Here is a 43,277-nt window from a genome sequence, read left to right as displayed (position 1 = left end):
TTGAATATTTGGCGTATTAAGGCTTTGGTTTTGACGGCTTCAAGGCTAATTGGCTTGGGCTTTATTCCATAGTAGTAACTACTCTTCATCACGCCAAACAGCTTGCACAGAAGGCTTTTATTGACCTGTTTGTCTTGCTCTGCAAGCTGACTGATTAGCGATAGCCGTTCAGGCTGTCCAAGGCCAACAGAGCAGAAGCCTTTTTTAAGATGTCGCGCTCCATAGTCAGCCGTTTAACCTGTTTACGCAGCTCTTGGAGCTCTCGCTGCTCATCTGTTAAGGCGTTGCCGACTTTAGGTGCTTCGCCATTTATTTCTTGACGGTACTGAGTCAGCCATTTCTGCAGGGTAGATTTGCCAATACCCAGTGAGCTTGCCACATCTGGTATTTTACGTTTGTGATCAGTGACTAAGCTGATGGCTTCAAGTTTAAATTCTCGGGTATATTGGTTGCGTTTGTTGGTCATACTATTTTCCTTCTTTGGGTTAGTATAACCTCTTAGCAGCTGTCCAAGTTTATTATGCCACTACACTCAATACAATGTCTGTTTTTTTGTCTACTATTAACCCGCTCTTACAACCCATATTAGCGATACCAATAGGTATTTTTGCTATCAACTTTGTCTTTTAGACACATGAGCAACAACAAAAAGCCCACAGAGATATTCCCAACCCTTTGATATCTTTAGTCAGCTTATCTGATGAATGAGTCAACTTCAGTCATCTATCACTTTTTATCCACAAGCTATCTGTATTTCAAGTATAAGATAATGCTATCAAACTTCTAATTTATATTATTACTAAATGCCTATTTCTTACTGTCTTTCTTTTTGACAATAACTTTATGTTGTCGATAATATAGATGAGCTTAAAAAATACTTGTTCAAAAACTGTCTTTGGTATGATCATGATATATCTTGCACCTATTTGCGCTACCACGCTTGCTATCGTAAAACGATGGAACCCTTCGCTGTTAGTAGTGCCACTGTGTGTACTACTCGTAGGCTGTGATAGTGCCTCTTCGAATACCGGCAAAGAGATGGTATCTACATTTGCCTCGACCAATGCGCAAGATACTTCGGAGTCAATGCAAGATGACAGTGCTGACGTCTCAAACCTTGATAGTGAATTGAACGAAGTAGTAGAAGGACAGTCACTGATTGCAGCGGCTCAATCCAGCAGTGATACGTACACAAACACCTCTACGAGGCTGTCAGAATCGAAAAGCAGTATGCTGCAAGCGACACTGATGGGAGATTATGGTGGCATGGTGTCTTGTTTGGATTGTGACAGTATCGACGTCACCTTGAATCTGTTTGCTGATGGTTCTGTCCTAAAGGCAAGCTCCTATCATAATCCTGAGCAGCCACGACTACCTCTATTAGAGTCAGGTATCTATCGTCAAGACAACGACAAAATTACCATTGTTTATGAAGGTAAAAATATCGAAACCTATCATATCCAAGACAACCATCTGATATTGATGGATGAATATAAAAATCTGAACAATGACTACACTTTGTCGCGTAAATAACGCGTAAATAAATAGTATTGATGTGGCTGTTAAAAATAGATATATGAAACATACAGCAATAATCAAGGTATAACACAACGTCAAAACAGCCAAATCTCATTGGTTAAATAGCGCCTATTTGTTAGGCGTTTTTTATTGGTCATCGAACAACGTTTACTTTACAATGATTGCTTATATGCCACACTGCTACCGTAGCCATGGATTATCAAATCCATTACTGATAACAGCGAAGCATATAAAGATATATCGTTGACTCACTCTCTATCCTTTTTATTCAAGCTCGTACGGAACGTCTATGCATATTCATATTCTTGGTATTTGTGGTACTTTTATGGGCTCACTTGCCTTATTGGCGCGCGAGCTTGGGCATACAGTCACAGGTTCAGATGCCAATGTCTATCCTCCTATGTCCACTCAACTCGAAAATGCTGGCGTCACTATCGAAGCAGGCTATCTGGTGGCGCATTTGCAACCAACGCCAGATTTGGTCGTCGTTGGAAACGCGATGAAGCGTGGCATGGATGTGATTGAGTATATGTTAGATACTGGTATGCGCTATACCTCAGGCCCGCAATTTTTATCTGAGCAAGTGTTACAGTCTCGCCATGTGATAGCCGTTGCGGGTACCCATGGTAAAACCACCACCACCACCATGCTTGCTTGGATATTGCATTATGCTGGTATCGATACTGGGTTTTTGATTGGCGGTGTACCGTTGGTCGATACGACTGATGAGCGTCTACAACAAGTCTTTGCGCACAGCAGTTATTTGGGCGCAGAAAAGGCGAGTGAGGATAGCTCAGATACTGGCTATTTTGTCATTGAAGCCGATGAGTATGACTCTGCATTTTTTGATAAGCGTTCAAAGTTTGTGCATTATCGCCCACGCACCGCTATTTTGAACAATCTTGAGTTTGATCATGCGGATATTTTTGCGGATCTCAATGCAATTCAAACTCAGTTTCATCATATGGTGCGTATGATTCCCAGCACTGGCAAAATCATTATGCCAGCCGCGACCATCAGTTTAGAAGATACGCTAGCAAAAGGGGTTTGGACGCCTGTTTGGCGTACCGCCGTCATCGACTCTACTTTATCTGATACGAGTGACAATGAACGTACTCTAAAAGATAGTAGCGATTGGCAGGCTGAGCTCATTAGCGCAGATGGTAGCCAGTTCAGAGTCAGTTTTGCGGCTGATAAAGACGCAGCAGCCATTGTAGAATGGGCAATGAGCGGTATCCATAATGTTAATAATGCCTTGGTTGCAGTCGCCGCCGCTTACGACGTTGGTGTCAGCGTCTCTACTGCTTGTGCTGCTTTATCTACCTTTGCTGGAATCAAGCGCCGAATGGAGCTGATCGGTGACGTCAACGATATCTTAGTCTTTGATGATTTTGCCCATCATCCAACAGCCATCACGACCACCTTAGATGGTGCCAAAAAGAAACTGGCGGGTAGACGCATTTGGGCCATTATTGAACCGCGTAGTAACACCATGAAAATGGGCATTCACCAAGACAGCTTGGCCCAATCAGCCGCACTCGCTGACCATACATTATGGTATGAGCCGACTGGACTAGAATGGGGCCTAAGAGACGTCATCGAACAAGCCAATGTAGCAAACCCAAATATGGGCAACCAACAAGTGCTATCGAGCACGGATGCTATCATTGAACATATCAGCCATCATGCAAAAGCGGGGGATGCAATTGTGGTCATGTCCAATGGTGGTTTTGAAGGGATTCATCAGCGTCTATTAACGGCTCTACGTAATAAATAGCTGAGCTGGATAAATCTTATTAAAAATTAAAGCGTGGCATCGTTATCGACGAGCCACGTTTTTTTGGTTTTAATGAGCATCAATCACGACCAACGTTTGCGACTTTACTACCTTTGTAACCTTTCGTTTACCTATTGCCCTTACGCGATAGCAAATCGGACTTTTTTATCACATAGCCCCTACAGTAGTAACATTTTAGGCTTACTTTTGCGCCTGACGACTGTTTACAATAGAGTCATTAAAACTTGTAACTCATTATAAATATTACGAATATTAGGAGAATAACAATGGGATGGATTGGAGCAATTATTGTAGGTCTGGTCGCAGGTCTATTAGCACGTGCTATCAAACCAGGCAGTGACCCTATGGGTTGGATTATGACTATCGTACTGGGTATCGTCGGTGCTTTAGTTGGTGGTTTACTGGCTAACCTAGTCGGTATCGACGCTGATGGCGGTTTTACTGGTCTTATCTTCTCAGTAATTGGTGCGATTATTCTGCTGTTCTTGTATGAAATGATCGTAAGCAAACGCCGTGCATAATTAGTTGTACATGATCTTAGCTAATTAAAATACCATACAAACAAAGCCTTGCGTTAAGCAGGGCTTTGTTGTGCGATTCACTCTCAAAATGTAGATATTCTTAGCTCATAGAACGCCTTATGAGTGCAAAAGTATTGATAAGCATTACTTTTGTCCCCATTTATCTTATAATATTAACCCTATTTTGTTCTTATCATTGAGGTGAGCGTTATGGCACTACTCCCTATCTTAAATTATCCAGATCCCCGCTTGCGTACGATTGCCAAGCCTGTCAAGGAAGTGACTGCTGAAATCAAAACCTTAATCGCAGACATGATCGAGACGATGTATGATGCTCAAGGCATTGGGCTTGCGGCCAGTCAAGTGGATCAACATATTCAGCTTATCGTCATGGATTTATCTGAAGATAAAACGTCACCTAGGGTCTTTATCAACCCAAAAGTCACGCCATTGGTAGAAGAAAAGCAACCGTATGAAGAAGGCTGTTTATCCGTTCCTGAGGTTTATGATAGCGTTGAACGTCCAAACAAAGTACGTATTGAAGCCTTGGATGAGAATGGCGAAAAAATTGACGAAGAAGTAGAAGGCTTACTCGCGGTATGTATCCAACATGAGATGGATCACCTAAATGGTGTCATATTCGTCGATTATTTATCGCGTCTAAAACAGACTCGTGCTCGCGATAAAGTACGTAAAGTCGTCAAAATACGTGAAAAACAAGAAGCACAACCAGCTGAAAAACAGTCACAAACCATCAATTCTTAACTTTCTATTCTTTGTACTTATTCTTTATATTACGTCTTTACCCTTTACATAATTATGCCTGCGGTGAGTGTTAATATTTAACATTCACTGTTTGACAGTAATTTTTCTCACAGATGCTGTTTTCATCAAAGGTTTACTACTATGACAATGATCAAAATTGACCAATATTTTGACCCTGCCAGCTGGCAGAAATTTACCAAAGTGGCTGAAGGTCGCGAGACCCCTTTTTTGGTAGTTGACCTTAGCCGTATCGAAACAAAATATCATGAAATGGTGAGCCTGTTCCCTAATGCAAAATTGCATTATGCAATGAAAGCGAGCCCTGCTGTAGAAGTGATCGACTTACTGGCAAACCTTGGTTCAAACTTTGACTGTGCGTCTATCTATGAGCTTGATCGCGTGCTTAACTGCGGTGTTGAGCCATCACGCATCTCGTATGGCAATACCATCAAAAAAGCCGATCACGTCAAGTATGCCTTTGAAAAAGGTATTGATCTGTATGCGACTGACTCAGAAGCCGATCTAAAAAACATTGCCAAACATGCTCCAGGTTCTAAGATATTTGTTCGTATCTTGGTACAAGGATCAGAGACAGCAGAATGGCCGCTATCACGTAAGTTTGGTTGTCATCCAAACATGGCGATTGATTTGTTGGTTCAAGCGCGTGAATTGGGCTTGGTTCCTTATGGCATCTCGTTCCATGTTGGTAGCCAGCAAAAAGACGTCGCAGCATGGGATGATGCGTTAGCCAAAGTTAAATATATGTTTGACTGGATGAAGAACGAAGAAGATATTAAGCTGCAAATGATTAATTTGGGCGGCGGCTTCCCAACCAACTACATTAGCGAAGTCAACCCTATCAAGGTTTACGCTGAAGAGATTACCCGCTATCTGACTGATGACTACAATGAAGATGAAATGCCTGAGATTATTTTAGAGCCAGGTCGTTCATTGGTTGGTGGTTCAGGGGTATTGGTCAGTGATGTGGTGCTCATCTCTCGCAAGTCTGACACTGATTTGACTCGCTGGGTATATACCGACGTTGGTCTATTTCAAGGCTTGATCGAGACGTTGGGTGAAGCCATCAAATACCCTGTCTATACGCCTAAGATGGAAAACTCTACCAGTGAGGGTACGGTAATATTGGCAGGTCCAACCTGTGACTCAACGGATATTATGTATGAAGAAGCAGGCTATCAGCTACCAGAAGAGCTTGAGATTGGTGATAAAATCTACTGGCTCACCACTGGTGCTTATACCAACTCTTACTCATCGGTAGAGTTCAATGGTTTTCCGCCATTAGAAGTGATTTATATTGACTAGGTAGGGCATATCCTCAATTCAAACGATAGTTATCTAACTGGGCTAAAAATGGCTAAATTTTGCCAAAAATCGTCAAATAGCTGGTCAATATCTCGATATTATCTACACTATTTTTCTCGTTTGACGGCAATTTATCTCATTTTTATCTCCATTTTTGAAATGAGGATACACCCTATTTATTATAAATAGTCATCCATAAAAAAGCGCGGCGCTGTTAATCACAGTGTCGCGCTTTTTTGTGCTTGTTTAGCCGTATCATTGATAACTGGCTACTGTACCAAGAGTGAAATAGGCACACTGTTATTACTACTGATTGCCTGATTACCACCATAGCTGGTACTTTGGTTTTGACTGGTTTGTGAAATCTGACCAATCGTAATCCACTGTCCGCGAGGCACGATAATCGTACTATTCAAACGTTGACTTTGAATAGCATTATTAGCCGAACTGCTGCGATTATAAGGCGAATTGGATTGCACCAGTGTTTCTTCCACTTGAGCTAGCTGTACTTCAACTTGGCCAGTAGGCAACAGTCTTGGTGTTACTGCAATTCCCTGTGTCGTTGGTAGCAGTACTTGCTGCTGAATAATAATCTGTGGCTTTAGATTATAGTTATTTGCATAGCGATTGCTACTATAAGCCTGAGTTAAGGAGTAGAGCGTGCCAGTACTAATGCTCGCTGCACTGCCAGATAAGTTTTTTATTTGGTATGAATTACTGCCCTGCTGCTGACTGTTCCTTTGATTAATGATACCTGACCCTTGGATACCACGATTAGTAATAATAACCTGCCCTTGCTGGATATTATTCTGTGTGCTGCTGTTATTGCCGACACGCACTGTGACGGTTAGCGCCTGTGGCTGACGATCAATCTGAGTCAATAGCTGTTGCACTGCCTGATAATTAGCCGCTGTGGTGTTCAGTACTAATTTGTCTTGATAAGTTGTGACTGTACCGCCATCACGACTGCTGTTTAACTGCTGACGCACCGCAGGTAGTAATGTGTCACCGCCATAAGTATGAATAACATAGGTCTGATAAGTGGTGGCTTGAACAACGACAGGCAGAGCCACCAGACTGATCGCCAAGACTGTTTGACCTGCATAGCCAATATTTTTACTAGCAGTAATAGCACTGCTAAGCACCGTTATCAAACTCCGTCTAAACGTATTCATGTTTGGCTCCTAGCAGCGACTCATCATTTATTGAGATTTAAAGCATGTTGAAGACACGCCTTAACCATTTAACCCTAACACGTCTTGCATATTGTACTGCCCTACTTCTTGCTGAATAATCCAAGTCGCAGCGCGCACAGCACCAGCGGCGAAGGTCATGCGCGCGCGTGCACGGTGGGTAATCTCAACGACTTCACCATCCGCGATAAACATCACGGTATGATCGCCGATGATTTCACCACCACGAATCGCATGGATACCAATCGTACCTGCTTCGCGTTCGCCCGTTTGTCCTTCTCGGCCATAAACAGCGACGTCTTTTAGATTCTGTCCACGAGCTTCAGCGACAGCTTCTGCCATCATATAAGCGGTACCTGATGGCGCGTCGATTTTATGCTTATGGTGTGCCTCGATGACTTCTACATCCGCGTCATTACCAAATGCTTTTGCTGCCATCCCTAGTAGCTTCAATGACAGATTCACGCCCGTTGAGTAATTACCTGCATAAACAATCGCAATCTGCTCACTCGCCTTTGCTAATACGTGCTCTTGCTGCTCATTAAAGCCTGTCGTACCAATGACCATCGCAACATTATGCTCAGCACAAATCTGCATATTCTGTTCAGTCGCATCAGGTAAGCTGAAATCAATCAGTACGTCGATGTCATTTACGACTGTCTTTAGATCATCGACAATCTGCACATCCAAGTGCCCGATAGCCGCAACTTCACCGGCATCAGCCCCTACTAGGCTCGATCCTTGACGTTCAATCGCTGCGCTTAATATCGTTTGCTTGTTGTCTTTTACTGCTTCGATAAGCATACGGCCCATACGACCACCCGCTCCAATGACACCGACTTTGATGGTTTGTTCTTTTACTTGTTGATTCATATCTTTGTCCTAAATGCTTTGTTTTTAGTAAAGGTGCTTTTAAATACTATTTATCGTAAGTTTAGCAAATATCCCTACCCGAGTGGCTTTTTATACACTCAGCAAAAAGCCCAATAGTTTCACGTGAAACTATTGGGCTAAAAACAATGACGTTGTTCAGTTAAGCAAAACTATCAGTCAAATAGCTCGCCAATCTTTTTGAAGAATGATTTTTTATGCGGTGACTGTTGATGCTTACTATCACCGTCCAAAGTATCTTGGAATTGACGTAACAAGTCTTTTTGCTCGCGCGTCAGATTCACTGGCGTCTCGATGACGACACGGCAAATCAAATCACCTTTCATGGTCGTGCGAACTGGCGTCACGCCTTTGCCGCGCACACGTAGCAACTTACCACTTTGCGTGCCTTCGGCAACCTTGATTTTCACTTTGCCATCTAAGGTTGGAATTTCAACTTCTTTGCCCAATGCGGCATCAGTGATGCTAACTGGCACATCCATATATAGATCAGCGCCTTGACGGGTAAAGACATTGTGCTGTTTGACGCGTACTTCGACATACAAATCGCCGTTTTGCACGCCCGCGCCGCCCGCTTCGCCTTCGCCTGCTAGACGGACGCGATCACCATCATCGACGCCAGCTGGGATAGAGACTTCTAGCGTACGTGATTTGTCTTTGACGCCATTACCATGACAATCAGAACAAGGGTTTCTGATTTGTTTGCCCGTACCACCGCAATGAGGGCAAGCTTGCTGTACGGCAAAGAAGCCCTGCTGCATGCGCACTTGGCCTTGTCCATGACAGGTCTGACAGGTCACGACATCAGAAGCATTTTTTGCCCCTTTACCATCACAGGTATCACAAGGCGCAGGAGCGGTAAAGCTGATTTCTTTTTTGCAGCCACGTACCGCTTCTTCTAAAGTTAGCTCAATCACATAGCGCAAATCAGAGCCACGGCGCGAACGTCCGCCACCGCCGCCGCCACGCTGCTGACCGAAGATATCGCCGAAGTTACCAAAGATATCGCCAAAGATATCTTGGAAGTTACCGCCGCCTGCGCCGCCGAAGCCGCCGCCACCCATGCCGTTTTCAAAGGCTGCATGACCCATGCGATCGTAGGCTGAGCGTTTTTCTGCATCGCTCAGTACTTCATAAGCCATTGATGCTTCTTTGAACTTGTCTTCAGAATCAGGATCATCAGAGTTGCGATCTGGATGGTATTTCATGGCAAGCTTACGGTAGGCTCGCTTAATTTCTTTGCTATCAGCGGTCTTGCTGACACCTAATATTTCATAAAAATCGCGCTTACTCATGCTCTCTCCTATCGTCTTTACAGTCACACCGGCTCGTCAAGTCATCCGCGCTACTCAATGATGGTCTCAATCTTATACGTCTTAATCTTATGCGCAGTCAGTCTTACTTTTATACACAGTCATCTTCTAACGTTTCACATGAAACATAGTGAAGCACAATGTCACAGAATAAGCACACTTGGATTTAACGAACAAATACGGTGGGGGCTGCTTAGCCAAATCAATTATAAAAAGTTTGCGCTATTTATGGAGATGGTCGGCTGATTTATCAAGCGCTTAACTGATGAAATTAGCAGTTAGCCTAGCTGAGTCAAAATACAAACGATTTATTAAGGTTACGGCAAAGCTTTTCATACCTGAACAATGCCCAGTCGTGCTAATATTTGTCGCCATATCTATGGTCATCTATACTCATAATGATGACGTTTGCGACAAGGTCCCATGTCTTATGAAAAAGCTGGTTGTTCTATTAATCATCATTGCGGTAGCCATTTATGCAGGCTCGCCTTACTACAGCGCGTATCAGCTCAAAAATGCCTACGATGACAAAGACGGTGCCACTATTGCAGCGGCCATTGACTATGACCAAGTGCGGCCTAGTGTGCAAAACCAATTGACCAGTCAGTTTACGGCGACGATGACCCAATATCCGTTAGTGTCTCAGCTGGGCGGCGAGCCTTTGACCGAGGCTGCCAATAGTTTTATCGCAAAAGCCGTTGATGGTGCCATCACCCCGCAGAATATTGAAAAGGTTATCAATACGCAGGGTCAGGCCAATACAGCGACCAAAGAATTGGCAGCGGCATGGGCTATCGCGAGCAATCAGGTCAATTTAAAAAACTTGATCCAGACCTTAATCACTCAGCGCGGCGATGTCGATGCAGTGGTCAAAAGCCAAATGCAGGAAATCATGACAAAACAAGCCGCTGAACTTGAGAAACAAGTGGCTCAAGGCTCTGATAGTGACAAACCTAAGCTGAGCTATTGCGGTATTAATTGCTTCACTATCAGCGGACAAGTTAAAGGCTATCCACTCACGATAGAGATGCAACGTGAAGGTTTGATTAACTGGAAAATCGTCGATATCGTGTTGCCGTAAATTATTTAAGACAGCTTTTGAGATGCAAAAATGTCTGAATAGAACCATAAAAAACCGCCTTATGAACTGATTCATAAGGCGGTTTTTTATTACTGTGCTTAACCGTCTAATACCTTAAGTTTTTGAATTACTGAAGCACTTAACCCTACCAATCGATTATTCAACACCCAAGAATTCTAGAAATTCTGGACTTTCAAAACTCGCCTGATATAGCACGCCATCTTCACGATAGATGGCAGGCGTCGCCATTACCGCGAGTCCAGCTGCTTTTTCACGGTTCGGCGTTATATGATCGGTGTTACAGCTCGCTGGTGCAGGCGTCATCTGACCCGCTAGCATTGCTTTGTCAAAAGCTTTGCGGCGACTACTTTCATCAGCTTGACACCAAATACCACGCATTTGCGCAGGTGATGCCTCGTATATCGGATAGCCGATAACGTTGACGGTGACACCTTTTGTATTGAGCATTGGTATCTGTTGATGCAATCGACGGCAGTACGGACAATTCACATCATCAGCCACATAGATGACAGCGCGCTCTTTGCTAGTCGCAGGATAGGTAATCAGTTGGCTCTTATCCAACGTCGCAAACACAGACTGGTTTTTTAGTGATTCAAACGCTTCGTCAAGCCCAATAAACTGGCCATTTTCGATGACAGATATCTCGCCATCGGTGATGTACTGCGCATCATCTGATAATAAAAAAGGTACGCCTTCTAACGTCGCCCCCCAAATAACACCAGGTACGGCCGTATAGAAAAACGGTGTTTTAGCACTCATGTTTTTCAGCGCTGCCATATTCGCTAGCATGTCAGATTTGACGCTAGCACTGACAGGTTTGCCTACCTGCGCACTCGTGCTGCGTGCTGGTGTTTTGGTCACTACCCGCTTGCTTGGATTCTTTTGTAGCTCACCTTGGATGACATATCTACCATCTTCAGTGATATGCAAAGGCAACTGCCCAGCCAAATTGACTTGATACATATTGGGTAAGTTAGAAGGCTCAATAGAGGTGATTTGCGTTTTGATACCTGCCTGAGCCAGTAATTGGCGCAAGCGACTGTCAACAGATTTACTTACTGTGCCAGTATCTTGAGGGCTTTGAGCACTTTGACTGACATTCTTACTGGTAGCATCATTAGCACTAGGCTCAGCACATGCAGTCGTTGCCAACAGTATGGTACTGATTAGACCAGCAGATTTTAATACGGATAATTTCACAGAGACAGTCCTATCTGATTTGTAATAATGACAGTATTTAATGACGATAGTGTTTAATAGCGATGGTTTTTAATAACCACATTGTTCATGCCCGCCACGTGGCATAACAAGTACCATATTATGTAAATATAGAGATTAAAGAGGTGAGAAGACTTTAGCACAAGGACAATGATTTCAAAGTATTAAAGGCTCAGTTTTGCAAAATTGCTACCTAGCTTTAAGAGATAGGCAACACATACTGCCCTGAAAATGAACGAAAAAAAGCAGCACACTGTTTAGTGGCTGCTCATTTTAGAAATATGCTTACGAGTTATTTTAAAGCGAAATCATTTTAAAGCGAAATCATCTCAAATCGAAAAAAGTAACGACTTAAAACTTAGCAACTTCTTCTGGTGTTAAGAAACGACTGTCGCCTTTCTCTAACCCTTCTAAATTGATATGACCAATGCTGGCACGATGTAGCTCAGTCACTCGATTGCCAAAATAACCCATCATACGTTTAACTTGATGATATTTGCCTTGCTCTAACGTCAGGCGCGCATGTGTTGCATCGATGAACTCAAGAACCGCAGGTTTGGTTTCTTCGTGATCACCTTCTAGCAAGATACCTTCCGCCACTTCTTTGACTGCATTGGCCTGAGCATCGCTATCCATTGCATCAGCTAAGGTAAGCTCATATGTTTTTGCATGCTCGTGCTTAGGACTGGTCACACGATGTAGCCAACCACCGTCATCACTGATCAGCAGCGCACCAGTAGTATCGACATCGAGGCGACCAGCAATGCGTAAGCTACCAAGCTCTGGAACTGAAATCAGCTCAGTAACGATAGGGTATTCTTTGGCCTTTAGCGTACATTCAAAACCTTCAGGTTTATGAAGTAAAATATAACGATTGCCCGCTGCTACCGAGAGTGGTTCGCCGCCCCACATCACTTCGTCATTGACGATATCGACATGCAAACCAGGATCCTTAACAACCTGCTCGTTCACCATAATCTCACCAGCGTGCATGATTTTTTTGGATTCTTTACGTGACAGCTCAGTGGCTTTACTAATAAATTTATCTAGACGCATACTATTTACTACCATCCATTTTATGATACCTACTCTACCTCGGTATACTCAGTTCTATCTAAATTAGAGAGGATGTCAGGCTAATGTCGTCTACTGTTTGTAGTCCTTTCACTAGTCGTCCTTGTCTCTAAATTATCTTGAACCGACTATAGCAGCAACGCAGGCACTCACATTGAGCTTGCATCGCTATCTTCACGGGTAAGAAGTGGTACTATAATAAAAATTAAATAAACACTGCGCCAAATATGGACGACAGTGAAAGTAAGACAAGTTTACCATATCCAACCTAGACCTGATGAAATATGAGCTATCAAACACTAAAACGTACCGTCACTGCTCGCTTAGAAATCAAGAAATCTGAGTTTATTGCTTACGCTTATCCCGTAGCGTCACGCGAGGATGCAATGTTTCACGTGGAACAACTACGAGAAAAATATCCCGATGCCCGTCACCACTGCTGGGCTTATATCATTGGCGATCCAAATAACACCACCAGTGCTGGCTTTGATGATGATGGTGAGCCAAATGGCACGGCAGGACGCCCGATATTAAATGTCTTGCAGCACAAATCTATCGGCAATGTCATTATCATCGTGGTGCGCTATTTCGGTGGTATTAAGTTAGGCGCAGGTGGTCTGACCCGTGCGTATGCAGGCTCAGCGCAAGCGGCCGTTGACCAGATGACATTAAGCCCTTATGTCCCAATGGCACAAGTACAGATATTGGCAGAGTTTGCCACCGAAGCCCAATGTCGTTACGTCGTCGATAGCCTAAATGGCAGTATCGATGACGTCGTTTATAGTAAGCAAGTAACACTGACCGTGACACTCGCTGAGGCAGATATTAACAGTTTAAAAGAACGCTTGGCGATGGATGGGCGGGTGTTGGATAAGCCCTGAATAATGCATGATGCTAATTGATTGCTTTTCAGTATTTACTTTTGAATAACTGTTTTTAAGCGTCTACTTTGCAGTGGTTGTTTTAAATAGCTGTTTTAAGTGACTGCTATTGAGTAGCTGATATTGAATAGCTAACATTGAGTATCCATGCGTTCACTGAAAAGCATTGGTTTTGGCCATTGCCATCGGTATGATAAGCCATTGCTTTTTAACAATAATTAAATAAGAGCCATTTATGTCTGTTTCAAAATCGAACAAGCCATTCTCTCCAGCCCCTTTCAAACCGCCATTTTGGCTGACCAATCCTCATCTACAAAGCATCTTACCCAAATTCTTTGCTCCAAAAGCACCAACCTATCGCCGCGTGGTGATGCAAGATTCCTTAAGTGAAACCGATATTGCTTACGACTTTTATGATGCGCATCCTATCGATACAGCAACAGATGGCGAGCTTGAGCAAACGCCATTGATTGTGCTATTTCATGGTATGGAAGGCAGCAGCGATAGTCATTATGCTCGCGCGCTAGCATACCAAATGCATGCGCAAGGCTGGCATTTTGTGGTGGTGCACTTTCGTAGTTGTGGCGGTATTCCAGCTAATGGTCGAGTTTTTTATAATGCGGGTGATACTGCCGAGGTGCATCACGCGCTACAAAACTTACGTGCGCAGTATGCCAATATCTATGCGGCTGGCGTGTCACTCGGTGGTAATGCACTGGCCAAATATATGGGCGAGTATGGTGACGAAGCCATCTGCAAAGGCGCTGCGGTCATCTCTGCTCCCGTAGATATGTCGTCAGCGGCCATTACCATGCACAGCTTTTTGAGTCATCGTATCTATACGCCTTATTTGCTCAATCCAATTATCAAAAAAGCGTTGGCCAATGATCTGAGCAAAGACGAAATCAACTCTATCAAATCGGCCAATCGTATCAGTGATTTTGATGATATTTTCACCGCACCCCGTCATGGCTATCGCTCTAAAAACGATTATTATCATACGTCCTCTGCCCTACCATATCTAAGAGATGTCACACGTCCACTATTACTGATTAGCGCAAAAGACGATCCTTTTATCGGCTTTACCGCCACGCCAAACGATGTCTCCGATAGTGTCACTATTTTGGATACCGCGCATGGTGGTCATATTGGCTATCTGCGTTATCGCTCAGACAGTCATTCAGAAAATGGCACAGACAGTTCTTCAGTAAACAGGCAATCGACTGATGATAAATCTAATGTTAAGCCATCTGGAACCAATGGTAAAAAAGCAAAAACCTCAAAGTTCGATATCAACTGGATACCCGAGACTGTCAGTGCCTATTTTAATCATATTGGCGTGGCTTCTATTAGGGCGTGTCCTCAATTCAATCGATAGTTATCTAAATGGGTTAAAAATGGCTAAATCTTGCCAAACGGTGTCAAATAGCTGACTAATATCTCGATATTATCTGCGCTATTTTCCTTGTTTGACTGCGATTTATCTCATTTTTATCACCATTTTTAAAATGAGGACACGCCCTAGAGAACCTTATCAAGATGCGGTCTCTGACAACAAATAATCATTGCCATATATGACAAAATAATAACGCCAACGTTTATAAACTTTTGAGAGTGTTTCATGTATCCATTTATCCGTTATGCCAGCACCATCGCCCATGCGGCACTGCAAGTGAAAAAAGGCAATGCCTTAACCTTTAAAGAGACAAGTGAGATTCAATTTCGCTGCCGCTTATCTGATATCGATAACTTTTTGGAGATGAATAATGGCCGCGTTTTAACCCTCTATGATTTGGGACGCACCGACTTTGCGGTACGGACTGGGCTTGGCAAACACTTACTCAAGCAGCGCTGGGGTTTGGTCGTCGCTGGCAGTACCATCCAATATCGCAAGCGCATTCGCGCCTTTCAAAAAGTCACCCTAAAGACCAAAATCGTTGGCTTCGATGAGCGCTGGATGTATATCGAGCAGTCCATGTGGGTCAAGGGCCAGCCCTGCTCCTCTGCCCTACTGCGTACTGGCGTGACTGAAGGTGGCAAAGTCATCGAGACAGCGCGTATCTTATCGGTATTGGGGCAATCTGATTGGCAGTTACCACCGAGTGGCTATGTGGCAGAGTGGATCATCAGTGATGCTGACCGACCTTGGCCGCCAACGGAGTAGTGGCAAGAAATCTTAACTTAAAACAACTCTTACTAGGGCCTGTCCCCATTTTGAAAATGGCGATAAAAATGAGATAAATTGCCGTCAAACGAGGAAAATAGTGCAGATAATATCGAGATATTGATCAACTATTTGACGATGTTTGGCAAAATTTAGCTATTTTTAGCCCATTTAGAGAACACTCGTTTGAATTGAGGACACGCCCTAAGCGTTTATTGAAAGCACGTCACAAACAAGCCACCTTATGGCTACTATTGCATAACAATACATTATATAAATAAATATATTAAATGTTAGGATGGTAGTGAGTTTGACACTCAACCAAATACTATCTAATTAAAAATAGTCTCATAAGGAAAATAATATGATTAATAATACGGATTACGTCGGTACGCTATTCGACAATAGCGAATCGAATCCAAGCAAAATCACCTTGGCTTTTACCATGGCAGGTGTGGCACTTAAAAAAGGACACTCTGCCTCAGTAATATTGATGGTAGATGCCGTACATTTGGCATTGCCCAACGCGTTGGCAAAAGTGGATATCGGTGCACCGTTTGAACCTGCTGGCGAGTTACTAGAAGCCTTTATCGAAAAAGGTGGCCAAGTATTAGTCTGTAGTGCCTGTATGAAACATAACGGTATCGGAGAGTCAGCCATCGACAAGCGCTTCACGGTTATCAGTGGTGATGACGTGGTTGAGCTGCTGATGAATGCGAAGGGGTCTTTGCAGTTGAGTTAGTAGCAAACGTTAAAACGTAAAGTTATAGGAATGGGTCAGTTTTCTTAAATATCACTTTGATAATTTGGGAAGGTGACTCATTTTTTATAGAATAAATTAGCTCTTGAATCGTTTTTGTCATCGTAAGTTCGAAGACAGTTATGCGACCACTGTTATGCTCATTTTGCCTTCATTTGGTTGTCACTGATTTGAACTCTATACCGCTTCTCCTAGATGAGTAAGGATACTTATGAAATTTCGATATGCGCGACACACCAATAATTTGGACAACCTTATCAATTTTTATCAGAACATTATTGGACTGGAAAAGCTTGGCGATTTCAAAAACCATAATGATTACGATGGTGTTTTTTTAGGATTTCCCAATCAGGATTGGCATATGGAGTTTACCTATTCCGCTAATAAAGCAAACCATCATCCTGACAGGGACGATTTGATCGTATTTTACTTAGATAGCAAAGAGGAAATCCAAACCATTATAGGTAAAGCGAAACAGGCAGATATACTACCAATCACCTCACAAAATCCTTATTGGCATGAAAAAGGTATCGAGTTGACTGATCCAGACGGATTCGGCGTCATCCTAACGATAAAGCCGCTTAGTTAAAGGATTAGAGTCAGTTCGCATTCAGCTTATGGGTCAATAAACATTAACTATAGAACCATAGCCAACTATCTTAACTACAACTTCGCAGTCAAGCTTTTTAACTACAAATCCGTAGCCAAAACCCACCCTATCATTCAACCACACCCGAACTGGCAGCGATAGTAAGTAACTTTATCCGAGGAAGTACAATAGCGGAAACATGTTCACTTTTATATTTTTTAAATGTATGATTGTATATTCAAAGCGGGTGAACACTCGCTTTTTTTGTGTCCGAATAATCGTTATTTTGCTTGCTGATTACTATAAATTGAGTAGCTCTTATCATTATAAGACGGTGGGTATTTAATTAATTATTTACATAGGTATTTCGATGAACTGTAAACTATTTTTATCCATCCTGAGCATTGGGTTTCTTACGACCGCCTTTAGTCATGCTGATGAGAGAGTTACGACCAATATAGACGCTCCTTCAGTTGCTAGCAAACTTAGCGATATTAATCGTGATGATTTAGCAATTGCTAGCCCACTGGGTATTACAGTTGGTAAAGACTCTATTGACGTGGCAATGCAAAAACATCCAGGCCTTGAACCGACCTTACAGGATTGGAATAGTGAACGGTTCGATAATCGTCCCTTGGGATATAGATTTTATAACCTATTAACCGATATGTCTTCAACTGAATATGGAAATATAAAAGAAATTGGTGTGTTTACTGACAGCAAAAATATCATTCAAGAGGTATATATTGTATATGATACTGAATTAGTACCTTATGATGAAATGCTTTCTGAGATAAAGCAAAGCTACTTAGAACACCCAATGACCATAGGCAGACTGAATAACTCCTACGCCTACATCAATAATGATTTTCCAGAACATTCTCGGGGGTATTTCATTGGAGAGGCAACGCAATTTGTCGGTAAAAATGTAAATATCGATATTGCGGACTTTTTATCTGGTGAAATTAAAGAAGACCTGAGTAATATGAGTTCTATGAAACAGTTAGATGGTACTTCAATGGCACAATTATATTCAGAGCCTGACTGGAGAGAAGATGCCCTTGAAAGAAGATTAACAGTGATTTATTCGTCGCCTTCAATGGTTAGCATGCGCAATAAACAATATTTTTATACTGACAAAATATATAGCAATATCTATCAAGTTGAAAAAATAATAACCGATTATTTAGCACAAGTAGGCTCAGATAATTTCAAGTTAAATAACATGACTTATCATGACATTTTAACGCGCTTTGTTGATCAACAGCCTACTCCGTCTTCTGATGATGAAGCAATTGAGTTATATAAAACAATCGTTGCGCAAACGCAAAAGGATTTATTCTTAATCAAAGCCTTCACAATGAGCGAAAAAATACGTGCTGCTATTCCATGGAAGTGATAAAGGTCAGGAAATCTAGAACATTACACAGCGTTTCGAAGCGGAACCAAAACCCTCTAAAGCACCGACTAATAAAAACCTTCCTATTCAGCAACTAAATAAACACTATCTCACATACTCTGTACTCAGCTCTGTTAAAGTAAGTCATGCAAACACCCTACTAAAAAGGCGGCCCGTCATGACCTTACTTGATACTCTAAACTTAACCTACCCTATCATCCAAGCACCCATGGCAGGAGCAACCACACCTGAACTGGCAGCGACGGTGAGTAACTTTGGCGGACTGGGCTCATTAGGGTCTGGCATGACGGCGCCAGATGTTTTAACTGGCCAAATTGATACCATTAAATCGCTCACTGACCGACCTTTTATGATCAATCTGATGGTGCTCTCTGAGCAGGACTGTACAACCTTTGATACCGAACTCCCCGCTTGGCTGAGTGAGTACTATCAAGACAACCATATCGAATTTGCACTACCTGAACGCCCAGCGCTAAGCTTTTTAGATCAGCTACAAGTGCTCTATGACAATCCTGTTCCTGTTGCCAGTTTTACCTTTGGTATTATCAGTGCCGAGCAAGTTCAGCATCTGCAAAGTCTCGGCACGCGTGTCATCGGCACTGCCAATCATCCATTAGAAGCGAAAGCATGGGCAGATATTGGTGCAGATGCGGTATGTGTGCAAGGGTCTGAGGCTGGCGGACATCGCGGTGGTTGGCTGCCGCAAAGTGAAAGCGATCCATTGGGGTTGTTGACGCTGATTGGTCAAACGCGTGCCTGTACCGATATTCCGTTGATCGCAGCAGGTGGCATCATGAACGCCCAAGCCATTAAAGCTGTTCAGGCAGCTGGTGCAGAGCTGGCACAAATAGGTACAGCGTTTTTGACCACAGACAAATGCGGTATCAATGACATTTATAAACAAGCTTTACTCGATGCCAGTCATAGCAAACGCAGCGCTGAGACACGCTTAACTCGATTATTCTCAGGTAAACTCGCTCGTGGTTTATTGAATAATTATCTACGTGACTTTGCCAAATTTGAAAGCGCTAATGAGCTACCGCCCTATCCTCAATTAAATGCCATGACCAAATTTATGCGAGCTAATGCGTCTCAGAACAGAGATGCAGAACATCAATCCCTTTGGGCTGGACAAGGGGTAGCCTTGGTCAAACAAGAAAGCACGCTTGAACTGCTTGAGCGGTTGGTAAAAGCGTTATAAATTTACTCATATTTTAGCGTTGCCCGAAATTTTTTATAATCCTCGGCGGTCTCTTTTACCGACTCTATCATCGGTACGTGACCGACTTCTGGCATCATAATAACCGTCGACTGCGGGATAATTTCTTTAATCAACGCAGTCGTTTCAGGCTTGATGACTTGGTCTTTTTCGCCCCAAACGACCAGCGTCGGAATCTGATAGTTCGCAATGACTTTGGCACGCTCTTCGACATTGTCTGTGACGATCTGCTCTAGTATTTTGGACTCAAGCGCTTTATTAGCGATACGCTCTTGCGCAAATACCGCTTGCACAGTTTTGGGCAAATAAGGCGGCTTATACATGACAAAGTCATACATCTCGTAGATATCTTCCGTCTTATTGATCAATAGGGGATTGTTCTCAAGCGTGGCATTTTCCAGTGATTGAGGAATGCCCGCTGACCAAAACCCTGCACTGTCGATGAGCCATAGACTTTTCACATCGTTTGGATACTTTGCCGCATAAGCCACACTGATAGCCCCGCCCATCGAATTACCACCGATGTGGATATTGGATGCCAAGCCCTTCGCTTGCATCAACTCATGCAGACGCTGCGCTTGGGCATCCGCGCGATAATCCGCAGTATCAGGTTTACTCGAATCGCCAAACCCTAATAAGTCTGGAATAACAAGGTGATAGTCAGCCAGCTTGTCAGCGATACGAGTGAAATTATCTTTATTACCGCCAAAACCATGAATCAATAATAGAGGCTCCGCATTGATAGCGTTATTTTCGGTATAAGTGAGCTTTTGACCAGAAGCGAGTGTAAATACCTTAGTGGTAAGGTCTGCTTTATTACGTTCGTGTTGGATGATTTTTTGAGTTGTATTTACGGCTAGCGTATTGGGTGCGGTGGTACAGCCGACGACTGATAAACTGAGTACAGTGGCGAGGCTTAGACGTTTTAATATCATTGAAACTTCCCTATTAAGAAACCGTAAAAGAGTGGCGTGCAAGATGCGGCTAGTGCTGCTTAGAGTCAATCTACTATAACTCGCCACCAAACAATAAAATTTATACATTAGGGCGTGTCCTCATTTTAAAAATGGTGATAAAAATGAGATAAATTGCCGTCAAACGAGGAAAGTAGCGCAGATAATATCGGGATATTGACCAACTATTTGACGATGTTTGGCAAAATTTAGCTGTTTTTAGCCCATTTAGAGGACACTCGTTTGAATTGAGAACACGCCCTAACTACTTTCAGTCCTTACCCAATCATTTTTACCTAACAGAAAATTAACCGCTGCGGCTGCATGAATAGCGGTCGTATCAAATACCGGAATCGGGCTATCAGTCTGTTTGATAAGTAAGCCAATCTCGGTACAGCCCAATATCACACCTTCAGCACCTTGCGCCGCCAAATCTTTAATCACTTGACGATAATACTCTCGTGAGCTGTCTTTAAACTGACCGACGCACAGCTCTTTTTTGATAATGCGGTGTACCTCTGCGCGCTCATTCTCTGCTGGTATCAATACTTGTAAGCCCGCATCAATAAGACGCTGCTTATAAAAATCTTGGGTCATCGTAAACTGAGTACCGAGTAAGGCTATTTTGGTGAGATTTTGTTTTTTGATGGCATCAGTCGTTGCATCAGCGATATGAGTCAACGGCAAGTCTGTGGCGGAGCGCACATCATCGACCAGTTTGTGCATCGTATTGGAAGCAATCATGATCCCTTGCACACCAGCGGCTTGTAGACGCTGAGCACTGCTAGCCATTATCTCGCCTAGCTCATCCCATTTGCCTTGCTCCTGTAACGCATTAATCAACGCAAAATCCACACTATGAATCAACAAATCTGCGGAATGTAGTCCGCCAAGCTGATGCTTAACACCTTCATTAATCAGACGATAATAGCTTTCGGTACTCTCCCAACTCATACCGCCGATGATGCCTAATGTTCGTTGCTTTTGAGCTGCCATTTCATGCTCCTATGTGTTTGCTGTGATTGACTTTATCGTAGCAAAATTAACCCAGTTTAGTGCGTTATTTCTTTATACTGTCCTGCTATAAAAAATGTCCTACAGTAAAAGTGGCTATCGTGAAGCAATACTGAATCTAAGCATTTATAATAACCATTTTATTCATCGGTCAGCACACGATATGATAGTACTCAATGGCAAATCCTAACGGCCACTACCACTATTTATTATATAAAACTGACACTCACTTCATAAGTGAAGTGTCATTAGCACCATTCAGGACACCGAATACTATGGCCAATTTTCCCACCATCAGAATACGTACGCGCCGCAAATACTACCGTCTCATCTTTACCGGTCTGATGGCGATGATGATGTCTCTCATTATCTCGACGGCCTTATTGGTGGTAAAACAAGGCTTTATCGACGGCTTTTTTATGGAATTGATGCATTCGTGGGGACTGGCCTTTATGTTTGCGTGGCCAAGTGCGTACATCTGCGCCTATCTGGTGCAAGAGCAGGTCTTGAGCCGCATTGAGTTTTATTAAGTAAGCATCTATCTACTTTAGGGCATGTCTTCAATTCAAACGAGTGTCCTTTAAATGGGCTAAAAATAGCTAAATCTTGCCAAACGGCGTCAAATAGTTGGGCAATATCTCGATATTATCTGCGCTACTTTCCTCGTTTGACGGCAATTTATCTCATTTTTATCACTATTTTTAAAATGAGGACACGCCCTAGTACCCCCATACCTCATAACAAGATAAGATGAGTGACACAAACTTTTATCTAGAGAGCGCTATGAGCCAACCACGGCGTACTATCGAGCACCTACTCAAGCAAGGCATACTGCCATTGGCGCATGCCGACGATGCGGCCATACACTTAGAAGTCTATCCCACCAAGCGTTTTTGGCTGGCGTTTTTTGATAAGGCCTCGCTCATTATTGGGGCGGTCGCACTGGTACTATCACTGGTTTTCTTTATTGCCTATAACTGGCTAAATATGGGGAAAATAGGCAAGTTTGCCTTAGTCGAAGGGGCCTTGGTGGTCACTATCGCCCTGTATGCTGCACTGGCTTTTAGACAAAAATTTCGGCTGATTCAGCAGCTATTATTGCTCATTGCCAGTATCCTCACAGGCAGCTTACTGGCCTTGTTTGGGCAGGTTTATCAAACGGGCGCAGATACGTGGCAGCTCTTCTTTGGCTGGGCCGTGTTGATTATCCCTTGGGTAATTATCGCCCGCTTTCCTGCGCTATGGCTGCTATGGTTGGGGTTAATTAATGCTCTGACATTGTTTTATATCGACACCGCATTATTCTTTGGACTAGATTACTACGATCAAGACTTTTGGCAATTTACGATCATCACTGTCATCAATTTTATCGCTTTTTATTTATGGCTTGAATGCTTTGAAAAAAAACGCCTAGCAGGAATCTCTGACCTTAGTTCTTCTCGCATTACCTCTAGCATTCAATCCAATAGCATCAATTCCAATACTGTCAATTCCACAAGCGCTGCCTCCAAATCAAGCTTACATTGGAGCACTTACGTGGTCGCGCTTGTCAGCACTTATACCATCACATATTTGGCGATAAGCACTATTTTCGATGATAGAAATATACAGCTGTTTTGGGTAGCGAATGCTTTATGGCTAGGCTGGTGCGGCTTTATGTATGGGCAGTTTCGTCGGCGCCGTGTTGATTTGCTCATGCTAACTTATCTGTCGTTTTCGATCATTAGCGTGGTGATGTGGTGGGTCGGTGAATGGCTGCTTGATGACTTTGATGCAGGAGGATTTTTGTTCTTAGCGCTATCATTGATTGGGCTGAGCTCTGCGGCGGTCATATGGCTGCGCAAAGTATCACGCTTGGATAATGCAAACCAAACCCGTACAACCAACAAAGGCGCTGACCATGAATGATGATAAACAGACGCTGATAGCACTAAAAAATCTGGGTTTGATCGACACCGATGTGGACAATGTCCGTTTAGTGGACGAAAACAACACGACTGTAGACAGTGATAGTCGCAGCGCGGTAAATGATGACCATACTTGGTTTTTACAGTTATTTTTTGGCGTGAGTGGCATGGTAGCCAGTCTATTTTTTATTGGTTTTTTATCATTGTTATTAGAGAACACTGGGGTGCTCGACAGCATGATTGCTGTCCTTATTATCGGGTCATCCTTAAATGGGGCTGGTTTTATGCTGTTTAAACACCAGCAAAACCGTGATAATGCCTTTATAAGCAGCTTGGCGTTTGCCATCAGTGTGGTTGGCCAAGCTTATATTGCATATGCCTTATTCAGTAATAACTTGCCTACACCTATAGACATTTATTTATTTTTACTCACGCAGGGCTTTATGACCCTCGTTATGTCCAATTATGTCTATCGAATATTGGGCAGCGTAGTCACGCTCAGTCTCATGGTTTATTTGCTGAATTATTATCATTTGCCTGAGCTCAGTTTGGGGTTATTGGCGCTGATTGCGGTTATCAGCAATTTACAGCGCCATCGCCTGTTACAACGGACTCCCGTCAAATGGCACATGACTGTTTTTGCGACGATCAAAGCCGTTGGATACGCCAGCGCACTGATGCTTTTGGCCGTATCTGTTTATTTTATCGCCGCTGAGTATGGGCGTCACGTTGGTAGTTACGGCGAGGCTTTAAGTTATAATTATTATTTGGCTCAAGGGCTGCTTATCTTTGCCAGCCTCTATGCCGCTTACCTTATTCTGAAACGCTATCATGTCAAATTACAATCAGTGGCTGGTCGCCTCATTGTCGGTATTATTATCCTATTGGGCATCCTGTCGATCTATGTCTCAGGGCTGCTCGCGACCAGTTTGGTGATTATCATTGCGGTAGCCAATAGCCAACGCGCGCTGTTGGGTCTTGGTATCGCTGCGTTAGTCGGCTACGTATTTTGGTATTACTATCAGCTCGATACTTCATTGCTGATCAAATCTGTTTCTATGCTCATCATCGGTCTTACGATGCTGATGATACGGTGGCGACTACGGCTCAAACGTGACGCATTTAACAGCACAAAATACATGAATAGTGATGAGCAGAAGGAGCGATTATTATGAGTCAGCTAAAAGATCATGCCGTCCATCAAAAACCGTCTGCCTCTACGCTGACACTGCCTTGGTGGCAACAGCGTGGATTTACCATTGGCGTCGCACTCTTAGGGTTGTTGCTCATCCTCATTATCATGACGGTAAATATCACAAAATATGAGTCCCATTTGGCGACTGGTGACAAGGTACTGTTGGCACTGGCTCCTGTCGATCCTCGTGGCTTTATGCAAGGGGATTATATGGTACTCAGCTATGCACTAGAGCGTGATATTTTTAAAGCGTTGCAGTCAAAAACCCACCATTCATCACCGAATGATGTAGCGTCCGATGCTGCTGATGCCGAGTTAGACTTTCGAACGTATGAGCCAAGCGACGGTTATGTGGTTATAAAAGTCGATAGCAATAACGTGGGGCATTTTGTGCGCCTAGCAGAGCACAACCAACGCGATGATCGTGATACATTAGCAGCGGATGAGCTAGCCATTCATTATCGTGCTCGTAGCGGCAGCATAAAGCTCGCAACCAATGCTTTTTTCTTTCAAGAAGGTCATGCACAGGCGTTTGAAGCCGCTGAATATGGGCTGTTTCGTGTGAATGATAAAGGCGAGCCATTACTAACAGACATGGTGAATAGTGACTTTGAAATCATTATCGGAAAAATAAGCCAAGAGGGTAATGAGCCAAGAGGATAAAGCCGCAAATGAGACGTTCACCCTACTATATAGTCGGTTCAATATCATTGGGATACAAGGCAATCGAGTGCAGATGTATGTATGACCCTTCAAGCGAGGTTACCGCTGTCACTCTTTTATAGTGGACTAACTATGTATGGGGCGTACACCATACGCCCTGATTATATTGCTTACTGCTATCACAGAGGCTATAAGGCATGTATGCCAGTCTCACTAGGGCATGTCCTCAATTCAAACGAGTATCATCTAACTGGGCTAAAAATGGCTAAAGCCCAACCTTATTCTTCAGACAAGCGACTCTGTGATTCAAAGTGCCTTCTAACACAGGTTTAATTTGGGCACACTCGCTATCCGCTATTGGACAGCGAGTACGGAATACGCAGCCTGACGGTGGATTGATTGGACTTGGCAAGTCGCCCTCTAATAGCTGAATGACCTTATTACGTTCGGCAATAGGATCAGGTAATGGCACTGCTGACATCAACGCTTGTGTATAAGGATGCGTCGGATTTCCGTACACAGCTTTGTTTATACCTAGCTCGACAGCATGTCCTAAATACATAACAAGCACTCTATCCGCGATATGTTTAATCACTGATAGATCATGGGCGATAAAGATAAGCGCCAACCCCATCTCTTGCTGTATGTCTTGCAACAAGTTAATGACTTGCGCTTGAATCGAGACATCAAGAGCCGATACCGGCTCATCACAAATGATGATTTTAGGCTTTAGTATCAGTGCACGGGCAATACCAATACGCTGACACTGACCACCAGAAAACTCATGCGGATAGCGGTTAATCTGATTGGACAGCAGCCCAACCTTTTTCATCAGGGCACGTACTTCATCCTGCACTGCTGCTTTTTTCATTTCTGGATAATACGTACGTAGTGGTTCTGCGATGATATCGCCTACTGTCATGCGCGGATTAAGCGACGCTAGCGGATCTTGGAATATCATTTGAATGTCTTTGCGCTTCATTCTCATGGTTTTTTTGGAAGCGCCTACTATCTCTTCATCACCAAATTTAATACTGCCAGCATTGGCTCTCACTAAGCCGATAATCGTTCTTGCCAGCGTTGATTTACCGCAGCCCGACTCACCTACCACGCCTAAGGTCTCGCCAGCGAATAGCTCAAACGAGACGCCATTGACGGCTTTTAAGGTGTCCGGTTTTTGCCAAAAGTACGTCCCTTTTTGTTTAATATTAAATGTCGTATGCACATCTTGCACTTGTAGTAACGGGGCTTGGCTGTTTTTAACCATGTCTACATTGGGTAACGTCATGCCCTAGCCCTCCAGCGTTGATAGATGATTGGTATCAGTATTAGTATTAGTATTAGTATTAGTATTAGTATTAGTATTAGTGTCAATATCTGGTGCCATACCCTTTGCCCTGTCTGCCGAATCATCAATCGGCCTGTCAGGATGCCAATGGCAAGCACGTTGGCGCTCATGGGGCAAAAACTCAAGCGGCGGCGGTACATCACGGCAGATATCCATGGCATGTGTACAACGCTCATGAAAAGGACAGCCAGTCGGTAGATTGAGTAGGTTCGGTGGACTACCAGGAATGGTCTCAAGCTTGCCTTTGTCATCATCTAGACGCGGAATGGCTTTTAATAGCCCGATGGTATAAGGATGCGTGGGTGTATAAAAAATCTCTTCCGTTTCGCCATATGCCATGGTACGACCAGCGTACATCACGAGTACCCGATCACAGATACCGGCTACCACGCCCAAATCATGCGTAATCATAATAATAGTCGTACCAAAATCACGCTTTAGCTCATTTAACAGCACCATAATCTGTGCTTGTACGGTCACATCAAGCGCCGTCGTTGGCTCATCGGCAATCAGTAACTTCGGGCGACAAAGCAGTGCCATCGCAATCATGACTCGCTGACGCATACCACCTGAAAACTCATGTGGATACATACCAATACGGTTTTTTGCCTCAGGGATTTTGACCGCATCTAGCATACGTATCGACTCCGCCCATGCGTCTTTTTTGCTCATGCCTTTGTGCAAAATCAACACTTCGGCAAGCTGATCGCCTATTTTCATATAAGGATTTAGGGAGGTCATTGGATCTTGGAAGATCATAGCGACTTGCTCAGCACGGATTTTATTCAGTGCTCTTTGCGATAAGCCCAGCAGTTCTTTGCCTTCAAATTTTACGGAGCCTTTGGTACGGCCGTTCTTTGCCAGCAGACCCATGATGGCGAAGGCCGTCTGTGACTTGCCAGATCCTGACTCACCGACGATACCCAGCGTCTCACCGTCATGCAGATTAAAATTCAAACCATTTACGGCGGTCACGAGTCCATCTTCGGTCGTAAATTGCACGGATAAATCTTTGACTGCCAATAAGCTGCTTTCTTGATTCGCCTGATTGGCTTGGTTATTGAGCACTGAGTCAGCCCCTACTTTACGGACAGTAGTGTCTATCTTCTCAGGTGCGCTATTGATATCTTGCGTTGCCATGATGTTGTTCTCCTAGCGAGCTTGAGCCTAGCGGTCTTTGGGGTCAAACGCATCACGCAGACCATCGCCAATAAAGTTAAAGCAAAATAAAGTAATGACCAAAAAAACCGAGGGAATCAAAATCTGCCAAGGAGCGACTTGCATCGTTTGCGAGCCTTCCTGTAGTAGCGCACCCCAGCTGGTCATTGGCTCTTGTACACCAAGCCCTAAAAAGCTCAAAAATGACTCAAATAAAATCATCGTCGGTACTAGTAATGAGGCATAAACCACCACCACGCCAAGCACGTTGGGCACGATATGACGCAGGATAATGTTAAACCCTGACACCCCGCCGACGTGGGCGGCCTCAATAAACTCTTTACTCTTCAGACTCAGCGTTTGACCACGGACGATACGAGCGACATCCAGCCAAGAGACCAATCCGATAGCGACGAAAATCAAAATAAGGTTACGACCAAATATCGTCACGAGTAAAATCACGAAAAACATAAAGGGAAAGGCGCTAAGGATTTCTAAAAAGCGCATCATAATCATGTCGACTTTGCCACCCAGATAGCCTGATGTTGCGCCATACACCGTACCGACCAATACCGCCACCGTTGCGCCAGCGATACCCACCAATAACGATATACGCCCGCCAACTGCAGTGCGCACGAGCAAATCTCGACCAAGCGAGTCAGTACCAAAATAATGCTTGTTTTCAATCGACGGCGCAGACTGCATAAAGTTCCAGTCGGTCTCTGCATAACCGAAAGGCGCTAGCATGGGCACAAAGATGACAAACATACCGACGAGCAATAAGATAAAAAAGCTCGTCACTGCTGCCTTGTTTTGATAAAAACGGCGCCAAGCATCTTGCCAAAGGCTGCGACCTTTAATCTCTTTTACAGGCAGATTTATATGCTCGGCTGGCTGGTCTACGGTAAGGCTCATAGTCGTCCTCTTAGTCATCTAATTCAGAATCTGATATTTATTTTTAAGCAATGATTGGCGGTTAAACAAACGATGATTCGTGTTAAGTGCCCATCAATACTGAATTTTTGGATCAATAATGGCGTATAAAATATCGACAATGGCGTTAAAGGCTATCGTCAACACACCAACCAAAATGGTCAAACTAAGCACGACGCCATAATCACGATTGAGCGCCCCATTCACAAATAACTGCCCGATACCTGGTAAACCAAAAATAGTCTCGATCACGATAGAGCCAGTAATAATACCGACAAAGGCAGGGCCCAGATAAGAGATGACAGGTAACAAAGCAGGTCTGAGTGCGTGTTTCATCACGATTTGACGCATCGGTAAGCCTTTAGACTTAGCCGTGCGGATGTATTGACTGTTCATCACCTCGATCATGGAGCCGCGCATAATCCGCGCGATACTGGCAACGTAAGCCAGTGCTAAGGCGGTGACGGGCAATATCAAGTTTTTTACTGCACCATCGTTCCAGCCACCGGCGGGCAACCACTGCAAAAGAATGGCAAACACGAGTACCAATAGTGGGGCTTTCACAAAGCTTGGAATCACCACGCCTGTCATGGCAAACGCCATCAGTACATAATCCATCCACGAGTTTTGTTTCAGTGCTGCTATCACACCCAAGATAAGCCCCAACACCAGTGCCAATATAAACGCGTACATACCGAGTTCCATAGACACTGGAAACGATTGCGCCAATAGCTCATTGACCGTGTAGTCTTTATATTTAAAAGACGGGCCAAAGTCGCCTAATGCCAGTTGTTTTAGATAATTGATATATTGCAGCCACATGGGATCGTTAAGATTGTATTTGGCTTCGATATTGGCCAATACCGCTGGTGACAAGCTGCGCTCGCTACTAAAAGGACTGCCCGGTGCCAAGCGCATCATAAAAAAGGACACGGTTATCAAAACAAACATGGTCGGAATGGCTTCTAAAATCCGCCGAAAAATAAGTTTTAGCATAATGCCTCTTTATAAGATTACCTGTACAACGCTACGTGATTTTAAAAGGCGCGCTTTGAGTATTTACGCCGCTTTCAGGTTTTCTCTGATCCATAGCAGACCGACGCTATCAATCGGAATCTCTCCGTTTCATAGCGCCTGCTGATAAGACGATTGGATGGTTAGTGCTTAATGGTCAGTGCTTGATGGTCAGTGCTTGGCGATAGAGATATCTTTACCTTGCCAATTATCTAGAGGGTCACTCTTTGAAAAGCCAATGACGTAAGGCTTCACCAAACGAGGGCTGACGTAATGATAGATATTAAGCAGCCCCATATCTTGATCGAGTTGTGCTTCAGCTTTTTGATACAAGCTTGCACGTTGCTCAGGTGTGACACCCGCTTTTAACGTTTGAGCCATCAAGCTATCAAAATTGGCGTTGGCGTACTTACCATAGTTTCCACTATTGTCAGATTTGACGATATTCAAAAAGGCTGAAGGTTCGTTATAATCGGCACACCAGCCAGCACGAGCGATTTGATAGTTACCGTTGCGGCGCGTATCAAGATAGGTTTTCCATTCTTTGTTGGTCAACGTCACATCGACAAAACCAAGCGCTTGCGTCCATAACGAAGTGGCAGCAACCGCGACTTTTTTATGATTGTCATTGGTGTTGTACAGCAGCTCAAACGCGAGTGGATTACTCTCGTTGTAACCAGCCTCATTCAACAGTTTTTTGGCCTCAGCAATACGCTTCTCTTTGTCCCAAGTGGACCACTCTGGATTATTCGTTACCTTGCCATTAGCCGCTGTAGGCGTGAGCTGATAAGCGGCCGTCTGTCCTTGACCCATAACTTTGTCTGCAATGGTGTCACGGTCCAATGCCAAGGCTAAGGCGCGACGTATTTTTGGATTATCAAAAGGTGGTTTGACGGTATTAAATTCATAGTAATACGTACAAAGAGAAGGAGAAACTCTGAGCTCATCGCCATTGGTCTCTTTTAAAGAAGCAAACTGCTCGGTTGGAATCTCGTTATGAGTGACATCAATTTCACCAGCCTGATAGCGCGCTACATCGGTCGTACTAGAAGGAATCGGTAGTATGGTGATGGTATTCAGCGTCGTATTGGCATCGTCATAATAGGAAGGATTGCGTGTCAAAACGAGTTCATCGTTGATCTTCCATTTGCTGACTTTGTAAGGACCATTAACGACAATATTGGCAGGATCTGTCCATTTATCACCGAACGCTTCGATGGTTTTTTGATGGACAGGCTTGACGGAGTTGTGAATCAGCATGTCTGGAAAATAAGGTACGGGCTCTGATAACGTCACTTGCAATGTTTTATCATCAATGGCTTTTACCCCGAGCGTCTCGATGCCAGCAGCACCTTCAACGATTTTGTCAGCACCAATCACCTTGGCATCAACCAAATAGCTTGAGTAAGGGGATGCGGTCTCTGGATCGACCAATCGGCGCATACTGTATACAAAGTCTTGCGCCGTGACTGGATCGCCATTTGACCACTTCGCGTCGCGCAATGTGAACGTCCATACTTTGTTGTCTGGACTCTCCCACTCGGTTGCGATTCCTGGAATGGTTTTGCCATCTGCATCGGTATTGGTCAACCCTTCGAATAGTTGACGACCAATATTAGACTCAGGTACACCAGACACTTTATGAGGATCGAGCGACTCAGGTTCAGTCATATTATTGATGACCAGCTCCTGAGTATCCGCCAGTACATTGGGATCAATATTGGCTGATGAGCTGGCATTATTGCTTGCCGTATTGTCACTACAGCCAGTTATAAACATAGCCAGTACAAGAGCAGTAGGTAAAAATACAGCAGTACGAGGGGAGAGAATGTTGTGGGTCATATAGCATCCTAGCGGGCAGATTGATAATCTGTTAATAAGTCCATTTAAGTTTGATATTTATCGTTTTCATATCCATTATTGACGTCATTGAGGGGTATGACCTGTCAATGACGAACTTTAGAAAACTATTGGTAATATTAATAGTAAAAAAAAGTGTTAATGTCAACAATTTTTCATTTTATAGAAAGAGCACTGGGGCAAACAAACCTTTGGACATAATATTAATGAGTGAAAATACAGTTAATTCATCATCTTTAACAAGATTTCATTCACTTTTATCACATAAAACGTACTCCTCATCAAAACATCACCACAATGTTACAAATTGTAGCTTACATCTGTTTAGGTTATTTTGAACGATCACAAATCGTTTTATGATGACTATCGTTTACATTGAAGACATACTCTAGGGCAGCATAATGATGGGCAAGCGACAACATTCCTTAACTAAAGTAGCATTGAGGATACCGAGGCAAACTTGCTACTGTGGCTCACAACTTAAAAACAAATAAAAGGAATCATCATGCGTAGTGCTATTCATAACAGCTTTGGCAAACCTTCTGACGTATTGAACGTGGGCGACAGTCCTATGCCGCTGCCTGCTGCCAACGAAGTCCGTATCAAAACCATCCTCTCACCTATTCACAACCATGACATGCTGACCGTGAGTGGACAATATGGCTATAAGCCTGAGATGCCAGCCATCGGTGGTAGTGAAGCGCTAGGCATTATCGATGCGGTGGGCGATGACGTCACAGATCTAAGCGTCGGTCAACGTGTGGCGTGTGCCAGTGTGCACGAAACGTGGGCAGAGTATTTTGTCGCCCCTGCCAGCATGGTGTTTAACATGCCTGACAGTATTGAAGACGAACTGGCTGCACAGCTGATTGCGATGCCGCTGTCTGCCCTAATGCTATTAGAATTCTTGGAAGTAGATAGCGGTCAATGGATTATCCATAATGCGGCAAACGGCGCAGTGGGTAAAACGCTTGCGATGCTAGCAGCAGCACGCGGTGTAAATACGATTAACCTCGTACGTAGTAAAGATGCGATAGAAGAGCTGACCTCGCTCGGTATCAAAAACAATGTCGTCACCGCTGATGATGACTGGAAAGACCAAGTTCGCGCCATCATTGGTGATGACAAGATTACAGCAGCCGTCGATTCAGTCGGTGGTGAGTCGAGCAATGAGCTACTATCATTACTGGGCAGCAAAGGCACGCTGGTCTCATTTGGTATCATGTCAGGCAAGCCAATGGCACTGGACGCTGGCAGCTTGATCTTTAAGCAAGCCACTGTGAAAGGATTCTGGGGCAGCAAAACCAGCCAAGAAATGGATCTAGACAACAAACAACGCCTGATCACTGAGTTGCTAGAACGCGCATCGAATGGCGATTTGAAGCTACCGATTGAAGCTGTTTATAGCTTGGACGATATCGCAACAGCGGTCTCTGGAAAAGTACAATCAAGTAAAAAAGGCAAAGTATTGTTAAAGCCTTAATTCCTACACTCACCTCGTAATTTCGTAATAAGGGCAAAAACTAGCGGTATTAGCAAATATAAGAAAGCCCATGTGTATTAACGATAAGATACGGTGGGCTTTTTTAACCATTCTGCTGTAATAGTATCGCTAAGCCAATCAGCGCAAATAATAAGATTTAATAAGGATATAACCATGTCAAACGATACAACATTTAAAGCATTAGTCGTTGAAGAAACCAGCGATGGTGAATTCAAAAAAAGCATTCAAGAACGCAAAGTTAGTGACTTACCTGAAAATGATTTGCTCATCGAAGTGCATTATTCATCGTTAAATTTCAAAGATGCGATGTCAGCCACTGGTAATAAAAGAATCACCAAACAGTACCCGCATACCCCTGGTATCGATGCAGCAGGCGTCGTCGTCAGTGACAAATCAGGCACGTTTACCGTAGGACAAGAGGTATTAGTATTCGGCTATGATCTCGGTATGGATACCGATGGCGGTCTCGGTCAAATGATCTCAATTCCCGCAGATTGGGCGTTGGCTTGTCCAGAAACGCTGACACTAAAAGAAGCGATGACCTATGGTACTGGCGGCTTAACCGCAGCGCTAAGTGTGCAAAAGTTAGAAAAAATGGGTGCAAAACCAAGTGATGGCCCAGTTGCTGTGACTGGTGCAACAGGTGGCGTCGGTACGATCAGTATCGCTATCTTAAAGCAGCTCGGCTATGACGTGATTGCATTCTCAGGTAAGCCAGAGCAAAGCGAGCACTTAAAGGCATTGGGCGCGAGCGAAGTACGTCATCGCGATACCATCAATGAAATCGGTAACAAACCTGTCGGCCGTGAGCTATGGGCAAATGCTATTGATACCATCGGCGGCGACTACTTACCCAACCTGCTCAAGCAAACCAAATCTGGCGGTGCAGTGACCAGTTGTGGCCTAGCAAGTGGCGCGGATTTTTCGATGTCGGTGATACCTTTTATCACCCGCGCGGTGTCGCTATTGGGTATCGACTCGGTCTATATCCCACTGGCTGACAAAGAAGCTATTTGGAAACGTGTTGCGACTGATATGAAGCTGCCTAATCTTGAAAGCTATGGTGAAGAGATTACGTTAGAACAAACGCCGGAATACTTAGATCGCTTTATGTCTAGCAAGGTGGTTGGGCGTTATGTGGTGAATGTGAAGGGTTAGTTTTTTAGCTTAGTAGTTAAGCATTACAAAAAAGGCAGCATCTCTTTTGAGGTGCTGCTTTTTTTAGTAAATATTTACGATATTTTTAACGCTTATGCAGCACTTGAAAACAAGATCACGTCGTATAATAAAAATACCAACCATCATGCAGCTCCGTTAGAGATATTACCGTAAGTCCATAAGGCGGTATCATGTAGCCAACTTCGATATCATCATTTGGTGCTTTTAAGTAGCCAAACTCATTATCCAAAAACCCACCCATTGTTAGCACCAGATAACCATCTTCTCTAGCCATATGAACGATACCTGAGCGATCCAGCTTCTTACGTAATTTAGCAACTTTTCTTGTATCTAAATTATCTGCCATAATCGTTCCAGCATAAGCAGTCGCTATTTCTTTTTCGGTCTTATATTTATCATCATTAGAGATAAGTTGGTCATTGAGCATTTTGTGGTGCCGACGCATATCACTCATCTCATAGATATTAGCTTCTTGGCTGAGGGTATCTATGGCTTGTAAATTGCTTTTATTCAGCAAAAAATGCGCTTGATTGCCCATACCGATTGCTGAAAGATAAAGTGCAGTCACAGTAACTATGGGAAATATCACTAATGGCATATAAGAAGATAGCTTTTTATACCCTCTGCTAAATATATTTAAAACCGAGAATAGTAACCCAGCAATGAGAAAAAATAGCAGAGTCAGCAGACTTAAAGTCGGTCCAAAAGCACCAAAATAGGGAGAGTTAATTAAGCTTACTGAGAGAATAAATAGGACAAGATATGTGACGTATTTTTTGTTTTTTGGTGTCATAACAGTCTCACACTGGGTTTGAATATTGCTAATATCTTAGCGTGAGTCTGTTATAAGTAAGATGAAATAAAGATGAAATTAATATGGAGCGAATGACTTACGATCAAACGCAATCATTTCTACGTTACCAACAACTAGCCACACGCCCAGTCAAACTGATCATTCAGCAAATCGATTTGCCCATTACCACCGCCCATATTGGCATCACCAAACTCTTCTTCAAACTCAATATAAAAAGGACTAAATTCTGGCATCGCTTGCATGGGATTGGCCGTACCACCAAAATGGGTTTTTGCATGAAACCGATCAAGCCCTAACCTCTCACCTTTTTCAGAAAACATCGGAATATAAGCATTTTCATCACCTTCCTCTGTCCACTCATCAAGCATTTTTCCGACATTAGGATCATCTATTCGGACAACGTGCTGAATAAACTGAGCGGGTTCATCTTTGACAAAGCAAGTGCTACTCCACTCCTCAATCTCATAGTCTGGATAAACACCATCTTCTTTATTAGGCAGTGCTGTCGCTTCACCTTCAAACTCCTCCTTGGTTAACCAAATCAATGCCCAGCCACCACCAATAATATCTTCAAGATAAATATCTTCAAGATAAATATCTTGAGGGTGACGATGGTTAGCATAGCGACTCAGTGACGCCCAAAAATTCTCAGCGTCTGTATGATTCACCTCAGTGAGGTTAGTAATCATATCTTCAACACCGCCCACCCTATCTTCAACATGATCATCCGCTTGAAAAAAAGAGATTGCCACCAGATCGTTACCTTTTACACGATACGCTTCAGGCACTAATATCGTCCATAAGTGCGCCATTGGTAGACCATTTATTCTACTTCGTGGCCATTGATCCGTGGTGATGCCGACTGGGCGACCAAAGGCCCAGCCTTGCCCATGATCTTTGTCCGTTAGTTCCAAATCGAATGCTTGTGTTAACGCTTCCATCATTAATTATCCATTTTTTAATTTAGGGCGTGTCCTCATTTTAAAAATGGTGATAAAAATGAGATAAATTGCAGTCAAACAAGGAAAATAGCGCAGATAATATCGAGATATTAGTCAGCTATTTGACGCCGTTTGGCAAGATTTAGCCATTTTTAACCCATTTAGATAACTATCGATTGAATTGAGGACACGCCCTAGCACTATCTATATCAGACAAGCTACACCAACCAAAACCAATCAGGGGCAAACAAGTAGGACATGCCCATTGATAGCAATACCGTCAATATACTACCCACAATTGCGCCAACCCATGTCGTACCACCCTTTTCCACTAATTCCTGTTCAGCCATAGCTGGATCTACGTTATTATCCATGATTTTTTTTATATTTTTGACACTGTGACTAAAGTAAAAATAATTACCTAACATACCTGTTAATACTGCCCATGCGATAAAAAAACTGGTTTGACCTATAGAGCTATACGTTTCCATACCGAGCATATACATCAAAATCAAATCGACTGCATTGATACCAATTACAATACATAGGGCTACTAGGTACATCTTGCGATAACACAACCAAGATGCTCCCAAGAGGAGTCCAGCAACATTAAAACTATGAATGCTCGAACCATCATTATTGACGTCTAAGCGTGGCTCACTGTCCTTAAACCATTTATCACGGTAAAAACTGTCATACTTTTCACCGACGAAGGCCGCCAGTAAAGTATCCGCTGTCTCAGAGTCAGAAGATACTGTGTTTTGTGAGCTTTGCGCATCTTTTGAGATATTTACGGCAGTGAGCGGTGGTGGTGTTTGTGCTTGATTATTAGATAGCTGCTGTCCACATTTTGAGCAAAATCCTGCGTCACTTGAGTTTTCTTGATCACAATTATTACAAAGCATCTTATCCCTTAGTTTTACTAAATACTGAACGGCTAGTTGTCTTATTTCGACTTCAATAATCAATAGCCAATTAAAGTTGACTACATTATAGACAATAAAGACAAATGTTCAATAAAAAACTAAAGCCTTCTTAGTTGCCTGTTTATTCAAACCAAAAAAAACACCCAACTAAGTTGAGTGCTTTTTTATCATTTGAAGCTAAGTATTATCTAGAATCTTACTCTCACTCAGTCGTAACCGCCAGTAACTGCCTCTTTACGGATATTATTGATAATTCTAATAATGTTACTTATAATTTTTTATATTTTCTTAATTATATATTGAATTTTACTGACGAAGACCTTATTTCATAGATGAGGAATAACCTCTCTAAATTAAAGGATTAAATCATGAGTTTGAAGCCAGGACCGAAACCAATTGCTAAGTCGACTGGGAAGCCAGATCAACGTCGACGTGATAATAAAAATACTCCAGGAAATACTCCATCTGTAAAGCCAAGTAAATCCTCCAAATGAGGATAAAATAATCTTACTTTTAATGGCAAGCCAGAACTAATTGTACTGGCTTCTCTTCAATACAATAGTACCGAAATTGCCTTTTCTTATTAGCCAATTTAGTCTAGTAAGTCTTAGTCTTAGAAATTTACGTTGAACATCCTAATTCAATGAGTTAGATAAAAGAGAGTTAGGTAATATTCCCAACTTACCAATCTATATAAGTTATCAGTGAAAAGATGATAAACATAAAAAAGCCCACGCTATCGTGGGCTTTTTTTATGACTAACAGCGCTACTTAAGGAAGAATTATTCCCACTCAATCGTTGCAGGCGGCTTACTCGAAACATCATAAGTCACGCGAGATACTTCCGCGATTTCATTCATGATGCGGTTTGATACCGTCTCGATCAAATCATACGGCAGATGCGCAAAGCGTGCCGTCATAAAGTCTACCGTCTCAACCGCACGTAGCGCGATTACCCACGCATAGCGGCGGCCATCGCCGACCACGCCGACAGATTTGATGGGTTGGAATACAGCAAATGCTTGTGCAGTCTTATCGTACCAGCCTGATTTTTCTAGCTCTGCCATAAAGATAGCATCAGCCAAACGCAAGATATCCGCATATTCTTTTTTCACTTCACCAAGGATACGCACGCCCAAACCTGGACCTGGGAACGGATGACGATAGATCATTTTAGCTGGTAGACCCAAAGTAATACCCAGTTTACGCACTTCATCTTTGAACAAATCACGTAACGGCTCAATCAGCTTGAATGCTAAGTCGTCTGGCAAACCGCCAACATTATGATGGCTCTTAATCACGTGAGCTTTGCCTTGATGCGACTTAGCAGATTCGATAACGTCTGGGTAAATCGTACCCTGTGCTAAGAATTCAACGACTTTACCATCGCTCTGCTCGCTCACTTGACGCGCGCTATCAGCGAATACGTCGATGAACGTTTTACCAATGATTTTACGTTTCTTCTCTGGATCAGACTCACCTGCTAATGCGTTTAAGAATAAGTCTTCTGCATCAACACGGATCACTTTTACGCCCATGTTTTCTGCAAAGATTTGCATCACTTGGTCGCCTTCGTTCAAACGAAGTAAGCCGTTGTCCACAAATACGCAGGTAAGCTGATCGCCAATGGCTTTGTGCAATAACGCTGCTACCACTGAGCTATCAACACCGCCTGACAGACCTAGCAATACTTGCTTGTCACCGATTTGCTCTTTTAATTGTGCGATACGCATCTCAGCGATGTTGTCTGGCGTCCAGTTGCCTGCACACTCACATATTTCATGGACGAAACGACCTAGCAACGCCTGACCTTGTAAGGTATGCGTCACTTCTGGATGGAACTGTAGACCGTAATATTGCTTGTCATCATTGGCCATAATCGCAATCGGGCAACTTGGCGTACTGGCAACGATATCGAAGCCTTCAGGTGCTTCAATCACTTTATCGCCATGACTCATCCAGACATTGAGCGTGCCAGCTGCGTCTTCGATACCATCGATCAAAGTAGACGTGCCATTGATGTTGATAGTCGCTGCGCCAAACTCGTGAATATCACTGGCATGAACCTGCCCGCCGAAACGATCTGCCATCGCTTGCATACCGTAGCAAATACCCAATACTGGTACGCCCAAATCGAATACAGCGTCGTTGATACGTGGGCTGTTTTCAGCATGCACGCTCTCAGGGCCACCCGATAGGATGACGCCTTTTGCGCCAAAATCGATGATGCGCTGAGCGTCGATGTCATAAGGGAACATCTCACAAAACACCCCAGAATCGCGCACACGGCGGGCGATCAGCTGGCTATATTGCGAGCCAAAATCGAGGATTAAGATGCGGTCTTCTTTAATGGTAGGAGTGGCAGCAGTTGTGGTCATAAATCGATGTCCATCAATAGATAAATTGGTGCCCTATTTTAACAAGTTTACGCCCTCTATTGGCTATTAGATGATGAATTATTCACGATTATTATTAGAGCCTGCCTTCAATTCACTTGATAGTCGTCTAAATGGGCTAAAAATAAGAACAGAAGAGACAGTAAGCCCAATCATAAGCCCAGTGACAAACAGACTATCCGCCTCTCCATTTAGCAAAGACCCCTACCGCTTACTGCACTTACTACGTAGCATCACCCAATGCTGCATGCATACGAGTCAACCCTTCTAATAGCAATGCTCTAGGGCATGCGACATTAATACGCATTTTAAGATGTCCTTCATTGCCATATTTGAATCCCGCACTCAACTCAACCTTGGCAGCTCGAAGGGTGTCATACAGTGCTTGATCGTCTTCAGCATACGCTGAGCAATCTACCCAAATTAAATACGAGGCTTCTGGGCGCATAATTTTAATCTTCGGCAAATGCGCTTCTAAAAACTGCACCGTTACATCAATATTGGCGTCGATATAAGCAAGCGCCTGCGCCAACCACTCACCGCCTTGCTCATAAGCCACACGCATGGCCGTATACGCAAATAAATTTAGCTCGTACTCATCATTTAAGTGCTGCTGCTGACTGATTTTTTTGATTAATGCGGCATCTTTAGCAAATATCATTGAGCCTTTGATACCAGCGATGTTAAAGGTTTTGGTCATCGAGGTCAGGCTTACGACATTGTGTTCGTAGCCTTTTGCTAGCGTTAGAAACGGTATAAACGTGTGACCAGTCAAGATCAAATCTTGATGAATCTCATCACTGACAATCGCCACATTGTGCTTTTTACAAATCGCAAGCAGCGCTTCAAGCTCGTCTTTCGTCCACACACGCCCACCCGGATTGTGCGGATTACAGAGCAGATAAAGCTTAACGTCATGTTCAATTATTTTGGCTTCGATATCAGCCAAGTCTAGATGATACTTGCCCTCGATTTCCTGTAATGCAGAGAGCACAAGCTTGCGGCCATTTTGCTCAACCTTGGTCATAAACGGTGTATAAATAGGATCATTGACCAGTACCGCGTCGCCTACTTCGGTAAAGACATTCATCATCAACACCAAGCTCGGCACGACACCAGGGGAAAATAAAATATCCTGCTTATCTAACCACAAGTCATAACGACGGCCATGCCAGCCAATAATCGAGTCATACAAAGCCTCGGTAGGATTGGTATAGCCCAATATGCCATGCTGCACGACTTGCTCAATCGCGTTTAAGATAGGCTCAGCAGCCTTAAAATCCATATCCGCGACCCATAGCGCAATCGTGTCATCGGTATAGTGCCATTTGAGCGACCCTGTATTCCGTCTGTCGATTATTTCATCAAAGTTGTACGACATTGGCACTCTCCTAAAGTAAAAAAAATAATGGTTTAGGGTACAACATGAATGCTATAGCCGCCAATCGCTTTATGGTGGTTGTATCGATATGCGATGTGGGTAAAGTGTGATTGAGGCGGTGAAATACTAGAAAGGTGGGTTAACAGTTGGGTTAGCGTTGAGGGGAGTAGTAGCCAATCCTGCCATCCGCTATTATCTGTTTATCTAGGCGTGGCGCGGCAACGGTTTGGGGCATTCCTGTTTGGTCACGAGACTGCCCCAAAACCTAGCCTTCGCAACACGCCTATTCAAGCAGGATAGCCGCTACTGTCAGGGCTAAACCGCGCCTCAAGGCGGCTATTGAATGATAACTAACTTTGGATTGCATCTTGTGCGGATAGATCTGAGTGACGAAACTACACAGCACCATTATCACGAAGAGTCAGATGAGTTTTTTTCATCAAGCAGTAAAATGAAAAAAATGATGGAATATAACTTTCAAAAAATAATACTTACTTTAGTTAAAATCAGCTATAGCTGATTTTAACCTTTGAGATATTTACCTTATTGACTTCAAAACAGTCAAATAGTTTTTGATCGAAAATTACATAGTTATTACCAACATTATGTAGTGAGCTAGTAAATTTCAACCCTTCAACACCTGTATAAACTTTAATAAACTCACAGATAAATTGTGTAGGTATGTAATCTAATTCTGAGTCATATCTCCTGAGAGGCTGAGATAAATCTCTACTAATATGTCTTCTTAACAGTCTAGATTTGATTTTTTTATTTACTTCATTTGGATGATATATTGTAGAAACCTCAGTAAAGTCAGAAATTAGCACATCCTTATTTAAATCATTTTTGACTGAGAACTTACCTACAGAAACCTCATCTAAATACGTAGATCTAATCTCATATAATATAGTTTCTGGATGGTCTGATAAATACAGGTAAGGAATACCCATAGGATTAGCGCGACCAGCTGTACTAAGTTCTTTAGGTGGGCAGAACATTTCCTCAGGAGAAAACCCCTCATCGTTTGTATTATGATGCAATCTAGCTCTATATAAGACATCATCCTTACTCACTACAAATTTGCTCTCAAAAAAACCATCCCAACCTAACTCATCTGTTAGATAGTTTACATCTATAAAATATCTCTTTTCCCATTTGAGCTGTTCTTTCAAATCGAACCAGTAATTTACGTTGTCTAAAATTTCCTGACTATACTTAACCAGAACATCTGCATGAACAAAATTTATTCCTAATTTATCAATAACTATATTGAGAAACTTAATACCCGTCTCATTATTACGGAATAAGCTCCAATCACCCTGAATAAGACTTAAGAGCCCAACACCATCAGGATGCGTCTCAAAATTACCTAAAAGTTCATTGAAAAAATCTAACAACTCATCAACTTTTATTATCTTTTTGTCGTTAACGCTACAAAAACAACATACTCCACACTCACCTTGAGAAAGAATAAAACCCTTTAGTTCTTTATCTTCGAAGCAACTTTCACATATACTATTCATAATATTTTGTCTAAATAACTTTTAACGACTAGCAGATGATTTTTGATAGTTATTTTTTTTACAGTACCAAGGCCAGGATATTTCAACTCTTCATAGTATTTTTTAAGCTCCTCTGTACCTGAATTTTTTAGAGGTAACTCGTCACAGAATCTAACAGATTTTTTAGTAGCTTCGGCAAACTTCCCTTGTACATTAGAAATAGAGTCGTTTGTATCAGAAGTAAAATGTCTTATCCAAATTTGATCATTCATCTCTTCATTAATGTAAGTCAGATTGATAACAACAGCTCTTGGTACACTTCCACCTTCAAGATAATCCTTAGATAAAACTGTAAAGTCGCCAAACCCTTGGTATCGGTCTTCTCTATAGTACAGGTGCTCTTCAGAAAATTTGTGAGCAGGAATTTCTAGATAGTCTGCATTTTTTTGTTGACGTTCAAAAAGATCATCTAATCTAATATAAATCTTATTTAAATCTTTAATCTTTCTATCTAGAGACCTATATCTGTGAGGCTCTAATAGCATGATATGACTTACACTATTATTACTACAAAGCTCAATCAGACTATCTTCTTTGGTGAAGTCATCTAGACCAATAATCATAGACTCCTCTAATTCATACTTATGGATACATTCCAAGATATATTCTGCATTATCAGAATAATGGAAAGCAGGTTTATACATTGAGTTTTCTAGCTTACTAATATACTGTAGAAAATGCTCTGTATCTCCTACAACTTCACCTACTGAGGGATTTACTATTAAGAAGGGTTTAAAACCACTTTCAAAAAATATATTA

The 43,277-nt window shown here is 43.0% G+C and carries 39 protein-coding genes; 19 read left to right on the top strand and 20 right to left on the bottom strand.

The annotated features are described in order from the left end of the window. Positions 1-154: 154 nt before the first annotated feature. Positions 155-466: a transposase gene (locus QL982_RS07640; protein ID WP_290166129.1), complete on the bottom strand. Its 312-nt coding sequence runs from the start codon at positions 464-466 to the stop codon at positions 155-157. Between the two features lie 440 nt (positions 467-906). Between QL982_RS07640 and QL982_RS07635 the strand changes: the two genes are divergently transcribed. From QL982_RS07635 to QL982_RS07615, 5 genes are all read left to right on the top strand, one after another. Then, positions 907-1,533, top strand: a complete 627-nt coding sequence (locus tag QL982_RS07635; protein ID WP_290190256.1) for a copper resistance protein NlpE N-terminal domain-containing protein — start codon at positions 907-909, stop codon at positions 1,531-1,533. Positions 1,534-1,828: 295 nt separating this feature from the next. Next, the gene (gene mpl, locus QL982_RS07630; protein WP_290163244.1) at positions 1,829-3,316 is read left to right on the top strand and encodes a UDP-N-acetylmuramate:L-alanyl-gamma-D-glutamyl-meso-diaminopimelate ligase; all 1,488 of its coding nucleotides are present in this window, start codon (positions 1,829-1,831) and stop codon (positions 3,314-3,316) included. 287 nt (positions 3,317-3,603) lie between these two features. Further along, the gene (locus QL982_RS07625) at positions 3,604-3,858 is read left to right on the top strand and encodes a GlsB/YeaQ/YmgE family stress response membrane protein (protein ID WP_290190255.1); all 255 of its coding nucleotides are present in this window, start codon (positions 3,604-3,606) and stop codon (positions 3,856-3,858) included. A gap of 210 nt (positions 3,859-4,068) precedes the next feature. After that, positions 4,069-4,623 (top strand): peptide deformylase, encoded by a 555-nt coding sequence (def, locus tag QL982_RS07620; protein WP_290163248.1) that lies wholly within the window; start codon positions 4,069-4,071, stop codon positions 4,621-4,623. 147 nt (positions 4,624-4,770) lie between these two features. Further along, positions 4,771-5,946 carry a type III PLP-dependent enzyme gene (locus QL982_RS07615; protein ID WP_290163271.1) on the top strand — a complete coding sequence of 392 codons (1,176 nt, stop codon included), beginning with the start codon at positions 4,771-4,773 and terminating at the stop codon, positions 5,944-5,946. A gap of 269 nt (positions 5,947-6,215) precedes the next feature. On the opposite strand, the gene QL982_RS07610 is transcribed toward QL982_RS07615, so the two are convergent. The 3 genes from QL982_RS07610 to dnaJ form a co-directional block, all read right to left on the bottom strand. Further along, positions 6,216-7,121: a hypothetical protein gene (locus tag QL982_RS07610; RefSeq protein ID WP_290163250.1), complete on the bottom strand. Its 906-nt coding sequence runs from the start codon at positions 7,119-7,121 to the stop codon at positions 6,216-6,218. Positions 7,122-7,181: 60 nt separating this feature from the next. Continuing rightward, positions 7,182-8,012, bottom strand: a complete 831-nt coding sequence (gene dapB / locus QL982_RS07605) for a 4-hydroxy-tetrahydrodipicolinate reductase (protein ID WP_290163252.1) — start codon at positions 8,010-8,012, stop codon at positions 7,182-7,184. A 173-nt stretch (positions 8,013-8,185) separates the two neighbouring features. Continuing rightward, positions 8,186-9,325 (bottom strand): molecular chaperone DnaJ, encoded by a 1,140-nt coding sequence (dnaJ, locus tag QL982_RS07600; RefSeq protein WP_290163254.1) that lies wholly within the window; start codon positions 9,323-9,325, stop codon positions 8,186-8,188. 448 nt (positions 9,326-9,773) lie between these two features. Between dnaJ and QL982_RS07595 the strand changes: the two genes are divergently transcribed. Beyond that, the gene (locus tag QL982_RS07595) at positions 9,774-10,424 is read left to right on the top strand and encodes a DUF2939 domain-containing protein (RefSeq protein ID WP_290163256.1); all 651 of its coding nucleotides are present in this window, start codon (positions 9,774-9,776) and stop codon (positions 10,422-10,424) included. A gap of 156 nt (positions 10,425-10,580) precedes the next feature. Here the strand turns inward: QL982_RS07595 and QL982_RS07590 are convergent, their stop codons facing one another. Together QL982_RS07590 and QL982_RS07585 are read right to left on the bottom strand one after the other, a co-directional pair. Beyond that, positions 10,581-11,645 carry a disulfide isomerase DsbC N-terminal domain-containing protein gene (locus QL982_RS07590; protein WP_290163261.1) on the bottom strand — a complete coding sequence of 355 codons (1,065 nt, stop codon included), beginning with the start codon at positions 11,643-11,645 and terminating at the stop codon, positions 10,581-10,583. Between the two features lie 369 nt (positions 11,646-12,014). Continuing rightward, complete coding sequence (locus QL982_RS07585; protein WP_197099524.1) at positions 12,015-12,719, bottom strand: 16S rRNA pseudouridine(516) synthase; 705 nt, start codon at positions 12,717-12,719, stop codon at positions 12,015-12,017. A gap of 302 nt (positions 12,720-13,021) precedes the next feature. On the opposite strand from QL982_RS07585, the gene QL982_RS07580 reads away from it, so the two are divergent. The 7 genes from QL982_RS07580 to QL982_RS07550 all read left to right on the top strand — a co-directional run bounded on the left by QL982_RS07580 (position 13,022) and on the right by QL982_RS07550 (position 19,752). Further along, entirely contained in the window at positions 13,022-13,618 is a 597-nt protein-coding gene (locus QL982_RS07580; RefSeq protein WP_290163264.1) for a YigZ family protein, read from the top strand. Between the two features lie 235 nt (positions 13,619-13,853). Continuing rightward, positions 13,854-14,996: an alpha/beta fold hydrolase gene (locus tag QL982_RS07575; RefSeq protein WP_290163266.1), complete on the top strand. Its 1,143-nt coding sequence runs from the start codon at positions 13,854-13,856 to the stop codon at positions 14,994-14,996. Positions 14,997-15,239: 243 nt separating this feature from the next. Continuing rightward, positions 15,240-15,782 carry an acyl-CoA thioesterase gene (locus tag QL982_RS07570; protein WP_290166194.1) on the top strand — a complete coding sequence of 181 codons (543 nt, stop codon included), beginning with the start codon at positions 15,240-15,242 and terminating at the stop codon, positions 15,780-15,782. 364 nt (positions 15,783-16,146) lie between these two features. Next, entirely contained in the window at positions 16,147-16,524 is a 378-nt protein-coding gene (locus QL982_RS07565; protein ID WP_197099517.1) for a DsrE family protein, read from the top strand. Between the two features lie 229 nt (positions 16,525-16,753). Continuing rightward, on the top strand, positions 16,754-17,131 hold the full coding sequence (locus QL982_RS07560; RefSeq protein ID WP_290164287.1) for a VOC family protein: 378 nt from the start codon (positions 16,754-16,756) through the stop codon (positions 17,129-17,131). A 370-nt stretch (positions 17,132-17,501) separates the two neighbouring features. Then, a complete protein-coding gene (locus tag QL982_RS07555) occupies positions 17,502-18,530 on the top strand; it encodes a hypothetical protein (protein WP_290164286.1) in 1,029 nt (342 codons plus the stop codon). A 178-nt stretch (positions 18,531-18,708) separates the two neighbouring features. Then, positions 18,709-19,752 carry a nitronate monooxygenase gene (locus tag QL982_RS07550; RefSeq protein WP_290164285.1) on the top strand — a complete coding sequence of 348 codons (1,044 nt, stop codon included), beginning with the start codon at positions 18,709-18,711 and terminating at the stop codon, positions 19,750-19,752. 2 nt (positions 19,753-19,754) lie between these two features. Here QL982_RS07550 and QL982_RS07545 read toward each other — a convergent pair whose 3' ends face one another. Next, on the bottom strand, positions 19,755-20,705 hold the full coding sequence (locus QL982_RS07545; protein ID WP_290164283.1) for an alpha/beta hydrolase: 951 nt from the start codon (positions 20,703-20,705) through the stop codon (positions 19,755-19,757). 279 nt (positions 20,706-20,984) lie between these two features. After that, positions 20,985-21,719: an aspartate/glutamate racemase family protein gene (locus tag QL982_RS07540; RefSeq protein ID WP_290164282.1), complete on the bottom strand. Its 735-nt coding sequence runs from the start codon at positions 21,717-21,719 to the stop codon at positions 20,985-20,987. A 293-nt stretch (positions 21,720-22,012) separates the two neighbouring features. Between QL982_RS07540 and QL982_RS07535 the strand changes: the two genes are divergently transcribed. From QL982_RS07535 to QL982_RS07520, 4 genes are all read left to right on the top strand, one after another. Continuing rightward, a complete protein-coding gene (locus QL982_RS07535; protein WP_290164280.1) occupies positions 22,013-22,267 on the top strand; it encodes a DUF2798 domain-containing protein in 255 nt (84 codons plus the stop codon). Between the two features lie 253 nt (positions 22,268-22,520). Next, positions 22,521-23,645: a DUF2157 domain-containing protein gene (locus QL982_RS07530; RefSeq protein ID WP_290164279.1), complete on the top strand. Its 1,125-nt coding sequence runs from the start codon at positions 22,521-22,523 to the stop codon at positions 23,643-23,645. Next, positions 23,638-24,819 (top strand): DUF4401 domain-containing protein, encoded by a 1,182-nt coding sequence (locus QL982_RS07525; RefSeq protein ID WP_290190254.1) that lies wholly within the window; start codon positions 23,638-23,640, stop codon positions 24,817-24,819. Before QL982_RS07530 ends, QL982_RS07525 begins: the two co-directional genes overlap by 8 nt. After that, a complete protein-coding gene (locus tag QL982_RS07520) occupies positions 24,816-25,502 on the top strand; it encodes a GDYXXLXY domain-containing protein (RefSeq protein WP_290164275.1) in 687 nt (228 codons plus the stop codon). The genes QL982_RS07525 and QL982_RS07520 overlap by 4 nt, the downstream gene beginning before the upstream one ends. A gap of 265 nt (positions 25,503-25,767) precedes the next feature. On the opposite strand, the gene oppF is transcribed toward QL982_RS07520, so the two are convergent. The 5 genes from oppF to QL982_RS07495 all read right to left on the bottom strand — a co-directional run bounded on the left by oppF (position 25,768) and on the right by QL982_RS07495 (position 31,797). Continuing rightward, a complete protein-coding gene (oppF, locus tag QL982_RS07515) occupies positions 25,768-26,790 on the bottom strand; it encodes a murein tripeptide/oligopeptide ABC transporter ATP binding protein OppF (RefSeq protein ID WP_290164274.1) in 1,023 nt (340 codons plus the stop codon). 3 nt (positions 26,791-26,793) lie between these two features. Beyond that, positions 26,794-27,990, bottom strand: coding sequence for an oligopeptide ABC transporter ATP-binding protein OppD (oppD, locus tag QL982_RS07510; RefSeq protein ID WP_290190253.1), 1,197 nt, complete (start codon positions 27,988-27,990; stop codon positions 26,794-26,796). 27 nt (positions 27,991-28,017) lie between these two features. Next, positions 28,018-28,923 (bottom strand): oligopeptide ABC transporter permease OppC, encoded by a 906-nt coding sequence (gene oppC / locus QL982_RS07505; protein WP_201568108.1) that lies wholly within the window; start codon positions 28,921-28,923, stop codon positions 28,018-28,020. A gap of 93 nt (positions 28,924-29,016) precedes the next feature. Continuing rightward, positions 29,017-29,937 (bottom strand): oligopeptide ABC transporter permease OppB, encoded by a 921-nt coding sequence (gene oppB / locus QL982_RS07500; protein WP_201568107.1) that lies wholly within the window; start codon positions 29,935-29,937, stop codon positions 29,017-29,019. Between the two features lie 189 nt (positions 29,938-30,126). After that, on the bottom strand, positions 30,127-31,797 hold the full coding sequence (locus QL982_RS07495) for an ABC transporter substrate-binding protein (RefSeq protein ID WP_290164271.1): 1,671 nt from the start codon (positions 31,795-31,797) through the stop codon (positions 30,127-30,129). Between the two features lie 523 nt (positions 31,798-32,320). Here QL982_RS07495 and QL982_RS07490 point away from each other — a divergent pair. Next, entirely contained in the window at positions 32,321-33,298 is a 978-nt protein-coding gene (locus QL982_RS07490) for a zinc-binding dehydrogenase (RefSeq protein ID WP_290164269.1), read from the top strand. Between the two features lie 174 nt (positions 33,299-33,472). Further along, entirely contained in the window at positions 33,473-34,477 is a 1,005-nt protein-coding gene (locus tag QL982_RS07485) for a YhdH/YhfP family quinone oxidoreductase (RefSeq protein ID WP_290164267.1), read from the top strand. 115 nt (positions 34,478-34,592) lie between these two features. Here the strand turns inward: QL982_RS07485 and QL982_RS07480 are convergent, their stop codons facing one another. From QL982_RS07480 to QL982_RS07450, 7 genes are all read right to left on the bottom strand, one after another. Then, on the bottom strand, positions 34,593-35,291 hold the full coding sequence (locus QL982_RS07480; RefSeq protein WP_290164266.1) for a hypothetical protein: 699 nt from the start codon (positions 35,289-35,291) through the stop codon (positions 34,593-34,595). 134 nt (positions 35,292-35,425) lie between these two features. Next, on the bottom strand, positions 35,426-36,256 hold the full coding sequence (locus tag QL982_RS07475) for a hypothetical protein (protein ID WP_290190252.1): 831 nt from the start codon (positions 36,254-36,256) through the stop codon (positions 35,426-35,428). Between the two features lie 215 nt (positions 36,257-36,471). Continuing rightward, on the bottom strand, positions 36,472-37,158 hold the full coding sequence (locus tag QL982_RS07470) for a zinc ribbon domain-containing protein (protein ID WP_290165763.1): 687 nt from the start codon (positions 37,156-37,158) through the stop codon (positions 36,472-36,474). 803 nt (positions 37,159-37,961) lie between these two features. Beyond that, positions 37,962-39,557: a glutamine-hydrolyzing GMP synthase gene (gene guaA, locus QL982_RS07465; protein ID WP_290165765.1), complete on the bottom strand. Its 1,596-nt coding sequence runs from the start codon at positions 39,555-39,557 to the stop codon at positions 37,962-37,964. 241 nt (positions 39,558-39,798) lie between these two features. Then, positions 39,799-40,956, bottom strand: a complete 1,158-nt coding sequence (locus QL982_RS07460) for a MalY/PatB family protein (RefSeq protein ID WP_290165767.1) — start codon at positions 40,954-40,956, stop codon at positions 39,799-39,801. Positions 40,957-41,462: 506 nt separating this feature from the next. Then, complete coding sequence (locus QL982_RS07455; protein WP_240216397.1) at positions 41,463-42,479, bottom strand: RES family NAD+ phosphorylase; 1,017 nt, start codon at positions 42,477-42,479, stop codon at positions 41,463-41,465. Beyond that, a partial coding sequence (locus QL982_RS07450; RefSeq protein ID WP_290190251.1) for a sce7725 family protein occupies positions 42,476-43,277 on the bottom strand: 802 nt, incomplete at its 5' end. The genes QL982_RS07455 and QL982_RS07450, both read right to left, overlap by 4 nt.

Origin of the sequence: Psychrobacter sp. 5A.1 (assembly GCF_030407455.1) — a bacterium.
Lineage (GTDB): Bacteria > Pseudomonadota > Gammaproteobacteria > Pseudomonadales > Moraxellaceae > Psychrobacter.
Note: the sequence above shows the minus strand (reverse complement) of the source record. Positions and strands in the feature narration are given on the sequence as shown.

Excerpts from the sequence above, each read along its gene's own strand:
- QL982_RS07595 (WP_290163256.1), top strand. The coding sequence starts at position 9,774 with ATGAAAAAGCTGGTTGTTCTATTAATCATCATTGCGGTAGCCATTTAT.
- mpl (WP_290163244.1), top strand. The coding sequence starts at position 1,829 with ATGCATATTCATATTCTTGGTATTTGTGGTACTTTTATGGGCTCACTT.
- QL982_RS07550 (WP_290164285.1), top strand. The coding sequence starts at position 18,709 with ATGACCTTACTTGATACTCTAAACTTAACCTACCCTATCATCCAAGCA.
- QL982_RS07585 (WP_197099524.1), bottom strand. The coding sequence starts at position 12,719 with ATGCGTCTAGATAAATTTATTAGTAAAGCCACTGAGCTGTCACGTAAA.
- QL982_RS07530 (WP_290164279.1), top strand. The coding sequence starts at position 22,521 with ATGAGCCAACCACGGCGTACTATCGAGCACCTACTCAAGCAAGGCATA.
- QL982_RS07635 (WP_290190256.1), top strand. The coding sequence starts at position 907 with ATGATATATCTTGCACCTATTTGCGCTACCACGCTTGCTATCGTAAAA.
- QL982_RS07640 (WP_290166129.1), bottom strand. The coding sequence starts at position 466 with ATGACCAACAAACGCAACCAATATACCCGAGAATTTAAACTTGAAGCC.
- QL982_RS07520 (WP_290164275.1), top strand. The coding sequence starts at position 24,816 with ATGAGTCAGCTAAAAGATCATGCCGTCCATCAAAAACCGTCTGCCTCT.
- QL982_RS07560 (WP_290164287.1), top strand. The coding sequence starts at position 16,754 with ATGAAATTTCGATATGCGCGACACACCAATAATTTGGACAACCTTATC.
- dapB (WP_290163252.1), bottom strand. The coding sequence starts at position 8,012 with ATGAATCAACAAGTAAAAGAACAAACCATCAAAGTCGGTGTCATTGGA.
- QL982_RS07460 (WP_290165767.1), bottom strand. The coding sequence starts at position 40,956 with ATGTCGTACAACTTTGATGAAATAATCGACAGACGGAATACAGGGTCG.
- QL982_RS07495 (WP_290164271.1), bottom strand. The coding sequence starts at position 31,797 with ATGACCCACAACATTCTCTCCCCTCGTACTGCTGTATTTTTACCTACT.
- QL982_RS07525 (WP_290190254.1), top strand. The coding sequence starts at position 23,638 with ATGAATGATGATAAACAGACGCTGATAGCACTAAAAAATCTGGGTTTG.
- QL982_RS07615 (WP_290163271.1), top strand. The coding sequence starts at position 4,771 with ATGATCAAAATTGACCAATATTTTGACCCTGCCAGCTGGCAGAAATTT.
- QL982_RS07610 (WP_290163250.1), bottom strand. The coding sequence starts at position 7,121 with ATGAATACGTTTAGACGGAGTTTGATAACGGTGCTTAGCAGTGCTATT.
- QL982_RS07570 (WP_290166194.1), top strand. The coding sequence starts at position 15,240 with ATGTATCCATTTATCCGTTATGCCAGCACCATCGCCCATGCGGCACTG.
- QL982_RS07535 (WP_290164280.1), top strand. The coding sequence starts at position 22,013 with ATGGCCAATTTTCCCACCATCAGAATACGTACGCGCCGCAAATACTAC.
- def (WP_290163248.1), top strand. The coding sequence starts at position 4,069 with ATGGCACTACTCCCTATCTTAAATTATCCAGATCCCCGCTTGCGTACG.
- oppF (WP_290164274.1), bottom strand. The coding sequence starts at position 26,790 with ATGACGTTACCCAATGTAGACATGGTTAAAAACAGCCAAGCCCCGTTA.
- QL982_RS07475 (WP_290190252.1), bottom strand. The coding sequence starts at position 36,256 with ATGATGGAAGCGTTAACACAAGCATTCGATTTGGAACTAACGGACAAA.
- QL982_RS07480 (WP_290164266.1), bottom strand. The coding sequence starts at position 35,291 with ATGACACCAAAAAACAAAAAATACGTCACATATCTTGTCCTATTTATT.
- QL982_RS07540 (WP_290164282.1), bottom strand. The coding sequence starts at position 21,719 with ATGGCAGCTCAAAAGCAACGAACATTAGGCATCATCGGCGGTATGAGT.
- QL982_RS07490 (WP_290164269.1), top strand. The coding sequence starts at position 32,321 with ATGCGTAGTGCTATTCATAACAGCTTTGGCAAACCTTCTGACGTATTG.
- dnaJ (WP_290163254.1), bottom strand. The coding sequence starts at position 9,325 with ATGAGTAAGCGCGATTTTTATGAAATATTAGGTGTCAGCAAGACCGCT.
- QL982_RS07485 (WP_290164267.1), top strand. The coding sequence starts at position 33,473 with ATGTCAAACGATACAACATTTAAAGCATTAGTCGTTGAAGAAACCAGC.
- guaA (WP_290165765.1), bottom strand. The coding sequence starts at position 39,557 with ATGACCACAACTGCTGCCACTCCTACCATTAAAGAAGACCGCATCTTA.
- oppB (WP_201568107.1), bottom strand. The coding sequence starts at position 29,937 with ATGCTAAAACTTATTTTTCGGCGGATTTTAGAAGCCATTCCGACCATG.
- QL982_RS07575 (WP_290163266.1), top strand. The coding sequence starts at position 13,854 with ATGTCTGTTTCAAAATCGAACAAGCCATTCTCTCCAGCCCCTTTCAAA.
- QL982_RS07545 (WP_290164283.1), bottom strand. The coding sequence starts at position 20,705 with ATGATATTAAAACGTCTAAGCCTCGCCACTGTACTCAGTTTATCAGTC.
- QL982_RS07580 (WP_290163264.1), top strand. The coding sequence starts at position 13,022 with ATGAGCTATCAAACACTAAAACGTACCGTCACTGCTCGCTTAGAAATC.
- QL982_RS07455 (WP_240216397.1), bottom strand. The coding sequence starts at position 42,479 with ATGAATAGTATATGTGAAAGTTGCTTCGAAGATAAAGAACTAAAGGGT.
- QL982_RS07625 (WP_290190255.1), top strand. The coding sequence starts at position 3,604 with ATGGGATGGATTGGAGCAATTATTGTAGGTCTGGTCGCAGGTCTATTA.
- QL982_RS07470 (WP_290165763.1), bottom strand. The coding sequence starts at position 37,158 with ATGCTTTGTAATAATTGTGATCAAGAAAACTCAAGTGACGCAGGATTT.
- oppC (WP_201568108.1), bottom strand. The coding sequence starts at position 28,923 with ATGAGCCTTACCGTAGACCAGCCAGCCGAGCATATAAATCTGCCTGTA.
- oppD (WP_290190253.1), bottom strand. The coding sequence starts at position 27,990 with ATGGCAACGCAAGATATCAATAGCGCACCTGAGAAGATAGACACTACT.
- QL982_RS07555 (WP_290164286.1), top strand. The coding sequence starts at position 17,502 with ATGAACTGTAAACTATTTTTATCCATCCTGAGCATTGGGTTTCTTACG.
- QL982_RS07565 (WP_197099517.1), top strand. The coding sequence starts at position 16,147 with ATGATTAATAATACGGATTACGTCGGTACGCTATTCGACAATAGCGAA.